The following is a 57,339-nucleotide window of genomic DNA, read 5'->3' on the forward strand; positions in this document are numbered from 1 at the left end:
AGTTGCTTGCGGCATTTGACCTGCTCATGGCTGTCGACACCATGAACTTGAAAAACCTGCTTTGCCAAATCCACGCCTATGCGTTTAAGTTTCATGCGGGCTCCCCCTCCGGGATTGTTTGTTTCGTAACCTACAGTCTGGCGCAATGACGCCGTAGGAGGGAGGAGTCCATCTCATTGGGCTACCGGCGTTTGCTCTGTTAGGCACACTCGCCCTGCTCGGCGGCTGCTCGACCTTCGGCGGCGGCTCGGGCAGCAGCGAAACCGGCAAGGCCTCCTACTACGGTGATCGCCACCACGGCCAGCGCACCGCCAGCGGCGAGCGCTTCGATCAGCACGCGCTGACCGCGGCGCATCGCAGCCTGCCCTTCGGCACCCGCGTGCGGGTGACCAACCTGAACAACGCGCGCAGCGTGGTGCTGCGCATCAACGACCGTGGCCCCTTCGTGCGCGGGCGCATCATCGACGTTTCCCGTGCGGCAGCAGTACGCCTGGACATGCTGCGCGCCGGCGTGGTGCCGGTACGGGTCGAAACACTGGACTGACCAACAATTGGCAACAAAATCTTTCTGCACCCTCTAGCGGCCAACAATGCCATCGCTACACTAGCCGCACTTTTTCTGGAGCTCCCCTGCAATGACTCTGATGACCTTCGTTTACCTGATCGCAGGCCTGGTGCTGCTGGTCGCTGGCGCCGAAGTGCTGGTACGCGGTGCAGCCAAGCTGGCCGCACAGTTCGGCATCCCGCCACTGATCATTGGCCTGACCGTGGTGGCCTTCGGCACCAGCGCGCCGGAAACGGCGGTCAGCGTGCAATCGGCCTTCAACGGCAGCGGCGACCTGGCCATCGGTAACGTGATCGGCAGCAACATCGCCAACGTTCTGCTGATTCTGGGCGTGACCGCTCTGGTCGCACCGCTGGTTGTCTCACGCCAGCTCATTCGCCTCGACGTGCCCATCATGATCGGCGCCAGCCTGGTCACCTTCGGCCTGGCCTGGGATGGGGAACTGAGCCGTTTCGATGGCGCCTTGCTGTTCGCCGGCGTGCTGGCCTATACCGGCTTCCTAATCTTTAACGCGCGCAAGGACAAGGACGGCGAGGATGACGAGTTCGCCAAGGAATTCGGTCTCGACGAGGCGCCCAAGCCCTACGCCTGGGCCATCAATCTGGGCCTGATCATCGCTGGCCTGGTGCTGCTGGTTACCGGCTCTAACTTCCTGGTCGAAGGCGCTGTGACACTGGCACGGGCACTGGGCATTTCCGAGCTGGTCATCGGTTTGACCGTCGTTGCGGTCGGCACCTCGTTGCCGGAGTTGGCCACCTCGATTCTCGCCGCCATCAAGGGTGAGCGCGATATCGCCGTGGGCAATATCGTCGGCAGCAACATTTTCAACCTGCTCTGCGTGCTGGGCCTGGCCTCGCTGGTCTCGCCGGCCGCCATTTCGGTGTCGTCCAATGCCCTGGCGTTCGATTTCCCGGTCATGATTGCCGTCGCCGTTGCATGCCTGCCGATCTTCTTCGCCGGTTACCGCATCAACCGTTGGGAAGGCCTGCTGTTTCTGGCGTATTACGTGGCCTACACCCTCTACCTGATCCTGTCTTCCACGGGGCGTCCCTTCGCTGACGTGATGGGCGAAGCCATGCTGGGTTACGTGCTGCCATTGACCGCCGTCACCCTGGTGGTCATTGCCGCACGCGCCTGGCACAAACAACGCGGCGAGCAGGTATGAGCATGAGTGATAACCATGATCGCGGTGTGCAGGTACGGCGTGAGGTGATGGGCGACGCGTTCGTCGACCGCGCCCTGGGCAACGCCACCGAGTTCACCCAGCCGCTGCAGGACTTCGTCAACGAGCATGCCTGGGGCGGCGTGTGGACGCGCAGCGGCCTGCCGCGCGCGACCCGCAGCCTGATCACCCTGGCGGCGTTGACCGCGCTGAAATGCCCGCAGGAACTCAAGGGCCACGTGCGCGGCGCGCTGAACAACGGCTGCACGGTGGAGGAAATTCGCGAAACCCTGCTGCACTGCGCGGTGTATGCCGGCGTGCCAGCCAGCATCGATGCCTTCCGCGCGGCACAGGAAGTGATCGACGAGTACCAGAACAACGCCTCGTAGGAGCTGGCTTGCCGGCGATCCGTTAATCGCCGGCAAACCGAACCCTGAAGGACGAGCTAGCAGGCCGTTGAAAAACGTAGGCGACGACTGCATGGATGCAGGAGGTAGAGCGAAGCAGGAAGCCCGAGCCGAGGCAGCCAGTGCAATACCGATGGCGGCCCCGCAAAAACAGCCGAAAAACGACCGGGGTCGCGTCCGACTTTACGTGTTGTAAATGAGCATTTTTGACGGGGGCGCCTAGCCTGGGCTCGCACGCGAGGCTGTTTTTAACGCAGCAATGGCAACGTAGGTAGTTTTTCAACGGCCTGCTAGATCCAGCCACCCCACTGCAGCAATAGCAGGCCAATGTTGGTGGTGACCACCGCCGCCAGGGTGGTGATGACGATGATGGCTGCCGCCAGCTCATGGTTGGCGCCCACCGCACGGGCCATGACGAAGCTGGCCGCCGCCGTCGGGCTGGCGAAATAGAGAAACAGGATCGCCAGATCCGCCCCACGAAAGCCGAACAGCCAGGCGCCGAAGGTGCTCAGCAGCGGCAACCAGACCATCTTCATCAGGCCCGAACCGATGGCCGTGCCGCTACTGCGTCGCAACGACGCCAGGCTCAGGGTGCCGCCAATGCAGATCAGCGCCAGCGGCAGGGTCATCTGCGCGAAGTACTCGGCCGAGGTCAGGAACCACTGCGGCAGCGAAATTTTCCAGTAGGCAATCGGTACCGCCAGCAGTACGCCAATGATCATCGGGTTGGTCACGATGCTGCGCGCAATGGCCTTGGCACCGGGTTTCACGCCCGAGCTGTAGATGGCCAACACGACGGCCGAGAGCGCGTTGTAGCAGAGGATCGCCAGTGCGGCGAGCAACGAGCCGACTGACAGGCCATAGTCACCATACATGCTGGTGGCCAGCGCCAGGCCGACGATACCGTTGTTACCGCGGAAGGCCCCCTGGGTGTAGATGCCACGATCCTCGAACGGCACCCGCCAGATCGCCCAGGCCCAGGCGACGAAGAACGACGCCACGGTGGCCAGGAAGAAGTAGGACAGTAGTTGCGGCTGCATGGCCGCATCCAGGTCCGCCTTGAACACACCGAGAAACAGCAGGGTCGGCATGGTGCCGCGAAACACCAGGCTCGAAGCGGTATCGATGAAGGGCGTATCGATCCAGCGCAGGCGTTTGAGTGCAACGCCGAGAAACAGCATGGCGAACACGGGCGCGGTGATGGCAAGGGTTTGTGCAGCGACGGCGAGCATGGCGACACCAGCAGGTTGTCTGACGACCTATGTTAGCTGGCTAAGTATTTATCTGCCATGGGCAAAAACCGCGCAGTTGTAGGATGGGTCAGGCGGCGATCCGCTTCAGCCCACGCGAACCCGCGTTGATGAACTCAAGCCCATCTTGCGGCCTGCCCCCCTGGCGGGCTGAAGCCCACCCTACGGGTCAGAGCTTACTTCGCCATTGGCAAAAGCTACGCAATGGTAGGGTGGGCTCAGGCATACCAGGGCTCAGCGGCGAACAGGACGCTTCTGCAATTTGCGCTGCAGGGTGCGGCGATGCATGCCCAGGGCGCGGGCAGTGGCGGAGATGTTGCCCTCGTGTTCGGCCAGCACACGCTGGATGTGCTCCCACTGCAGGCGGTCCACCGACATGGGGTTGTCCGGCACCAGGCTGTCGAGGTCGGCATGCTCGGAAAGCAGCGCCGTGAGCACGTCGTCGGCATCGGCCGGTTTGCACAGGTAGTTGGCCGCGCCACGCTTGATCGCCTCCACCGCGGTGGCGATGCTCGAATAGCCGGTGAGGATCACCACACGCATCTCGGCGTCCAGCTCAAGCAGCTTGGGCAGCAGCACCAGACCGGAGTCGCCCTCCATCTTAAGGTCGACCACGGCGTAATCCGGCAGGTCGTCCTTGGCCAGGGCCAGGCCTTCTACGGCGCTGGAGGCGGTGGATACGCGCAGACCGCGGCGGCTCATGGCACGCGCCATCACGCGGGTAAAGGTGGGGTCGTCATCGACCAGCAGCAGATGGGGCTGCTCTTCGCCTTCGAACAGGGATTCGTCGCTCATGCTGGGTTTTCCTTGTCAGGCCACGCCATAGGCTCGCGGCAACTTCAATTCGGTAAGGGTGCCGCCTGCTTCATGGTTATACAACTTAACCGTACCACCGGCTCGGGTCACGCTGGCCTGGCTGAGGAACAGCCCCAGACCAAAGCCCTTGCCCTTGGTGGTGAAGAAGGGCCGGCCAAGCTGCTCGGCGATGGCCAGCGGCACGCCGGCGCCGTGATCGCGGATGCTCAGGCGCAGCCACTGGTGGTCCCAGTCCAGGCGAATGTCGAGTTTGTCCGGGCAGGCATCGGCGGCGTTGTTGAGCAGGTTGAGCAGCGCCTGGGTGAGATCGGCCGGTGGCATGATGCGCGGTGGCGTGCCGCGGCCCAGGCATTGATAGCGGTAGCTGGCCTCGGGACGCATCAGGTGCCAGCGATTGAGGGTGGTTTCCAACCATTCGACGCAGGACTGCTCGACCACTGCCTGACGCCGATCGTTCTCGGCGGCGCGCACCAGTTGCTGCAGGGTGAACTTGCACAGTTTCACCTGCTCCTGCAGCAGGGCCAGGTCATCCTGCAGCGCCGGTTTGTCGCGATATTCCTGGCGCAGCTCCTTGAGCAGCACGCTCATGGTGCCCAGCGGCGTACCCAGCTCATGGGCGGCGCCAGCGGCCTGAGTGGCCACGGCCAATAGCTGCTGGTCACGCAGGCTTTCCTCACGCCGTTCGGCGCGCAGCTCGTCCTGGCGGCGCAGCTCCTCGGCCATCTTGGCAACGAAGAAGGTGATCAGTGCCGCAGACAGGGCGAAACTCAGCCACATGCCGTAGACCAGCAGGCTCTCACGCGCCGCCGGCAATTCGAGCGGGTGCGTCCACACCAGCAGCAGGGTGTAACCGGCCAGCGCCAGGCCCGCGAGGACGATGGTGAACATCCACGGCAGGGTCGCTGCGGCGATGGTCAGTGGCACCAGGTAATAGGACACGAAGGGGTTGGTCGAGCCCCCCGAGTAATACAGCAGCACGCTGTGGATGATCAGGTCACAGGCCAGTTGTACAGCATATTCCACCTCGGTCACCGGCCAAGGCCCACGCAGGCGCAAGGCCGTGCCCAGGCACAACAGCAGGGAAATGCCGAGAGTGACTGACAACTGCAGCCAGGGCAGCGGTAGCATGCCGGACTTGTAAGCGAGCCCGACCGAGCCAGCCTGAGCGGCCAGCACCAGAATACGGATAAGCGTCAGGCGCCAGAGGTTCTGGCGACTGGCAGAAAGCAGCTGAACGGGTTCGAGCATGGCGACTCCAATGGTTGCGCCGAGTATAACCAAGCCTGCTGCGGCCTTGCGCCGCTGCGGCAACCGGCCGCATACCTCAACAACGCCCTGGATGAAAAAAGTTGTAGCGGCATTAACCCGGGTCGCTACTCGCCTTCGTCTAACCTCGGGAACGGGCTTGCCGCGAGCGGCTTCCCGAATAATGAAAGCACGCAGCATGCCCTCCCTCATCCGGCGCTTCGCGCCACCTTGATCCACAGGGATGTGGTGAATGCAGAACTCCCGCCGGGAGCGGGAGCTGCCTCCCGGAGGGAGAAGGGCAGCAATGAGGGCGTCGCTACGCGACTTTCACGCTAAACGGCCAAAAGGCCATCGAAAAAGGAACCGCACCATGCGCACCATGACCCGTATCGCCACCGCCCTCGCCCTCACCGCCGCCAGCCTGGCCAGCACCGGCCTGCTGGCCGCCGAGGCGCGTTACAACCAGATCGCCCTGCGCGCCGAGGTCAACCAGGAAGTGGCACACGATCTGATGCACGTCACCCTCTACACCGAAGCGCAGCACGCCGACCCGGCCAAACTGGCCGCCGAGATCACCACCACCCTGAATCAGACACTGGAGCAGGTGCGCCAGGTGCGTGGTGTTTCGGTCAAGCTCGGCAGCCGTCACAGCTACCCGGTTTATTCTGAAAACAAGGGCGACGACAAGGGCCAGAAGATCACCGCCTGGCGCGAGCGCGCCGAGGTGCGCCTGGAAAGCGCCGACTTCGCCCGGCTTTCCGCATTGACCGGTGAATTGCTGCAATCGATGAAGATGGCCGGCATGGATTTCAGCATCGCCACCGACACCCGCAAGACCCGCGAAGATGCCATGCTCAAGGACGCCGTGAATGCCTTCAGGGCACGCGCGCAACTGGCCACCGAAGCGCTTGGCGGCAAGGGCTACAAGCTGGTCAGCCTGAACCTCAACACCGGTGGTTTCCAGCCGCCAATGGCCATGCGCAACTTCGAAGCCAAGGGCATGGCGATGATGGACGCAGCCCCCACGCCGCAAATCGAAGCCGGCACCAGCCAGGTCACGGTCAGCGCCGACGGCGTCATCGAAGTGCAGATGCCCTGAATCACGCTCCGCAACAAAGCAGCGCCGTTATCGGCAGATAACGGCTTTTTGCCATCTTTTCCCTGCATATTTTCATAAATGCGACAGCGACTTATAACGCTGTAGCGCTAAGCTTGTTTGCCTCGAAAACGCACTTGCCTCAGGCACATGCCCTGCATAGCTTGCCAGGAGGCTCCCATAAGGAGCTCCTCGACCAAAAGCACAAAAATGAAGAGGTCATGATGCGCAAGAACGCCCTTATCCAGGCTTTGCTTACCGCTGGGCTGATCGCCAGCGCCCCCCTCGCCAGCGCCGCCAACCTGGTGTTCTGCTCCGAAGGCAGCCCCGCCGGCTTCGACCCCGGCCTGTACACCACCGGTACAGATTTCGACGCCGCTGCGGAAACCATCTTCAACCGCCTGACCCAATTCGAGCGCGGCGGTACCAAGGTCGAACCTGGTCTGGCACAAAGCTGGGAGGTGTCCGAGGATGGCCTGGTCTACACCTTCAAGCTGCGCCCCGGGGTGAAGTTCCACGCCACCGAGTACTTCACGCCCAGCCGCACCTTCAACGCCGACGACGTGCTGTTCACCTTCGAGCGCATGCTCGACAAGGATCACCCGTTCCGCAAGGCCTACCCCAGCGAGTTCCCCTACTTCACCGACATGGGCATGGACAGCAACATCGCCAAGCTGGAAAAGCTCGATGACATGACCGTGCGTTTCACCCTCAACGAGGTGGACGCTGCCTTCGTGCAGAACCTGGCGATGAGTTTTGCCTCGATCCAGTCCGCCGAATACGCCGACCAGTTGCGGACGGCAGGCAAGGCCGCCGACATCAACCAGAAGCCCATCGGCACCGGCCCCTTCGTGTTCAGCCGTTACCAGAAGGACGCGGTGATCCGCTACAAGGGCAACCCGGACTACTGGAAGCCCGAGGATGTGAAGATCGACAACCTGATCTTCGCCATCAACACCGACGCCTCGGTGCGCATGCAGAAACTCAAGGCCGGCGAATGCCACGTGACCCTGTTCCCGCGCCCGGCCGACATCGCCTCGCTAAAGCAGGATGCCAAGCTACAGATGCCCGAGCAGGCCGGCTTCAACGTCGGCTACATCGCCTACAACCTCACCCACCCGCCGTTCGACAAACTGGAAGTGCGCCAGGCGCTGGACATGGCGGTGAACAAGCAGGCAATTCTCGACGCCGTTTACCAGAACGCCGGGCAGTTGGCCGTCAATGGCATGCCGCCGACCCAGTGGTCGTATAACGAAGACATCAAGGACCCGGCCTTCGACCCGGAAAAGGCCAAGGAGCTGCTCAAGGCCGCCGGCGTCAAGGAAGGTACCGAGATCACCCTGTGGGCCATGCCGGTGCAGCGCCCGTACAACCCCAACGCCAGGCAGATCGCCGAGATGCTGCAGGCCGACTGGGCCAAGATCGGCATCCAGGCGCGCATCGTCAGCTACGAATGGGGCGAATACCTCAAGCGCGCCAAGGCCGGCGAGCACGACGCCATGCTGATCGGCTGGAGCGGCGACAACGGTGACCCGGACAACTGGCTCGGCACCCTCTATGGCTGCGACGCGGTCGACGGCAACAACTTCTCCAAATGGTGCTTCGAGGACTACGACAAGCTGGTCAAGGCCGCCAAGCGCACCACCGACGTGGCCGAACGCACCGAGCTGTATAAGCAGGCGCAGGTGATCCTCAAGCGTGAGGTGCCGATCACCCCGCTGGCCCACTCCACCGTGTACCAGCCGATGCGCAAGGAAGTGCAGGACTTCCGCATCAGCCCGTTCGCACTCAACTCCTTCTATGGTGTAGGAATAGCCAAGTGATGGCAGGCGGCGCGCCTGCGGGTGCGCCGCCTCTACCCAGCTCAGGAGTTTCCATGTCACCCATGCCCTTTCTCCGCGGCGGCCTGCTGCTGGTCGCGCTGCTCTGCGTTCACGCTCAGGCGGCGGACAGCCTGGTGGTCTGCACCGAGGCCAGCCCGGAAGGTTTCGATATCGTCCAGTACACCGCGGCGACCACCGCCGACGCCACGGCCGAGACCCTGTTCGAGCGCCTGGTGGCCTTCGCCCCTGGCAGCACCGAAGTGGTGCCGGCGCTGGCGCAGAGCTGGGAAATCTCCGCCGACGGCCTGAGCTACAGCTTCACCCTGCGCCAGGGGGTGAAATTCCACGCCAACCAGGGCTTTACCCCGAGCCGCGCGTTCAACGCCGACGACGTGCTGTGGAGCTTCCAGCGCCAGCTCGACCCGGCGCATCCCTGGCACAAGCTGTCGCTGCGTGGCTTTCCCTACGCCGAGGCCATGGGCCTGGCGCAGTTGATCGAGCGCGTGGAGAAACTCGACGAGCACCGCGTGCGCTTCGTCCTCAAACACCCGGAGGCGCCCTTCCTGGCCAACCTGGCCATGGGCTTCGCCTCGATCTATTCGGCCGAGTACGCCGACCACCTGCTCGCAACGAACCAACCCGAACGTCTGAACAATGCACCCATCGGCACCGGGCCTTTCATCTTCGAGCGTTACGCCAAGGACGCCCAGGTGCGCTTTCGCGGCAACCCCGACCACTGGGACGGCGCACCGCAGGTCGAGCGCCTGGTGCTGGCCATCACCCCCGAGCCCAACGTGCGCCAGCAACGGCTCAAGGCCGGCGACTGCCAGATCGCCCTCTACCCGCGCCCGGTGGACATTCCCGCCCTCAAGGCCGACGCGAAGCTGCAGGTGCTGGAGCTGGATTCGCTGCTCACCGCCTATATCGGCATCAACACCCGCCACCCGCCGCTAGACGATGTGCGCGTGCGCCAGGCGCTGAACCTGGCCTTCGACAAGGCCGCCTACATCCGCGCGCAATATGGCGAAGGCAACGCCACGCCGGCCGTAGCGCCCTACCCGGCGACGTTGTGGGGCCACGATGCCGAGCTGCAGGACTGGCCGCATGACCCCGGGCGCGCCCGCCAACTGCTGGCCGAGGCGGGCCACGCCGATGGCTTCGCCCTGTCGATCTGGACGCGCCCCGGTGGCGGGCCAACCAACCCCAACCCTGGTATTGGCGCACAGATGCTGCAGGCCGATCTCGCCGCCATCGGCATTCGCAGCGACATTCGCGTGTTCGAGTGGGGTGAGCTGATCAAGCGTGCCAAGAACGGCGAGCACGACCTGGTGTTCATGGGCTGGGCCGGCGACAACGGCGACCCGGACAACTTCCTCACCCCCAACCTGTCCTGCGCCGCCGCCAAGAGCGGCGAGAACCAGGCGGGCTGGTGCGACGAGCAGTTCGACGACTTGATTCGCCAGGCGCGCCAGGAAGCCGAGCAGGAAAAACGCGCCGTGCTGTATCGTCAGGCCCTGGCGATCTTCCATCAGCAGGCGCCCTGGATCGCCCTGGCCCATCCCAAGCAGTTCGTCACCCTGCGCAAAGGCGTCGAGGGTTTCGTGCTCAGCCCGATGGGCTCGAACAATTTCGCCCGAGTGAAACTGCCATGACCCCTCGCGACACCACGCTTGTGGGAAGCGCTTTAGCGGCGACAAGCTCGCGGCTGAAGCCCCTCCCACACTGCTCAGACCCAGCAGAGAGCGGCCACCTCTCGGCTACGCCCTGCCTAAAACAACGCCAGACCACGCCGTCCGGCACCCGCATCCCGCCACGGAGTAGAACCGCTTGATGCTGTCCTTTATCGCCAGACGCCTGGGGCTGCTGATCCCCACCTTCTTCGGCGTCACCCTGCTGACGTTCGCGCTGATCCGCCTGATCCCCGGTGACCCGGTGGAGGTGATGATGGGTGAGCGCCGCGTAGACCCGGAAATGCACGCTCAGGCCATGGAGCGCCTGGGGCTGAACAAGCCCCTGTATGCGCAGTATTTCGACTACATCGGTCAGCTCGCCAGCGGCAATCTGGGCGAGTCACTGCGCTCGCGTGAAAGCGTGTGGAAAGAGTTTCTCACCCTGTTTCCCGCCACCGTCGAACTGGCACTGGCTGCCCTGCTGTTCGCCGGCACCCTCGGTGTGATCGCCGGGGTAATCGCCGCCCTCAAGCGCGGTTCGCTGTTCGACCATGGGGTGATGGGCATCTCGCTGACCGGCTATTCCATGCCGATCTTCTGGTGGGGCCTGCTGCTGATCATGTTCTTCTCGGTCGGCCTGGGCTGGACGCCGGTCTCCGGGCGCATCGACCTGCTCTACGACATCCCGCCGGTGACCGGCTTCATGCTGATCGACACCCTGCTCGCCGACGAGCCCGGTGCCTTCACCGATGCCCTGCGCCATCTGATCCTGCCGGCTATCGTGCTCGGCACCATCCCGCTGGCGGTGATCGCGCGGATGACTCGCTCGGCGATGCTCGAAGTGCTGCGCGAGGACTACATCCGCACCGCGCGGGCCAAGGGCTTGTCGCCGGCACGCGTGGTCTTCGTGCACGGCCTGCGCAATGCCTTGATCCCGGTGCTGACGGTGTTCGGCCTGCAGGTCGGCGCCCTGCTGGCCGGCGCGGTACTGACCGAAACCATCTTCTCCTGGCCGGGTATCGGCAAATGGCTGATCGAAGCCATCGGCGCCCGCGACTACCCGGTGGTGCAGAACGGCATCCTGCTGATCGCCTGCCTGGTGATCCTGGTCAACTTCATCGTGGACATTCTCTATGGCCTGGCCAATCCACGCATTCGCCATCAGAAGTAAGGAAGGCGTGATGAATCGACAGACCCTAGGGTGTCGCGGGGCCACCCAGGCCGTGCGCACCAATAGCGGCGACCAACCATCGGTGCGCACAGCGCACCCTACCCAGGGGGCACGCCCATGACTGCAGCCACCAGCCTCGACCAGAGCCTGCTCTACCCCTCGCCGCTGAAAGAATTCTGGCAAGCCTTCAGCCATAACAAGGGCGCGGTCGCCGGCCTGGCGTTCATGCTGCTGATGGTGTTCTGCGCACTGTTCGCCCCCTGGGTCGCACCACATGACCCGAGCGAGCAGTACCGCGACTTCCTGCTCACCCCGCCGGTCTGGCTGGACGGTGGCCAGTGGCGCTTCCTGCTCGGCACCGACGAGCTGGGCCGCGACCTGCTCTCGCGCCTGATCCACGGTGCCCGCCTGTCGCTGCTGATCGGTCTGGCGTCTGTGCTGCTGTCGCTGATTCCCGGCATCCTCCTGGGGCTGGTCGCCGGCTTTTTCCCGCGCCTGCTCGGCCCCGGCATCATGCGCCTGATGGACATCATGCTGGCGTTGCCGTCGCTGCTGTTGGCGGTGGCCATCGTCGCCATCCTCGGCCCTGGGCTGATCAACACCATCTTCGCCATCGCCATCGTCTCGCTGCCGTCCTACGTGCGCCTGACCCGCGCAGCGGTGATGGGCGAGCTGAACCGCGACTACGTCACCGCCGCGCAACTGGCCGGTGCCAGCCTGCCCCGACTGATGTTCATCACCGTGCTGCCCAACTGCATGGCGCCGTTGATCGTGCAGGCCACCCTGAGCTTTTCCTCGGCGATTCTCGACGCCGCCGCGCTGGGCTTTCTCGGCCTCGGCGTACAACCGCCGACGCCCGAGTGGGGCACCATGCTGGCCTCGGCGCGCGACTACATCGAACGCGCCTGGTGGGTGGTGACGCTGCCCGGCCTGGCAATTCTGCTCAGCGTGCTGGCGATCAACCTGATGGGGGACGGCCTGCGTGATGCGCTCGATCCTAAGCTGAAGAATGCGCAGTGAGGAATCCGCAATGAGCCTGCTGAATATCCGCAATCTCTCCGTCCGTTTCGGCACTGCCGATGCCGTGCCGGTGGTCGATGGTCTCGACCTGTCCGTGGAAAAGGGCGAAGTGCTGGCCATCGTCGGCGAGTCCGGTTCGGGCAAGTCGGTGACGATGATGGCCCTGATGGGCCTGATCGACGCCCCCGGCATCGTTCAGGCCGACTGCATGCAGTTCGACGGCACCGACATGCTGCGCCTGAAAGGCCGCCAGCGCCGGCATATCGTCGGCAAGGACCTGGCCATGGTCTTCCAGGACCCGATGACCGCCCTCAACCCCAGTTACACCGTGGGTTTCCAGATCGAGGAGGTGCTGCGCCAGCACCTTGGTCTGAAAGGCAAGGCGGCGCGCGCCCGTGCCCTGGAGCTGCTGGAGCGGGTCGAGATTCCCGGCGCTGCCAGCCGCCTCGATGCCTACCCACACCAGCTTTCCGGCGGCATGAGTCAGCGCGTGGCGATCGCCATGGCGATTGCCGCCGAACCCAAGCTGCTGATCGCCGACGAGCCGACCACCGCGCTGGACGTGACCATCCAGGCGCAGATCATGGAGCTGCTGCTGGATCTGCAGCGCGATCAGGGTATGGCGCTGGTGCTGATCACTCACGATTTGGCCGTGGTGGCCGAAACCGCTCAGCGCGTGTGCGTGATGTACGCCGGCCAGGCAGTGGAGCTGGGCCAGGTACCGACCTTGTTCGATGCGCCCAGCCATCCTTATACCGAGGCGCTGCTCAAGGCCATCCCGGAACACAGCGCAGGCGCCAGCCGCCTGGCCACCCTGCCCGGCATCGTCCCCGGTCGTTACGACCGCCCACGAGGCTGCCTGCTATCACCACGCTGCCCCTACGTACAATCGCGTTGCCGTGACGAACGCCCGCCCTTGGAGGCACACGAACGTGGCGCCGCACGTTGCTTCTTTCCTCTTCACCCCACGGCGGAGGTGGCCTGATGAGTACCGTACTGCAAGCCCATGAGCTGACCCGTCACTACAGCGTCTCGCGCGGCCTGTTCAAGCCAGCGGCCACGGTGCAGGCGCTCAACGGCGTGTCCTTCAGTCTGCAGGCCGGCAGGACTCTGGCAGTGGTCGGCGAGTCCGGCTGCGGCAAATCCACCCTGGCCCGCGCCCTGACCCTGATCGAAGACCCCAGCAGCGGCAGCCTGCAGATCGCCGGGCGCGAGGTGGCCGGCGCCAGCAAGGCCGAGCGCAAACAACTGCGCCGCGACGTGCAGATGGTGTTCCAGAATCCCTACGCCTCACTCAACCCGCGGCAGAAGATCGGCGATCAACTGGCCGAACCACTGCTGATCAACACCGAGCTGTCGCGCGCCGAACGCCGCGACAGGGTGCAGGCGATGATGCAGCAGGTGGGCCTGCGCCCCGAACATTATGCGCGCTACCCGCACATGTTCTCCGGCGGCCAGCGCCAACGCATCGCCCTGGCCCGCGCCATGATGCTGCAGCCCAAGGTGCTGGTGGCGGATGAACCGACCTCGGCGCTGGATGTGTCGATCCAGGCGCAGGTGCTCAACCTGTTCATGGACTTGCAGGGGCAGTTCGCCACCGGCTACGTGTTCATCTCGCACAACCTCGCGGTGGTGCGCCATGTCGCCGACGACGTGCTGGTGATGTACCTCGGGCGTCCGGTGGAAATGGGCCCGGCCGCAGCGCTCTACGCCCGCCCACTGCACCCCTACACCCGAGCCCTGCTGTCAGCGACACCGGCGATTCACCCTGATCCGGACAAGCCTCGACTGAAAATCAGCGGTGAGCTGCCCAACCCGCTGAATCCGCCATCCGGCTGCGCCTTCCACAAGCGCTGCCCGCATGCCGACGAACGCTGCCGGGGCGAACGCCCCGAACTGCGCCTGCTCGATGCACGGCAGGTGGCCTGCCATCATGTCGAATGCATCGCCGACTGATCGCCTTGACACGACCTGCCGCCAGCGCCGTGTCATGGCGCCGCTGGCAGAGTCAGCTCGATGTTTTCCGCCAGCGAGTCCTCCAGGCGCTGCAACTCGACTTCCACCGCGGCAGCGTCGTCGGCCAGGGTTGCGGCGATCTGCAGGAACTCCGCCGTCACTTCGACGAAAGCCAACACCACCATGGGATCGAAGCGCGTGCCGCTGGCGGCGCAAATCCGCGAAACGGCCTGTTCCGGGCTGATCGACGGCAGATAGGCATGCTGACAGGTCAGCTCCTCGAAGTACCCGACCAGCGCCATCAGCCGTGCCGACAATGGAATCTGCTCACCGCTCAGCCCCTGCGGATAGCCCTGGCCATCCCAGCGCTCATGCTGGCTGTAGACGATGTCCTTGGCGTCAGAGAGAAAGTCGGTGATGCTGCCCAGCTTGCGCTCGGCACGTTCGAGCGCATCACGCCCGGCGATCACACCCTCGCGCAGCAGGCGCAGGTCATTTTCGTCCGGCTCGCCATGGCTGAGCAGCACGCGATCAGGCAGGATCAGCCGGTCGATCACATGCAGCCTGGCCGACTTGCCCAACTGGGCAATACGCGCCCCGCTCAGCGACGCTGACAAGGCCGGCTGCTGCCGTGCAAACGCAGCAGCCAGGCAGGTCATGTAGCGTTCGATACGTTCCAGACGACTGCTGCGCGGGTTGTCGCGCATCACGGCAACGCTGGCCATAGCCTCAATGGTGACATCCTGCAGGCGCTGGATATCGCGCGTGCGCCGCTTGACCTCGAGTTCCAGGTATTCGCTCTTGTCACGCAGGTAGTCGGTAGCGGCCTTGAGCTGCAGTTGCGCCCGCACGCGGGCGAGCAAGATGGGCGGGCTGACCGGCTTGGTGATGTAGTCCGCGGCGCCGAGGTCGAAGCCCAGTTGCTCGTCGGCAACATCGCTGCGCCCGGTCACCAGAATCAGTGGGATATGGCGGGTTTGAGGATCGCCGCAGAGCTTGCGGCACAATGCATAGTCATCCTGCCAGCCAAGCAGGATCAGATCCGGTTGCGGTTGCGCCCTGGCCGCCTGCAGTGCCTCATCATTGCCAACCAGGCTCACCTGATAACGATCAGCCAGCAGCGCCCCCAGGCGCTGGCGCGCATCCACGGCATCGTCCACCACCAGAATCAGTTCCTGCTCCGGCCTATCGAGCATCCCGCGCATGGCGATCTCCTTCGGCATCTGCCTGCTCATCATTAAAGGTGCTGAACGCTGTTTATGCTCAGGCCCCCGTACAAATGACCCGATCCGGGGTTTGAAAGTGCAATACGGATTGGCAGCTCGACAGGCGCAACCGACAATCGGTGCTGTCATCCTCACCAGAAAGGTTCGCCTCATGCTCGACCAGGCACGCTGCTGGCAAGCCGTCTGCGAGCGCGACGCGGCGTTCGACGGGCGTTTCGTCTTCGCCGTCGGCAGCACGGGTATCTATTGCCGGCCCAGTTGCCCGGCGCGGCGCCCAAGGCGCGATAACGTCAGCTTTCACCTTGACGCAGCCAGCGCCGAGACAGCCGGCTTTCGCCCGTGCAAACGCTGCTCGCCGCAAGGCCAGAGCCCGGCGCAGCAGCTCGATGCGCTGGTCGCCGCAGCCTGTGATCTGCTCAGCGGCGAACAACGCCTGACCCTGCCGCAGCTGGCGGCGCGTATCGGCCTGTCAGCCTCGCACCTGGCCCGTGCATTCAAGGCGCGCACGGGCATGACACCCAATGCCTGGGCCGCCGCTCTGCGCCGGCAACGCCTGGAAACCCATCTGCCACAGGCAGCTAGCGTGCTCGACGCAGCGCTGGCCGCCGGCTATGGCGGCACCCGCGCCCTCTATGCCCAGCCACAGGCCATGAGCCCGGCCCGCCGCCGCCAGCAGGGCGCTGGGGAACGCCTGCGCTACACCATTGCCCCCTGCCCACTCGGCCAGGTGCTGCTGGCCACCAGCGAGCGCGGTGTTTGTGCCCTGCTGTTTGCCGATGAACCGCAACACCTGCGCAGCGAACTGCAGCAGCGCTTTGCCGCAGCGCAGCTCGAAGAGGATGCCGCGGGCCTGCGTGACTGGCTGCAGCAGGTGCTGGAGCAACTCGCAGAACCGCAGCGCGCCGCCCATCTGCCACTGGACATACGCGGCACGGCGTTTCAGCTGCGCGTCTGGCAAGCGCTGCAGAATATTCCCTGCGCAGAGACGCGCAGCTATGCCGAACTGGCCGAGCAACTGCACAGCCACCCGCGTGCGGTGGCGCGCGCCTGCGCCAGCAATGCCATCGCCCTGCTGCTGCCGTGCCACCGCGTGGTGGCCAGTGATGGCCAGCTCAGTGGTTATCGCTGGGGGATACAGCGCAAGCGGCAGTTACTGGCGCGCGAAAGCGAGGATCACTGAGCCCGTCAGGTGCCCCTTGGCCTAATGTCTGTCAGTTAAGCGTCGACGCTGCCAATGGGGAAGAGCGGCGCCCCGCCGCGAACCAGGGCGATACGCGATTGAAAAGCTTCGCCCCGGGGCGGGGCTCCTACGAAAGACCGCTTTGGCAAGCTTATCTGATCGGCATTGCCCCTTGGCCTGCTTGTAGCGATATACCCGACACAGCCAGGGCAAAACTGTCTACCCGGTCATGAAAAGGCTGAAAAGGCCATAAATTCACCCGGCAAAACCTTGCTGGTATGATGCGCGGCTTTTGCGAAATCGAGCCATTTTCCCAGCTCATGCGGACGAATGTGCTTTGCTTTCTGCAGACCAATTTCGGCGCGTTCGCGCCTCGGGGGAGCCTCCATGCTGGAAAGACTGTTCCAACTCAACGCCCACAACACCACGGTGCGCACCGAGGTTCTGGCCGGGGTCACCACTTTCCTGACCATGGCCTACATCCTCTTCGTCAACCCCAACATGCTCGCCGAGACCGGCATGGATCATGGCGCGGTGTTCGTCGCCACCTGCCTGGCCGCCGCCATCGGCTCGCTGGTGATGGGTCTTTTAGCCAACTACCCGATTGCCCTGGCGCCGGGCATGGGCCTCAACGCCTTCTTCACCTACACCGTGGTCATGACCATGGGCTACAGCTGGCAGACCGCCCTGGGCGCGGTGTTTCTCTCCGGCGTAATCTTCTTCCTGCTGTCGATCTTCAGAATCCGCGAGTGGATCATCAACAGCATCCCTCTGGCCCTGCGCGCCGGCATCGCCGCCGGCATCGGCCTGTTCCTGGCGATCATCGCGCTGAAAAACGCCGGCATCGTGGTCGATCACCCGGCCACTCTCGTCGGCCTGGGCGACATGAGCAAGGGCGGCGCGCTGCTGGCCTGCCTGGGCTTTTTCGTCATCGCCGCGCTGGCCTATCGCAAGGTCACCGGCGCCGTGATGATCGGCATTCTGCTGGTCACCGGCCTGTCCATCGCACTCGGCTTGTCCGAACTGCCGGGCGTGGTCTCGATGCCGCCGTCGCTGATGCCGACCCTGCTGCAACTGGATATTGCCGGCGCGCTGGATATCGGCCTGATCAGCGTGATCTTCGCCTTCCTCTTCGTCGACCTGTTCGACACCTCCGGCACCCTGGTGGGCGTGGCGCAGAAAGCCGACCTGTTGGACAAGGACGGCAAGATGCCGCGCCTGGGCCGCGCCCTGCTGGCCGACAGCACCGCGACCATGGCCGGCGCCGCGCTGGGCACCAGCACCACCACCAGCTATATCGAATCCGCCGCCGGCATCAGTGCCGGTGGGCGTACCGGCCTGACCGCGTGCGTGGTCGCCGCGCTGTTTCTGCTCAGCCTGTTCTTCGCCCCGCTGGCCGGCTCGGTGCCGGCCTACGCCACCGCCCCGGCGCTGCTGTTCGTCGCCGTACTGATGATGAGCAGCCTGGCGCAGATCGACTGGGACGACCTCACCGTCGCCGCCCCGGTGGTGGTCGCTGCCCTGGCCATGCCGCTGACCTTCTCCATCGCCAATGGCATCGCCTTCGGTTTCATCGCCTGGACGGCGGTCAAGGTACTGGCTGGCCGCTGGCGCGAACTGAACCCGGCGATGTGGGTGCTCTCGGCGCTGTTCATCGTCAAGCTGGCCTACTTCGCCTGATCAACCCGCCTGATCGTTCCCACGCTCCGCGTGGGAACGCCTCCCCGGACGCTCCGCGTCCCGCACACCAATCATCGCCAGCCGGGCACGGCAGCATCGCCTCCGCTACATTAGCTCGCCGTTGATCGTTCCCACGCTCCGCGTCCAGCGCCACCAATGATCGACGACAACGGCACGCCGGCAACGGAATCGCTACAATGGCGCCCCGTTTTCCTGCCCGCATGAGTGACCGATGAGCCGCCCCGCATTCGACCCTGCCACCTACGACGCCCAACTCGCAGAGAAGAAGGCCCGCCTGGTCGAACTGCTGGCGCCCTTCGCCGCGCCGGAGCCCGAGGTATTCGACTCGCCACGCGAGCATTACCGCATGCGCGCCGAGTTTCGCCTGTGGCGTGAGGACGGCCAGCGTCACTACGCCATGTTCGCCCCAGGCGACAAACACACACCGATCCTGCTCGACGATTTTCCCATTGCCAGCCTGCGCATCAACGAACTGATGCCGCACCTGCGCGCCGCCTGGCAGGCCAGCGAAGCGCTGTCGTTCAAGCTGTTCCAGGTAGAGTTCCTTACCACCCTGGCCGGTGATGCGCTGATCACCCTGGCCTACCACCGCCCGCTGGACGAGGCCTGGCAAGCCGAGGCGGAAAAGCTGGCCGCCGAACTGAACGTCAGCCTGGTCGGCCGCTCCCGCGGTCAGCGCCTGGTGATCGGTCGCGACTATGTGGAAGAAGAACTGACCGTAGCCGGGCGCAGCTTCCGCTATCGCCAGCCGGAAGGCGCCTTCACCCAGCCCAACGGCCGGGTCTGCGAGAAGATGCTGAACTGGGCCCATGACGCCCTCGGCGAGCGCGACGACGACCTGCTGGAGCTGTACTGCGGCAACGGCAACTTCACCCTGCCGCTGGCCACCCGAGTTCGCAAGGCCCTGGCCACCGAGATCAGCAAGACCTCGGTGAATGCCGCCCTGGCCAACCTGGCTGACAACGGCGTGGATAACGTCGAGTTGGTGCGCCTCTCCGCCGAGGAGCTGACCCAGGCGCTGAACGAGGTGCGCCCGTTCCGCCGCCTGGCCGGCATTGACCTGAAGAGCTATGCGTTCGGCAGCGTCTTCGTCGACCCACCGCGCGCCGGCATGGACCCGGACACCTGCGAGCTGACTCGCCGTTTCGAGCGCATCCTGTACATCTCCTGCAACCCGGAGACCCTGGCCGCCAACATCGCCCAACTGAGCGACACCCACAAGGTGACGCGCAGCGCGCTGTTCGACCAGTTCCCCTACACCCACCATATGGAAGCGGGTGTGCTGCTGGAGCGGCGCTGAACCGCTCCTCGTAGCCCGGTGCAATCCGGGGTTTGCCTGCTCGGCTCAGCGTGACAAGCCGCGCAACGCCCACCAGGCCAGCCCGGCCGACACCACTTCGAGCAGCAGTGCGTAGAGGTTGAAGGTCTGCTGTCCGCCGCCGTCCAGCCACAGCCCGGCAATGCGCGCCAGCGCCAGCGAGCTATACAGCAGCACCAGCAAAAACAACGCCGGGCGCAGCAAATCCATACGCAGCAGCGCCATCGCCAGATATGCCGCCAGGCCCAGTTGCAGGCCGCCGTAATAGGCGCGCACTTCGGTCACCGCCGCATTAGCCATCAGCAACGCGCCGCTGAAGCTGGCCATTTCCTCGGGACGAATGAAGTAGGCCAGCCCCAACACGAGCAAGGCAGCGATCTGGATCGACAGGACGATTCGGGCGAACAGCATGGGCGGGTTCCAGACAATGAGTGGCCACCGCCAGCATAGGCCGCCACTGGTCGCGACGCATAGTCGCAATGGCTTGGGCAGCGTCCGCCGTGGCGCTATGCTGGGCGCTCTCGTTCATCCGGAGTCCAGTCATGCGTCGTTCCCTGCTCGCCCTCTGTCTCTTCACCAGCCTGGCCCACGCCAGCGAGCCACTGACCATCGATGTACATCGCGATGCCAACTGCGGTTGCTGCAAGGCCTGGATCGACCATCTGCAGGACAATGGCTTCACCGTCAATGACCATGTCGAGGCCGACATGAGTGCACTCAAGCAGCGACTCGGCGTGCCGCCGCGCCTGGCTTCCTGTCACACCGGCGTGATCGACGGCAAGTTCGTCGAGGGCCATGTACCGGCCGCAGATATTCTCAAACTGCGTGAGCGCGTGGACCTGATCGGCGCTGCCGTACCCGGCATGCCCGTGGGCTCGCCTGGTATGGAGTATGGCGACCGTGTCGATGCCTATCAGGTCATCGGCCTGGATCGCGAGCGCAAGGATCAGTTGCTCAGTGACTACCCGGCCAACTGAGTCGGGCACGGGCGCAGCTACACTGCAGCGATCAGCAACCAGGGAGTGCCGCCATGCGCTGGCAACGCGGTAGACGCAGTGACAACGTGGTGGATGCGCGCGGCCGTTCCGGCAGGCGCCTCGGTGGCGGCCTGAGCCTCGGCGGGGTGGCGGTGATCGTCATCGTCGGCCTGCTAATGGGCCAGGACCCGCTGCAGATTCTTGGTCAGATCGCCGGCCAGGCCACCCAGCCGCAGGTTACCCAGACGCAGAGCGCGCCAGCGGCGAACGACGAGCAGAGCGAGTTCGTCCGCGCCATCCTCGGCGATACCGAAGACACCTGGCGCGAGCTGTTTCAGCAGGCTGGCCAGCAGTATCGCGATCCGCAACTGGTGCTGTTCTCCGGCGGCGTCAATTCCGCCTGCGGTTTCGCCAGCTCGGCAGTTGGCCCCTTCTACTGCCCTGGCGATCAGCGCGTGTATCTGGACATGGCGTTTTTCCGCGAGATGGAGCAACGCTTCTCCGCTGCCGGCGACTTCGCCCAGGCCTATGTGATTGCCCATGAAGTCGGCCATCACGTACAGACCCAGTTGGGTGTCTCGGCCAAGGTCAACGCGGCGCGCCAGCGCGGTGAACGCGTCGAGGGCGACGGCGGCCTGCTGGTACGCCAGGAACTGCAGGCCGACTGCCTGGCCGGGGTCTGGGCGCATCACGCGCAACGCCGGCATGACTGGCTGGAGGCTGGCGACCTGGAAGAAGCCCTCAACGCGGCCAGCGCCATCGGTGATGACCGCCTGCAGAAGCAGTTGCGCGGTCAGGTGGTGCCGGATGCCTTCACCCATGGCACCTCGCAGCAGCGCGTACGCTGGTTCAGCACTGGTTTCGCGAGTGGTCAGCCGGGGCGTTGCGACACATTCAAGGCGGCGCGCCTGTAACACGCCGGCTCACACCACGAAGCGCTTGCTCCACCAGGCAAAGCCGCAGGCGGCAGCGCCGCACAGGGCAATCACCAGCGCCATGGGCATGGCCGAGCCATCGTGTAGGAAGGCCACCAGCGCCGATGCGCTGGCCGCCACGCTGAACTGCATACTACCCAGCAACCCGGAAGCGCTGCCGGCATGCCGGCCCTGCCCGGCCATGGCGCAAGCCGTGGCATTGGGCAACACGCAACCGAGGCTGGCGACGCAGATGAACAGCGGAATCAGCAGCGGCCACAGCTGCGCCGGTTGCCACAGCGCCAGCACCAGCAGACACAGGCCACAGGCCAGGTATACCAGCACCATGCGCCGCAGCCACCGCGCCGGGCCGCCGCGCAGCACCAGACGCGCATTGACCTGCGCCATGATCACGAAGCCTGCCGCGTTGCTGCCGAACAGCCAGCCATAGTGCTCGGCCGGCACACCGTACAACTCGATAAACACGAAGGGCGAGCCGGCGATGTAGGCGAACATGCCCGCCATCGCCACACCGCCGGCCAGGCTGTAGCCCATGAACGGCGCATTGCCCAGCAAAGCGCGGTACTGGCCGAAGGCGCCGCTCAGCGGCGCCGGCTGCAGATGCTGCGGACGGGTCTCCGGCAGCCCGAACATCACGACCAGCAGGCACAGGCCGGAGAAAATCGCCAGGCTATGGAAGATCCACGGCCAGCCCAGCGTACTGAGCAGCAGCCCGCCCCCCAGAGGCGCGAGAATCGGCGCCAGGCCCATCACCAGCACCAGCTGCGAGAACACCTTGGCCGAAGCCAGTGGATCGCACAGGTCGCGCACCACCGCACGGGTGATCACCATCCCGGCGCAGCCGCCGAGGGCCTGGACGAAGCGTGCCGTCACCAGCCATTCCAGGTTCGGCGCCAGGGCACAAGCCAGCGATGCCAGGGTGAACAATGCCACCCCGACCAGCAGTGGCACGCGGCGACCGAAACGATCCGCCAACGGTCCGTAGAACAGCTGGCCAATGGCGATGCCGACGAAATATGCCGCCAGCGACAGCTGAATATGTTCGACGTCGGTGCCGAACTGCTGGGCCAGTGTGGGGAAACTTGGCAGGTAGAAATCGATGGCCAAAGGGCCAAAGGCACACAGCGCGCCCAGGATCAGCAGGGTTCGCAGGTTCATGAATAATCCGCAAAATTGTTAGCCGGCTAATCATCTCACCGACCAGGCCGCAGATGAAAGCGCGGATCGCCGAACGACGCTTCGCGCTTATCAATGTGGCGGCTGTGCTTCCCTGGCCTTGCCGCGCTGACTCACCCGCTGCGCCACCGACTCCACCAACAGGTAGAACATCGGGATGAGGAAAGTGGCCAGCAGCGTGGCCGCGAGCATGCCGCCGATCACCCCGGTGCCGATGGAGTGGCGACTGGCCGAGCCCGCTCCGGAGCTGATGGCCAGCGGCACGCAACCGAGAATGAACGCCAGCGAAGTCATCACGATGGGGCGGAAACGCAGCTTGGCCGCCTCCAGTGCCGAGTCGAAGATGCCCTTGCCTTCGGCGCGTAGCAGCACGGCGAACTCGACGATAAGGATGGCGTTCTTCGCCGCCAGACCGATCAGGGTGACCAGGCCGACCTGGAAGTACACGTCGTTCTGAATGCCGCGCAGCCACACCGCGAGAATCGCCCCGAACACCGCAAACGGCACGGCGGTGACCACCGCCAGTGGCAGCGTCCAGCGCTCGTACTGCGCGGCGAGAATCAGGAAGACCAGAATCAGGCCGAAGACGAACGCCTGGGTGCCCGAACCCTGAGTCGCCAGTTCCTGGTAGGCCGAGCCGATCCAGCCCAGGCTGTAGTCCTCACCCAATACCTCATCGGCCACTTCCTGCATCGCCGCCAACGCCTGCCCGGAGCTGTAACCCGGCGCCGGGCCACCAAGGACCTTGGCCGAGGGATAGACGTTGAAACGGTCGTAGGAATCCGGCCCGAGGATGCGCCGCACCCGCAGCAGGGTCGACAGCGGCACCAGATCACCACTGCTGGAGCGTACGTAGACCTGGCCGAGATCTTCCGGCTTGCGGCGGAACTCCGATTCCGACTGCAGGCTGACCTGCCAGGTACGTCCGTAAAGGGTGAAATCGTTGACGTAATAACTGCCGAAGGTGGCCTGCATCGCGGTGAACACATCGCTGACGCTGACGCCCAGTGCGCGCGTCTTGGTGCGATCCAGATCGATGTAGTACTGCGGCACGTTGGCGCTGAAGGTTGCTCTGAATGCCGGCCAGCTCCGGTCGCTTGCTGGCGGCCTCGACGAAGGCCTGGACCTTCTCGCCGAGCTGCTCGACGCTGCCACCGGAACGATCCTGAATGAAGGACTCGAAGCCACCGGTGGTGCTCATACCGGTGATCGGCGGCGGGTTGAACGACAACACCAGGCCATCCTTCTGCGCAGCGCCCATGCCCATGAACTCGCGCGTATGATTGCGTGCATCGAGCTCGGGCGTGGTGCGCTCGCTCCAGTCCTTGAGCGGCACGAAGGACACCCCGGCGTTGCTGCGCACGCCGAAGGTGAGCACGTCGAAACCGGCGAAGGTCACCACATCTTCGACTGCCGGATGCTCCATCAGCTGCTGACTCACCGCCCCACTCAGCGCCTCGGTGCGATTGAGCGAAGCGGCCGGCGGCAGGTAGTAGATCGCCTGCTCCAGCGGCGCCGCCACAGTTTCAGCGATGACCTGCGAACTGGCGCCAGGGTAAGCGGCGCTCACCGACACCTGCGGCGGCAGGATTTCCGGGTACTGGGCAATGGGCAACGCGCGCATCGCCGCCAGGCCGGCGAGCACGATGACGATGGCGAATACCGGACGGTCGATGAAGAAACGCGAGATCATGGTCGTTACTCCTGCGCCGTGCTGGCTGGCGTGACTGCCTTCGCCTCCTCGACCTGCACCGGGCTGTCCGGTCGCACCTTGGCCAGACCGTCGACTATCACCCGCTCACCATCGCTGACGCCGGCCAGAATCACCCAGCGCCCACCGACCGTATCGCCCGTGGTGACCTGGCGCATGCGCGCGACGCTCTGCTCGTCCACCACATAGACGAAGGTGCCACGCGGCCCCTGAGCGACGGCGCGCTCCGGTACGGTGATGGCGTTGGGACGGGTCAGGCCCTTGACCTGCACCCGCACGAACTGCCCGGGCAGCAGCTTCTGCTCGGGGTTCGGCATCACGCCACGGGCGCTGACCGTGCCGGTACCGCGGTCGATCAGGCTGTCGGTGAAGTCCACTTCGCCCGCTGTTGGATAGGCCGAGCCGTCACCGAAATACACCTCCACGCTGAGTTTGCCGATGCTCGGTGGCACCAGGCTGCCTTCGGACAATTCGCGGCCCAGGCGCTCGGCCTCGGCGTCCGGGTAGGCGAAGTTGACGAAGATCGGGTCGAGCTGGGTGATCTGCGTCAGCAGGCTGGCACTGGGGTCGCCAGCGACGATCAGGCTGCCTTCGGAGACGCTTTCCTTGCTGGTGATGCCAGTGATCGGCGCCTTGACTGTGGTGTAGTCGAGGTCGATCTGGCGCGACTGCACCTCGGCCTGGGCCGCCTCGATATTGGCCTTGCTCTGTTCGAAGTTGGAGATGGCGTTGTCCAGCTCACTCTCGCTGGCGAAGCCCTTCTTCTGCTGTTCACGGATGCGTTTGAGGTCACGATCGGTCTGGCGAAAACGCGCCTGTTCCTGCGCCAGGGCACCTTTGGCACGGGCCAGGGCGGCCTCGTAAGGACGTGGATCGATGCGAAACAGCACCTGACCCTTCTGTACCCGACTACCCTCCTGATAGGTGCGCTCCTGCAGGATGCCGCCGACCTGGGCCCGAACCTGCACCTCGCGGTAACCGGCAGTTCGCGCTGGATATTCCAGCACGATGGGCAGTTCGTCGGCCTTGATCTGCTCGACCGTGACCGCTGTCGGTGGCGCATCGGCGGCCTGGATGCTCTGGGCTAGCAGGGCCAGGCTGAAGGGCAGGCAGAAACCGACCAGACGTCATTCCTCTCCTTGGCTAGACGCGGGGCAGAAGCAGGACAACCAAGCCCGCCACCAGCAGGCGGGGCAAAATCGGTAAACTCGGCACAATCTGAGCCTAGTTCCAATTAACCGGATCGCCATGCGTAGAACCAAAGAAGATGCGGAGAAAACCCGCTGCGCCATCCTCGCTGCTGCGGAACAGTTGTTCCTCGAGCGTGGGGTCGCCCATACCAGCCTCGAGCAGATCGCCCGGCATGCCGGGGTTACGCGCGGTGCGGTTTATTGGCACTTCCAGAACAAGGCCCACCTGTTCCACGAAATGCTCAACCAGGTACGCCTGCCGCTGGAGCCGCTGGCCCAGCAACTGGCGGCGGTCGATGGCCTGTCATCGCTGCAGCTGCTGCGCGATCTGTGCATAGAGGCCATGGCCAATCTGGTGCTCGACGAGCAACGCCGGCGCATCCTCACCGTACTACTGCGGCGCTGCGAGTTCACCGAGGAGCTGCGCGAGGCCGAGGAGCGTCACGAGACCTTCGTCAATCAGTTCATTGACCTGTGCGAACAGCAGTTCGCCTTGCCGGCTGTGCAACCATACCTGCAGCCAGGCATCACCCCGCGCCTGGCCTCGCGCACGCTGCACGCGCTACTCGTCGGCCTGTTCAGTGACTGGCTGCGAGACCCCAACCTGTTCGATGCCCAGACCGATACCCCGACGATGATCGACAGCTGCTTTCGCGGCCTGCTGCGGCAGTGGCCTTAGCAGGCCCGAGCTCTACGCGGGGGCAACCTCGTAGCCCTCTTCGCGAATGGCGGCCTGTATCTGCGCAGCATCCAGGTTGCCCTCCACTCGTACCAGCCCCCCAGCCAGATCCACTTCGACTTTGGCCGTCTGCTCCAGCGCCTGGATCGCCTGGGTAATGGCACGCACGCAATGACCGCATGACATTCCGCTAACCTTGAATTGTTGCATTGCTGACTCCTTGAATCAGTGGTCGATGGGTGTAGTCTCAACCTTGCCACAATGGCAAGGTCAAGCCCTTGCTTCATGTCACCCGCGCCGTTTTCTGCATGAGGACCTTGCCATGCGCCTGCTCTGCTCCGCCCTTGCCCTGCTTATGGCGCCTCTGGCTCAGGCCGAACCACTGGCACCGCTGCCCTCGACAAGTCAGGGCGAAGGCTACGCAGTGCTGATCGTCTCGCGCGAACGCCTGGAGGTGGCCACCACCTGCGAGGTCGCGCTGTATCTGCATGACCAGATGGCCGCCCGCCTGCATCAGGGCCAGTCGGTGTCCTTCAACCTGCCGCCAGGCCGCGTCTCACTACGCCTTGGTCTGACCGGCACCGGTCCCTGTCAGGACGGTATCAACCAGCTCGCCGGTCAGTCGCTGGAACTGCAGGCCGGCGAAGTGCGCCGCTATCGCATCGCCATGGGCAGCGATGGCCTGCGACTGCAGGCCGCGCCGATGCTGAACTGAAGACTTGACCTTGCCATGGGGGTAAGGTTGATCCTGTAGCCACGACGTTACAGGGAGCCGAACCATGACCACCTTCGACCTGCCCATCCAGGGCATGACCTGCGCCAGTTGCGCCGGTCGTATCGAGCGCGCGCTGCGCAAGCTGCCGCAAGTAAGTAGTGTCAGCGTCAACCTGGCCAGCGAGCAGGCGCGCATCGAAGCGCCGGCCGGAAGTCTGCCGCAACTGATCAGCGCTATCGAGGGCGCCGGTTACAGCGTGCCCAGCCAGCCACTGGAGTTGGACATCGAAGGCATGACCTGCGCCAGTTGCGTCGGTCGTATCGAACGCGCCCTGAGCAAACTGCCGGGCATCAGCCAGGTCACCGTCAATCTCGCCGATGAGAAGGCGCGCCTGCAGGTACTCGCCGGTTTCGACCCGCAACAGGCGCTGAAGGCGGTGGCTGCCGCCGGTTACAAGGCCAGCCTGCTCGATGGGCGCCCTGCCACGGATGAAGCCGGCAACCGCCTGCGTCGTGAGCGACTGACGTTGTTGGCGGCCATCATCCTGACCCTGCCACTGGTTGTGCCGATGCTGGCCGAACCCTTCGGCCAGCACTGGATGCTGCCGGCCTGGGCGCAATTCCTGCTCGCCACACCGGTGCAGTTCATCTTCGGTGCGCGTTTTTACCGTGCCGCCTGGCAAGCGCTGAAAGCCCGTGCCGGCAACATGGATCAACTGGTGGCCATCGGCACCAGCGCCGGTTACGGCCTAAGCCTGTACCAATGGGCCGTAACCCCGGCCGGGCAGATGCCGCATTTGTACTTCGAGGCCTCGGCGGTGATCATCAGCCTGATCCTGCTCGGTAAATACCTGGAAAACCGCGCCAAGCGCCAGACCGCTAGCGCCATTCGCGCCTTGCAGGCGCTGCGCCCGGACCACGCGGTGAGGCTGGTGGAGGGTCGCGAGGAACGTGTCGGCATCGACGCGCTGGTGCTGGGCGACCGGATTCTGGTCAAGCCCGGCGAACGCTTCCCGGTCGACGGCCTAGTGCTGGAAGGCACCAGCCATGCCGACGAAGCGCTGATCAGCGGTGAAAGCCTGCCGGTGGCCAAACAGCCGGGCGACAAGGTCACGGCCGGCGCCATCAACGGTGAAGGTCGCTTGCTGGTGGAAACCACTGCCCTCGGCGCCGAAACCGTACTGTCACGGATCATCCGCCTGGTCGAAGACGCCCAAGCAGCCAAGGCGCCGATCCAGAAACTGGTGGACAAGGTCAGCCAGGTATTCGTCCCGGTGGTGCTACTGATCGCCCTGGCTACGCTGCTGGGCTGGCTGGCGTTCGGCGCATCACTGGAAAACGCCCTGCTCAATGCCGTCGCCGTACTGGTGATCGCCTGCCCCTGCGCGCTGGGCCTGGCCACGCCGACCGCGATCATGGCCGGTACTGGGGTCGCCGCGCGCCACGGCATCCTGATCAAGGACGCCGAAGCGCTGGAAGTGGCGCATGCCGTGCAGCACATTGCCTTCGACAAAACCGGCACACTCACCGAAGGCAAGCCACGCATCGTCCATATCGGCCTGGGCGAAGCAGACGAGGAAGAACTGCTGCGCCTGGCCGGCGGTCTGCAACAGGGCAGCGAGCACCCGCTGGCCAAGGCCGTGCTGCAGCGCTGCGCCGAACAGCACATCGCCCTGCCGGCGCTGAGCAACAGCCGTGCGTTGACCGGACGCGGCATCGCCGGCGAAATCGAGGGCCGCAGCCTGCAACTGGGTAGCAGCCGCCTGCTGGAGGAAAACCAGTTGCAGGCCGGCCCGCTGGCCGAGTCCGCCCGAGTATGGGAGGCCGAGGGCCGCACGCTGTCCTGGCTGATCGAAACCGGCAGCACGCCACGCCTGCTTGGCCTGCTGGCCTTCGGCGACCTGCTCAAGGACGGTGCTGCCGAAGCCATCGCCGAACTGCGTGCACAAGGCATCACCAGTCACCTGATCAGCGGCGACAACCTGGGCAGCGTGGCGGCGGTGGCCAGCGTTCTGGGTATCGACGAACCCCACGCCCAGGTATTGCCGGCAGACAAGGCGCGACTGATCGGTGAACTGCGCCAGCACGGCACCGTGGCCATGGTCGGCGACGGTATCAACGACGCGCCAGCGCTGGCCGCCGCGGACGTCGGCATCGCCATGGGCGGCGGCACCGATGCCGCCATGCACGCGGCCGGCATCACCCTGATGCGCGGCGACCCGCGTCTGGTGCCGGCCGCGCTGGAGATCAGCCGGCGCACCTACGCGAAGATCCGCCAGAACCTCTTCTGGGCCTTCATCTACAACCTGATCGGTATACCGCTTGCCGCCGCTGGCCTGCTCAACCCGATGTTCGCGGGCGCTGCCATGGCGCTGTCCAGCGTCAGCGTGGTGAGCAACGCACTGCTGCTCAATCGCTGGAGACCGCGTACATGAACATCGGCCAAGCCGCCAAACATACCGGCCTTAGCGCCAAGATGATTCGCTACTACGAGTCCATAGATCTGCTGCCCCATGCCGGGCGGTCGGAGAGTGGTTATCGGCAGTACAGCGCATCGGACCTGCACCGCCTGGCCTTTATCAAGCGGGCGCGGGATCTCGGCTTTTCGCTGGAGGAAGTCGGCAAACTGCTGGCGCTGTGGCAGGACAAGCAGCGCGCCAGTGCTGATGTAAAAGCACTGGCCGAAGATCACATCGCCGAATTGGAGCGCAAGATTGCCGAGATGACGGCCTTGCGCGACACGCTGGTGGATCTGGCGAACAGTTGCCAGGGCGATAGCCGGCCGGATTGTCCGATTCTGCAGGGGCTGGAGGAAGGAGTGAGTTGCGGCGCGGCGCGATGTTCATCGCACCGTCAGCCGTAGGGCGGGTGAAACCCGCCAGACCGACAACGGCGGGTTGCACCCGCCCTACGTCAGTGGCGCCGCCAGTTCTAAAGCCCCTCCCATGGCACCGGGCGCAGTGTGAGGATGTGCGCACGGCGCACCCTACGGAGCAGAGCCCGGTAAAAGCTTTATCAGCGCATCCAGGGCGGCGTCGGTTCGGCGTCCTTGGGTTCGTCCTCGGCATTGCGCAGGGCCTGCTTCTTCGCCTCATCGGCCAGCGCCGCCTTGATCTCACGCATCACAGCATCGATATCAGCGGCGTCCTCAGGCTCAGCGAACTCGCCCGTCAACTCCGTATGCGGCTGCAGCTTACCGGCCTCGAATAACGCCCACATTTCCTTGGCGTACTTGGTGTACTTCAACTCCGGGGCGAACTGACCGAAGTACTCGGCCATGTTGCGCACATCGCGCTCAAGCATGCTGAAGGCATGGTTGTTGGCGGCGGCATCCACGGCTTGCGGCAGATCGATGATCACCGGGCCTTCGGGGCCAAGCAGTACGTTGAACTCCGACAGGTCGCCGTGCACTAGGCCGGCGCAGAGCATCTTGACGATCTCCTGGATCATGAAGGCGTGAAATTCACGCGCGTCGTCCGGGTGCAGGTCGACGTCATTGAGCCGCGGCGCAACATCACCCTCGCCATCACCGACCAGTTCCATCAGCAGTACGCCGTCGAGAAAGTCGTAGGGTTTGGGTACACGCACGCCGGCATTGGCCAGGCGAAACAACGCAGCGACCTCGGCATTCTGCCAGGCCTGCTCCTGCTCCTTGCGCCCGTACTTGCTGCCCTTGGCCATGGCCCGCGCCTGGCGACTGCCACGCACCTTGCGACCTTCCTGATATTCGGATGCCTGGCGGAAGCTGCGTTTGTTGGCCTCCTTGTAGACCTTGGCGCAGCGCAGCTCGTCGCCACACCTCACCACATAGACCGCTGCTTCCTTGCCACTCATCAGTGGTCGCAGCACCTCATCCACCAGGCCATCCTCGACCAGGGGTTCAATACGTTTGGGCGTCTTCATCGGTGTGGATCACGGGTCCTTTCTGACGGAGAAAATGATTACGGCGCCATCCTCGCATAGCCAGAGGCGTATGCCGACTGTTGATCATCATGCACTGACCAGATGACGCCTGAGCGCCTCGATGGCATAGCGCACTTTGGCCGGTTACGCATCGCGCCGTGGCGTAACGATATGCAGGCCGATCCAGTCGAGCTTGAGCAATTGCGACACCTGGAGGGTATCGTCGGCAGTCACTTCGAACGCTTTGCCTGGCAGGAGGAGCTGACTCTGGACTGGCAGCCCATCTGATCCCTCAAAGCGCATCCAGCCGAGCGCGCAAACGGCGCAACACCTCCAGCAACTCGGGGTTGTCGCCATGCACGCAGAGGCTGTCAGCCCGCAGCCGCAGCGGCTTGCCATCGATATCGGCAAAGGACTCGCCGCTGGCAATGGCCAACGCCTGGTCCAGGGTTCGCTCGGGATCATGATGCACCGCGCCGCTGAGCCGGCGTGGCGCCAGTTGCCCATCTGACAGATAGGCGCGGTCGGCAAACGCCTCGAACATCAGCGGCACATCGGCCTCGTCGGCCAGACGCAGCTCCCGATCATTGTCAGCCAGCGCCAGCACCATCAGCGGCAGGCCCTTGCGGTAGTTGGCACAGGCATCGAGTACCGCGGTGAGCAGCGCATCATCACGAACCAGATCGTTGTAAAGCGCGCCATGCGGTTTGACGTAAGCCAGCTGACAGCCGCGCGCTCGGCAAAAGGCATCCAGCGCCCCGACCTGATACAGCACCAGTGCGCGAACCTCTTCCGGCGAGCACTGCAGGTGACGCCGACCTAAGCCTTGCAAATCCGGATAGGACGGATGCGCCGCGCCAATACTCACGTCATGCGCCACGGCCAGCTCGACACAGCGCGCCATGATCAGCGGATCGCCCGCATGGAAGCCGCACGCCAGGTTGGCCTGATCGATCAGCGGCATGGCCAGTTCATCGTCGCCCATGCGCCAGGCGCCGAAGCCCTCGCCCATGTCGCAGTTGAGAAGAATAGGGTTCATGTCGGCAGCTTAGAGCGCCAGGAAAGCCAGCGTAAAGCCCGCCGATCACTCGAGAATTAATCGTATTTACAAAATTTACACCTGCCTGCAGCCCAACCACCACGGCCTCTCCAGCCGGTTGCCATGCTCATCCATATCATCCGCAATTGAACCTTATATGCAAATCACTATCATCCAGGCCGTTTACAACCGTTCCGCCTGCACCCTCTTACTGCCAGGAGTAGATCGATGTCCGCCCTCAATTCCCGCACCGCCTTGGCCAGCGCCATTGCTCTGTCCGCCAGTTTCGGCGCCCAGGCCAACGAGCCTATCGCCCTGGGCGACGTGGTAGTCAGTGCTTCCGGCTTCGAACAGAAGATCACCGAAGCCCCGGCCAGCATCAGCGTGATCAGCCGCGAAGAACTCCAGCAGAAGAGCTTCAGCAATCTCGCCGAGGCACTCGAGGATGTCGAAGGCATCGACGTACGCCAGGGCACCGGCAAGACTGGCGGTCTGAACATCAGCATTCGCGGCATGCCCAGCGAGTACACCCTGATCCTGATCGATGGCCGCCGGCAGAACGCAGCAGGCGACGTCACGCCCAACGGTTTCGGCGAAACCTCCACCAGCTTCATGCCGCCGCTGTCGGCCATCGAGCGTATCGAAGTGATCCGCGGGCCGATGTCGACCCTGTATGGCTCCGACGCCATGGGCGGGGTGATCAATATCATCACCCGCAAGGTCGGCAAGGAATGGGCGGGCTCGCTGACCCTGGATCATACCTATCAGGAGAACCGCGACTTCGGCGATGCCAGCAAGGCCAGCCTGTATGCCAGTGGCCCACTGGTCGACGGCCTGCTCGGCCTGCAACTGCGTGGCAGTCTGTATGATCGCAGCGCGTCGGACCTGAGCTTCGACAACGACAGCACGGTGAGCCGTCGCGGCGCCTCGCCGGTCGAGGGTCGCAACAATAACGTCGGGGGGCGGCTGACGTTCACCCCCCATGAGGATCATGACTTCGCGCTCGATATCGAGCGCGGCCGCCAGGTCTACAACAACGACGACTGCCAGCTCGGCAGCCTCGATGGCACTAACACAGGCAATACGGCTCCCACCACGGGCTGCGGACCAATCGCTCCCCGCGCCAGCGGTTACAAGGACGAGCTGCGTTTCGAACGCGAGCAGTACGCCCTCAGCCACACCGCACGCCTGGGCTTCGGCACCTGGGACAGCAGCCTGACCCACAGCAGCACGGAAACCTCCGGCCGCACCATCCCTGGCCGTAACGCCGGCGGCGATATCGGCCAGCCGCTGCCCTCCGCCCCCTGGGCCGTCGTCGGCGATGACCGTGAGCTGAAAACCAGCAATCTGGTGCTCGACACCAAGCTGGTCGCCCCGCTGGGTGAAAGCCATATCACCAGCATCGGCGGTCAATGGTGGGAAGCCGAGATGACCGACAGCCTGGCGCAGAAGGATTACGAGCAAAGCATGTGGGCGCTGTTCGCAGAAGACGAGTGGCGCCTGCGCCACGACCTCGCGCTCACCCTCGGCGTGCGCTACGACGACCATGAAACCTTCGGTGGCCATGTCAGCCCGCGCGCTTACCTGGTGTGGAACACCACCGACAACTGGACCCTCAAGGGCGGTGTCAGCCGTGGCTACAAAACGCCCGACCTGAACGACCTGCACGATGGCATCAACGGCATCACCGCACAGGGGCGCGCCGTTACGGTGGGCAACCCGGACCTCAAGCCGGAAACCAGCACCAGCACCGAGATCGGGGCCTACTTCGACAGCCTCGATGGTTTCAAGGCCAATGCCACCCTGTTCCACAACAAATTCAAGGACAAGATAGCCGAGGGGCCACGCATCGTCGATCACCCGCTGTGCCTAGGCAATCAGAACGTCAACGGCACAGCCAATCCCGGCTGTGCGCCTTTGGTCAACGTCGACGAGGCCGTTACCCAAGGCTTGGAACTGGCCAGTAGCTGGCAGTTCGCAGCAGGCTGGACGCTGTCAGGCAACTATACCTACACCGACAGCGAACAGAGCAGCGGGGCCAACAAGGGCGCACCGCTGACCAACACGCCGCAGCACATGGCACATGCCAAGCTGAACTGGAAACCGACCGACCGCCTGAGCCTGTGGTTCTCCGGTGAATACCGGGGCGAGCGTGCCCGTTTCCTGCAGCGCACGGCCAACCTGTCGGCCGCCGATCTGGCAGTCCATGAACAGGTCGGCGACCTCAAGGCCTACGAAGTATTCCACCTTGGCGGCTCGTTCAAGGCTTCGCAGAACGTGACGCTGAACGCCAGCATCTACAACCTGTTCGACAAGGACTTCCTCGACGGCAAGGTGTATACGGACAACAGTGGCAACTCGGCCTGGTCGTCCTATTACATCCAGACCGGCCAGTCCACCACTGGCACCGTGGAAGAAGGCCGCCGCCTGTGGCTGTCGGCAGTAGTCGAATTCTGACTGTCACCCCACAACGCAAAATACCAGCTCTGGGGCTAATGCCAGTCAGTTAAGCCGTTGCACTCGATCTTTGTAGGAGCCGGCTTGCCGGCGATCCGCCATAAAAAGCATCGCCAGCAAGCTGGCTCCTACGAAAAGCGCCCCCTCTACTGCAAGTAGGAGGGGGTGGTGACGAACTTATCTGATCAGCATTAGCCCCGGGGCTGGCGTTCTGCTTTCTAGCAATTGCCGTCTTTGCAGGCGGGAAACCACAGCACTGCAGTCATCAACGGCAGATCATCGAGCAGTAAGCCGTAGCCAACTCGACATGGCGCGCACATTGGCCGTAGAAGCCATCTGCCAAAGAATGTTGGTCTAGCGAGTGGCAGGACGCCAGATCACATCCGGCCCGATGCTGGCCAGGTCGGCGCAACCGGTCAGGGCCATGGCCACCTCCAGCTCCGCGCGCAACAGCTGCAGCACGTGCGCTACCCCGACCGCACCGGCCGCTGCCAAACCAAAGACGTAGGGCCTGCCAACCAGCACGGCGTCCGCTCCCAACGCCAGCGCCTTGAGGATATCGCTGCCACGGCGAATGCCTCCGTCGAGCAATAGCGGCACCCTGCCCTGTACAGCAGCGGCGATTTCGGGCAGCACGTCGATGGTAGCCGGCAGGCCGTCCAGCGTACGTCCGCCATGGTTGGAGACGATCAGGCCATCCACGCCCGCCGCCAGCGCCTGTTCGGCATCAACGCCGCTCATGACGCCCTTGAGCAGAATCGGCAAACGCGTCTGCTCGCGCAGCCAGGTGAGGTCGGCCCAGGTCGGTGCCGCTGCCAGCAACGGGCCGCCCAGGAGCAGGCTGCTGTTCTGCGAGTCGGCCTGCGCCTGCAAGAGCCGCATCCCACGCAGATTGACTGCCTCGACGCCCGCCGGCAGGGCGAAGCCAGCGCGCTGCTCGCGATTGCGCATGCCGTTGACCGGGGCATCCACCGTCAGCACCAGCGCCTGGTAGCCGGCGCTTTCTGCACGGCGGATCAAGGCCGCGGTGAACTCGCGATCAGGCTGGATATACAGCTGGAACCACAGCGGCGCCTGCGCCTGCGCCGCGATGGCTTCCAGCTCGACACTGGCCTGGGTGCTGACCACCATGCCCGCGCCCAGTGCAGCTGCCGCGAGTACGCTGGCCAACTCGCCATCGGGATGGGCGAGCTTCTGGTATGCCACCGGCGCAAGAAAGATCGGGTGGGCGAAATCCTGGCCGAACAGACGCAGGCGCGTATTGCCGCCGCTCAGGTCTTGCAGCACTCGGCTACGCAGACGCAGACGCTCGAACGCCGCCCGGTTGTCCGCCAGGGTCAGCTCATCCGCCGCGCCGCCGGCCAGGTAGGCCCAGGCCTGTTCGCTCATACGTTCGCGGGCATAGGGCTCGTAGTCGACGACAGCGGCGATGGTCGGCGGAATCTGCTGCAGCTTGGGCAATGGCATGCTGTTTCTCGGCGGGTCGGTGCGTGGAGGACAATGTTCGATCAGGGTGATGGATCGAGCGCTCAGGTCTGCGTCCATTGCCGCAGCAGGTTGTGGTAGATGCCCGTCAGCCGTATCAGTTCGGGGCTGTCCGGCACCTGCTGGCGCAGCGCCTGGATGCTGTCGTCGAGTTCCAGCAGCACACTACGCTGCTCGTCCTGGCGCACCAGGCTCTGCACCCAGAAGAACGAGGCCAGACGCGCACCGCGGGTCACAGGTTCGACCCGATGCAGGCTGCCGCTGGAATAGAGAACCAGATGGCCGGCCGGCAGTTTGATGCGCTGGTCCTGCACCACCAGTTCACCGCCGTCGTACTCGTCCGGCTCGCTGAAGAACAGGGTGGCCGACAGGTCGGCACGAATACGATGCGGCGTGCCCGGTACGCTGAATACCGCATTGTCGATATGGTCGCCGTAGGTGCCGCCCTCAGCATAGCGGTTGAAGCGCGGCGGTACCACTTTCAGCGGCAACGCGCCAGCCATGAAACGCGGATGCTGGGCCAGGCAGGCCAGGATGAAATCGCCCAGTTGCTGCGTCAGTGGATCATCCTGAGCGAGCTGCTGGTTGGCCTTGACGTTCACCGCCTGGTGCCCAGCCGTCAGCCGGCCATCCTGCCAGTTGCCGCCGGCGAGCGCGGTGCGGCACTGCTGCAGCTGTTCGGCATTCAGCACGTCGGGAATGCTCAGCATCATGTTCGGGGTTCTCCAGGCCAAGCGCCGTTGCGAATGATTCTAAAGGGCTGCAGCACTCGGACAGAAGCCCGATCTGCTGTCGCCACCAAAATGCAAACGCCCCGAGAGCGCTGCAATCGGGGCGTTGTACCACTCAAGCGTACTTAGAAGCGGAAGTTGGTGCTCAGGGTGAAGGTACGCGGGTCGCCCAGCAGCACGCGGCGACCGTTCCAGTTGCTGGAGACGGCGTATTCCTCGTCGGTCAGGTTGTCGACGTTCAGGCGCACATCGAGGTTCTGGTTCACCTCGTAGCTGGCCATGGCGGCGAAGGTGGTGTAGCTCGGCAGCTTGCCAAACTTGCCATTGGCGACGATACGGCTGGCATCGTCCGGGCGGCCCAGGTAGGACGAACCGACGTGCTGAGCGCCCAGGCCCAGGGTCAGGCCGACCGGCAGGCGGTAGGTCGTCCACAGGTTGCCGGACACCTTGGGCGTGAAGGCCAGCTCGTCGCCGTCGGTGCGCAGCGCAGTGCCGTAGTCGCCGGCGTTGGCACGGCGACGCACCTCGTCCAGATAGGTGCTGTGCTTGCGCTCGCTGTCCATGAAGACGATGCCGCCGTAGACGTTCCAGGCCTCGGTGATCTGGCCCGAGGCGCCCAGTTCCAGGCCCTTGACCACCTGCTCACCATAGCCCTTGAGGCTGTCGCTGGTCTCGCCGGCGTCGCGGCCGGTGATGGCCACATCCTTCTTCACCGTGTAGAACAGCGCCGCGGTGGTGGACAGGCGCTTGTCGAAGAAGTCCCACTTGGTGCCGACTTCGTAGTTGTGCGCGCGCACCGGATCGGCGCCCGGGACGAAGCCGGGGAAGGCCTGGCCGTTGACCCGCGAGATGTCCGGGTTGGACAGGTAGGAGCCGGGCGGCTGGGTGGACACGCCGTAGGCGGCATACAGGCTGCCGTTCTCCGCCGGCTTGTAGACCAGGCCGAGTTTGCCGCCAATGCTGAACTCGCGGTCGTCGAAGCCGTCGGCGCCCACAGCGGCGCCGGTCTGGACGTTACGGCTGCGGATATCGACGTCGTACTGCTCCAGGCGCAGGCCGCCGGTCAGTTGCCACTGCGGGGTGAACTCCAGGGTGTCGTAGACGTACAGCGCCACAGTGTCGACAGTTACGTCGCTGCGATCGCGCAACTGGCCACGCTTGGAAGTCGGGCCCGTGCGCTCCCAGTCGGGATCGAACGGGTCGACCGCCACTTGCGGCCGAACCTCGGCATAGGTGCCGGCCTCGGACTCCTCGCGTGTCATCTCCAGGCCGGCGGCCAGATTGTGCTTGATCGAACCGGTGGCGAACTGCGCCGAGAGGTTGGTCAGGTTGCTCAGGCTGGTGTTGACCCGGTCGTAGAACTGGGTGTCGGTACGCAGCTGGTCGCCGCCCAGGTACTGGAAAGGCACGGTGTAGCGCGCCTGGCGGTCGACGCGCGCCCAGCGGGTCTGGTTGCTCAGGGTCATGCCGGTCGAGAGGTCGTGTTCCAGACGCACCAGCAGCGCATCGCTGGTGGTGTCGTCGAAGTCCGACTTGAGGCCGTAGAACTCGTCACGGTCGACCCCGGACAGCGCCGGGTTGTAGGGCGTGTCGCCCTTCATGCCCTTGACCGACGCGCCGGAAACGCCCCAGTCCGGGCGGTCGTTCATCTGCACGTGCTCGTAGGCGAAGATCGCGCGGGTATCGGTGCCCAGGCCGAAGGCCAGCGACGGGGCGATACCCCAGCTGTTCTTCTCGGCGTGCTCACGACCCGCCACGCCGCTGTCTTCCACCAGCAGGTTGAGGCGGAAGGCGGCGCTGTCGTGGATGATCTGATTGGTGTCCAGGGTGGCGCGGCGGCGCGCCTCGGAGTCGTACTGGTCGAAGCCGAAGCTGGCGCCGCCGGCGACGAAACTTTCCAGAGTCGGCGTCTTGGTCACCAGGTTGACGTAACCACCGGCGCCGCCGCGGCCGTTGTCGGCGGCCGGGCCCTTGGCCACTTCCACCTGCTCAACGTTGAACACGTCGCGGGTGTAGCTGCCGTTGTCGCGGGCGCCGTCGACGAAGATGCTGCCGGTGGTGTCGAAACCGCGCAGGCTGAAGTTGTTGGTGCCGCTGGAGAAGCCGTTTTCACCGGCGTTGAAGCTGATGCCGGGGGTGTTCTTCAGTACATCGGTCAGGGTGCGGGCGTTCTGCTCGCGAAACAGCGCCTCTGGGATGATGTTGATCGTCTGCGGCGTATCGAGCAGCGGCGCGGTCTGCTTCGGCGAGGACGCCTTGTCGACTTTATAGCCCTGATCCTGCTGGCCCTTTACGGTGACGCTGTCCAGCTCCACCGTGCTGTCCTGGGCCACGGCGAAGCCGGAAGCCAGGGCCAGGCCGATGGCCGAGGCGAGCAGGCGACGCTGGGGAAAAGGTGCACGCTTGTTATGCTTATCGCTCACGAGAATCACTCCTGATTGGAATCACCGCGCAATTCTAGATGAGACTCAATCTTACTCAATCCTTATGAAAGATTTACATGAACTTATTTGTAACAAAGATGTCACCGACACTCCCCTGCAGCAAGCCAAGGGCTCTAGCCCGGGATGCAGCCGAGCCGGGAAAACCCGCAGAAACCTGACGCCAGAAATGCCAACGCCCACACGAGGTGGGCGTTGGCGAGGCGCGGATGCCTTACAGGTAGTAGGATTTCAACGGCGGGAAGCCATTGAACTCCACGGCGCTGTAGCTGGTGGTGTAGGCGCCGGTGGACAGCCAGTACAGGCGGTCGCCGCTGGCCAGGTTCAGTGGCAGGCCGTACTTGTAGTTCTCGTACATGATGTCGGCGCTGTCGCAGGTCGGGCCGGCGATCACCACCTCTTCCATCTCGCCCTTCTTCTCGGTCCAGATGGGGAACTTGATGGCTTCGTCCATGGTTTCGATCAGGCCGCTGAACTTGCCCACGTCGGCATACACCCAACGCTCGACGGCGGTACGCGACTTGCGCGCCACCAGCACCACTTCCGACACCAGCACACCGGCGTTGGCGATCAGCGAGCGCCCCGGCTCGAGGATGATTTCCGGCAGTTCGTCGCCGAAGTCTTCCTTGAGGAAGCGGGTGATTTCTTCGGCGTAGGTTTCCAGGTCATTGGTGCGCTGGATGTAGTTGGCCGGGAAGCCGCCGCCCATGTTGATCATCTGCAGGGTGATGCCGTCCTCTTCCTTCAGGCGCTCGAAGATCACCTTGACCTTGGCGATGGCGGCGTCCCACACGTCGATATCGCGCTGCTGCGAGCCGACATGGAAGGAGATGCCGTAGGGCACCAGGCCCAACTGCTTGGCCAGGATCAGCAGGTCCAGGGCCATGTCCGGCTGGCAGCCGAACTTGCGACTCAATGGCCAGTCAGCACTGGTGGAGCCTTCGGTGAGGATACGCACGTAGATCTTCGAACCCGGAGCGGCCTTGGCGATGTTGCGCAGGTCGGCTTCGGAGTCGGTGGCGAACAGGCGCACACCCTTGTCGAAGAAGTAACGGATATCACGGGACTTCTTGATGGTGTTGCCGTAGCTGATGCGCTCCGGGCCAACGCCGGTGGCCATGACCTTGTCCAGCTCGTAGATCGAGGCGATGTCGAAGCTCGAGCCCTTGTCGCGCAGCAGCTCGATGATCTCGGTGGCCGGGTTGGCCTTGACCGCGTAGTAGATCTTGGCGAACGGGAAGCAGTTGCCCAGTTGATCGTAGGCATCGGCGATGATCTGCCGGTCGATCACCACGAACGGGGTTTCGTGCTGATCGGCGAACGCCTTCATGCGCTGGAAAGTGGCGGGTGCGTAGTAGTCTTCGACCTTGATCGACATGCTGGGGACTCCAATGGCAAAACCGGGAACACATTGATTCGGGCAGCAGAACCGCTTACAGGTTCCGCTACGTGTCGGGGCTGGCCGCGCTAAACGCTGGCCTGAACGTCTGACAGTTTCCCCACTTTGGTTCGCCTACTTCCCAAGGCATGTCGCCGAGCATCACCGGTACCGACCATTAGCCGGCCGGCAACCTCTCGTCGTCAGTACTTGAGCCGGATGGATCGTTTCCAGCATGGACGTTCGGGCGCGGACTTTAAGACCATGCGCCCCTCAGATCAACCGGAAATTCTGCCTAATTTCATCTCGTTCCAGATATCACACAAAACGTCCTGAAATGCTGAACAGGCGGGGCTTTCAGCCAGTTTGGCGCAGCCGTGTTTCAGGGCCATTGCAGCACCTCACGGCGAGCGGCTTGCACCGCTCGCCCACCGGCTCAATACACGTCGCGCCGATAGCGCCCTTCCTCGATCAAATCGTCCACCACCTCGTCACCGAGCAGCTTGCGCAATGCCGCATCGACGCCACCGGCCATGCCCTGCAGGCTGCCGCAGACATAGATCGCCGCACCCTCGGCCAGCCAGGCACACAGGCGCTCGTGCTGCTCACGCAGCAGATCCTGCACATAGCGCTTCTGCGCCTGGTCGCGGGAGAAGGCCAGATCCAGGTGCTGCAGCTCGCCCGCTCTCAGCGCCGCTTGCAACTCATCACCACAAAAGAAATCCTGCGCGCGGTTGCGCTCACCGAACAGCAGCCAGTTGCGCCCTTGCCCGGCCAGTGCCCGCGCGCGCAGCAACGAACGCAGTCCGGCCAGACCGGTGCCATTGCCGATCAGAATCAGCGGCCGCTCGTCGTCCGGCAGATGGAAACCACTGTTGCGCCGCACCCGCGCCAGCACCTGCCCGCCTGTAGGCAGATGTTCGGTCAGCCAGCCGGAGCCCAGGCCAAGGCGGCCGTCGGCCTGCACGGCCTGGCGCACGATCAACTGCAGCACGCCATCGGCCGCCACCGAGGCGATGGAGTATTCCCGCGACCCCAGCGGCGCCAGGGCATCGACCAGCGCCTGGGCATGCAGGCCGACCAGATGCGCGAGGCTTTCCGGCAACTGACGCTCGGCCAGGGCTTCGCTCAGGCTCATCGCCTGGCCATCAAGGGTCACCGGCTCGAGGCCGTCGCAGCCGCAGTGCTGCAGCCAGGCCTGCACCCTCGCCGGGTCATGACGCGGGCGAATCTGCAGGATGTCGCCCGCCTGCCAGGCGCTCTGCGCAAGCGGCATCAGGCCGATGAAGAACACCGGCGCGCCCTGGCTGCCAGGATTGAGCAGACGCCGTTCGATCAGTGTCCAGCTCTGCCAGGGCACCTCTTCAAAGCGTACTGGCGCGGCGCCGGTCAACTCGCTCAGTTGCTGCTGCCAGCGCTGCAGCGCGACCTGGTCAGCGCCATCGACTTCGATGCTGTCGAACAGACGCTGCGCGCCCTGCAAACCCAGCCAGTCGTTGATCCGCCGGGCGAAGCCGCAAAAGTGCTGGTACTGCCGATCCCCCAGCGCCAGCACGGCATAGCTCAGCTGTTCGAGCGGCAGCGAGCCGCCCAGCACCTTGCGCTCGAAACCCTGCGCAGCATCCGGCGCCTCGCCGTCACCAAAGGTGCTGACCACGAACAGCGCCTTGTGCGTCTGGCGCAGGCTGCCGGCATCGACACGCGACAGCGGCTCGACCCGCACCGCAATGCCGGCGGCCTGCAACTGCCCGGCGCTCTGCCAGGCCAGTTGCTCGGCGAAGCCGCTCTGGCTGGCGAAACCGACCAGCCAGCCTTCGCCTGAATCATCCGTTTTCAGCGTACCGCGCGCAGCCAGCACCGCACGCTTCTTGCGCCGGCGATCCAGATACAGCAGCCAGCCGGTAATGAAGAACAGCGGCATGGCCGCCGTCGCCAGCATCATCAGGATGCGCCCGGGCATACCGAAGTACTCGCCCACATGCAGGGCGTAGACGCTGGTCAGCAATTGCGCCTTGAAGCTCTTGTCGGCGTAGCGCTCATGGCGGCTGACTTCGCCGCTTTTCGGATCGACCTGAAACTGGTTGAAGGCACGCACATGCTCGGCGCCATCGAGCATGTAGAAGACCGTCGCCGGCTGCCCGGCCACCAGCGGCAGGCGCAGATTCCAGGCGACCATCTTGGGCCCGGCGGTCTGCTGGATGCTCTGCCATACAGCATCGTAGTCGACCTCGGGCGCGGGGCCGCTGGGCGCCTGACGTACGCGACGATCACGCTCACTGCGCTGCTCGAGCGGCGTGTCGGAGAGCAGATGCGTCAGCCCTTCGCGATACCAGTCATAGGACCAATACAAACCGGTGAGCCCGGCACACAGATAGAACAGCAGCACCCAGGTGCCGGCTACAGCGTGCAGGTCCCAATTGAAGCTACGGCCCTTCTTCTTCCAGTCCAGGGTCAGCCAGGTGCGCCAGCTCAGCGCCTTGCGCGGCCAACGCAGATAGAGGCCGGAGAGGCAGAAGAACAGCAGCGCCAGAGTGCTGGCGGCAGTGATCTGCTTGCCCACTTCGCCCATGGACAGGAAGCGGTGCAACATCAGCATCAGGTGGAAGAAGTCCTGGCCAACGGGCTCGGCAAGGACTTCACCGGTATAGGGGTCGAAGACGATACGCGGCCCGCGCCGCTCGCCCGGCGGAGGTACGAGAAAAGCGGTGCCAGGTCCGTCTTGGCGACCATCGATCCACAGTGCGGTGACATGATCGGCGGTAGCGGCCTCGATCTTCGCAGCCAGCTCACCTGGGGTGAGATGCCCCTGCGCGCTGCGCTGAATCTGCCAACGCTCGGCGTTGAGCGCCCGGGTGATCTCGCCCTCGAAGCTATAAAGGGCGCCGGTGATACCCATGACGGCCAGCACCAGGCCGGCGCTGATGCCGAAGAACCAGTGCAACTGGAAGATGATTTTCTTGAACACGACGGAGCCACCCTTGCCCTGACCCACTGCGACGGGCGGCCACTCTATATGGGAATAATTTTCATAACCATTCATTTACGCGTTATTTACGCATCTACGGCACGGCCCGGCAGCATCACCTACCGGCCCATCTGAAAACCGATAGCCGCTCTCCGCCAGAGCTCGCAGTTATCGGTATAATCCCGCGTTTTACGGGTGCCAAGGCACCCTCAACGACTCCATCCAGGCACATATTCATGACCACCCAGGCCGCCGAAGTCGCCAAGCGCCGTACCTTCGCCATCATTTCCCACCCGGACGCCGGTAAGACCACCATCACCGAGAAGCTGCTGCTGATGGGCAAGGCCATCGAAGTGGCCGGCACCGTGAAGTCGCGTAAATCCGACCGCCACGCCACCTCCGACTGGATGGAAATGGAGAAGCAACGTGGTATCTCCATCACCACCTCGGTGATGCAGTTCCCCTACCGCGAGCACATGATCAACCTGCTCGACACCCCCGGCCACGAAGACTTCTCCGAAGACACCTACCGCACCCTGACCGCCGTGGACAGTGCGCTGATGGTGCTCGACGGCGGTAAGGGCGTCGAGCCGCGCACCATCGCCCTGATGGACGTGTGCCGCCTGCGCGACACGCCCATCGTCAGTTTCATCAACAAGCTCGACCGCGACATCCGCGACCCGATCGAACTGCTCGACGAGATCGAGGCGGTGCTGAAGATCAAGGCGGCGCCCATCACCTGGCCGATCGGCTGCTACAAGGATTTCAAGGGCGTCTACCACCTGACCGGCGACTACATCATCGTCTACACCCCAGGTCACGGCCACGAGCGCACCGAAGCCAAGATCATCCAGAAGCTGGATTCCGACGAAGCCCGTGCCCACCTGGGCGACATGTACGAGCGCTTCGTCGAGGAGCTGGAGCTGGTGCAGGGCGCCTGCCACACCTTCGAACCCGACGCCTTCCTCAAGGGCGCGATGACCCCGGTGTTCTTCGGCACCGCACTGGGCAACTTCGGCGTCGACCATGTGCTCGACGCCGTGGTCGACTGGGCGCCGCGTCCGCTGCCGCGCGCCGCCAACGAGCGCATTGTGGAGCCGACCGAGGAGAAGTTCACAGGCTTCGTGTTCAAGATCCAGGCGAACATGGACCCGAAACACCGCGACCGCATCGCCTTTATGCGCATCTGCTCGGGCAAGTACACCCAGGGCATGAAGATGCGCCACGCGCGCCTGGGCAAGGACGTGCGCGTTGGCGACGCCCTGACCTTCTTCTCCAGCGAGCGTGAGCACTTGGAAGAAGCCTACGCCGGCGACATCATCGGCCTGCACAACCACGGCACCATCCAGATTGGCGACACCTTCACCGAAGGCGAAAACCTGGGCTTCACCGGCATCCCGCACTTCGCCCCGGAACTGTTCCGCCGCGTGCGCCTGAAAGATCCGCTGAAATCAAAGCAACTGCGCCAGGGCCTGCAGGAGCTGGCCGAGGAAGGCGCCACCCAGGTGTTCTTCCCCGAGCGCAACAACGACATCATCCTCGGCGCGGTCGGTGTGCTGCAGTTCGACGTGGTCGCCAGCCGCCTGAAAGAGGAATACAAGGTCGAGTGCGCCTACGAGGCGATCAACGTCTGGTCGGCGCGCTGGATCGAGTGCAGCGACGAGAAGAAGCTCAAGGAGTTCAGGGACAAGGCCTACGAGAACCTCGCCATCGACGGCGGTGGCCACCTCACCTACCTGGCCCCGACCCGCGTCAACCTGAGCCTGATGGAAGAGCGCTGGCCGGAGGTGAAATTCCGCGCAACGCGTGAGCATCACTAAAGGTCTGCACGACTACTCTTGTAGGAGCCGGCTTGCTGGCGATGCTTTTCTGCTCAAAACAGATCGCCCGCAAGCGGGCTCCTACGAGAGATATATGGAATGGATTCCAGCCGTTTTACCCATCATGGCCATGCCCTGCGCTCCGGGCGCGTTTCCGAAGCGAATCGTGCCTACCTGCTAACTACCGTAACCCATCAACGACATACGATCTTCCAGGACTGGCGCCTTGCCAGGCTGCTGATCGCAGAAATGCGTCGCCTGCATGACCAGCAACTCGTCCAATCACTCGCTTGGGTCGTCATGCCCGATCATCTGCACTGGCTGATTCAGTTGCAGGAGATACCCCTGCCGAAGCTGGTGCTACAGCTCAAATCCCGCAGCGCCATCGCCATCAACAAGGCTCGAAACGCCAGCGGTCGCGTCTGGCAGAAGGGCTTTCACGATCATGCCTTGCGCAAGGAAGAAGGCCTGACTGCAACGGCGCGCTATATCGTCGCCAATCCGCTGCGTGCCGGATTGGTACAACGCGTCGGAGACTATCCGCACTGGGATGCGATCTGGCTGTAATGCACACCCTGTAGGAGCCGGCTTGCCGGCGATGCTTTTTCGTCAGCCATGATCGCCGGCAAGCCGGCTCCTACGAAGAGGAATCGCTGACCAGCAAACTATCGTGCTCGCAGGTACAGAGCAGTCGCGTCGCAGTTGGCTCAGCCAACAGCCACTCGGCAATTGCCGGTTCCAGCTCGGTACGTATACGGCGCGCCAGGGCCCTGGCTCCGAAGCGAATGTCATGCTCGCGACACAGCCAGGCGCGGGCGCTCTGATCCACCTGTAGCGCACGGCCCTGACGGCCCAGGCGCTGATTGAGCTTGTCCAGTTCAATGTTCAGCAAGGCATCGAGCCACTGCTCATCGACACGTTCGAACACCAGAATGCGGTCGAGGCGATTGAGCCATTCCGGCTCGAAGCGCTCGTGCAGCACCTGTTCCAGCAATGCACCCTCGCCCTTCGGTGCCAGCCCCAACCAACGCCGCCAACCACGGGTGAAACGCTCGCGGTAGCGCTGCGCCTGCTGCGCGCCGACATTGCTGGTCATGAAGATCAGACTGTTACGAAAATCCAGGGTGCTGCTGCCGGCGGTCAGGGTCAAACGGCCATGTTCGAGAATCCCGAGCAGGCTGCGCAGCACTTCGGGGCTGGCCTTCTCCAGTTCATCGAACAGCACAATGCCGGGCCGGCCGAAACTGCCGGCAATGGCCTCGGCATCGAACAGCGTGGCGCCTTCCTTGCTGCCAACGTAACCAGGCGGCGCACCGGTCAGCGCGGCGGCGTAGTGTTCCTGGGCCTGGGTGTGCATGTCGATGCGGCACAGGGCATCGGCGCGACCATGAATGGCCTGGGCCAGCAGGCGCACGATCTCGGTCTTACCAACACCGGTGGGGCCCATGAACAGATTGACCGCCAGTGGCCGCTCGCGCTCGCCGATATCGGCCTTGACCACCTTGAGCATGGCCTCGACCTGCGCCAGCACCGCATCCTGGCCGACAATGGAGCGCTGGGAAACCAGTCGCCTGATTCGCCGCAACACGCGCTGCCGGGCGCCGATCATCGTCATTTCCGCCAATGCATTCACCGACGACCGCGAACGCAGCATCGCCGCTGACTGCGACGACTACGTGACCAAGCCGATCAACCCCGAGGAAGTGCTCGCCCGCGTCGCCTCGCACCTGCGTACCGCGCGCATCCTGCAGGCTGCACGCGCGGCGTCGAAACCCGTCAGCCTCAGCCTCGACGATGCTCCGGCGCATGCCAAGCTATCCGCGCGCTTCCAGCTCACCGAACGCGAAGTGCAGGTACTGCGCTGGGTAGCCTGCGGCAAGACCAACCGCGATATCGGCGACATCCTCGGCCTCAGCCCGCGCACGGTGAACAAGCACCTGGAGCACGTGTACGTGAAACTCGGCGTGGAAACCCGCACCGCCGCCGCCTCGGTGGCGCTGGCGGCGATGAGCGAGCGCGCCTAAGGCGGGTGCCCCGCCAATTGCTAAAGCGCAGCACGCCTTGCCCTACCATCGGCCACCCTCCTACGAGCTGCAACACCCCGTAGGAGCTGGCTTGCCAGCGATCATGGCTGACGAAAAAGCATCGCCGGCAAGCCGGCTCCTACGAAGAGCACACGGCATTGCAATTGGCTTAGAGTTGCAGCAACGCACCTGCTTCGGAGCCAGCATGCCCCAGCCCAATATCGTCATTCTCACCGGCGCCGGTATCTCCGCCGAGAGCGGCATTCGCACCTTCCGCGCCGCTGACGGCCTCTGGGAAGACCACCGCATCGAAGAGGTGGCCACGCCCGAAGGCTTCGCTCGCAACCCGTCACTGGTACAGCGCTTCTATGACATGCGCCGCGCCCAGTTGCGCGATTCGGCCATCGCGCCGAATGCAGGGCATCTGGCCCTGGCGGAGCTGGAGGCTGGCTGGCAGGGCGAGTTTCTGCTGGTCACGCAGAACGTCGACAACCTGCACGAACGCGCCGGCTCCAAACGCTTGCTGCACATGCACGGCGAGTTGCAGTCGATGCTGTGCAGCAACAGCCAGCAGCGTTTTCCGCTGCTGGACGACATGCCGGTCGAACAGGCGTGCGCCTGCTGCGGCCTGAAGGGCACGCTACGGCCGGATATCGTCTGGTTCGGCGAGATGCCCTATCACATGGAGCGCATCTACGACGCGCTGGAGCAGTGCGAGCTGTTCGTCAGCATCGGCACCTCGGGTCATGTCTACCCGGCTGCCGGTTTCGTCGAGCAGGCACGTCGCGCGGGCGCGCATACCCTGGAGATCAATCTGGAGCCCAGCCAGGGCCATTCGCTGTTCGCCGAGAAACGCTACGGCCCGGCCACCGAGCAGTTGCCGCGCTGGGTGGCGGAGCAACTGGCCTGCCGAGAGAGAACGTAGGGCGGGTGAAACCCGCCAATACGCAAATGGCCGGCCGGCTAAGCATTCCAACCCCCAGGAGTGGCTTCAGCCACGAACAGCTTTCGCGGCTGAAGCCGCTCCTACAAGAACCCGGCATGTAGGGCGGATCGGGACGCCCTACCCGGCTGGGTGACAGAGCTGTTGGCGGGTTGAGCGGGAATGTAGGGCGGGTGAAACCCGCCAATTGTCGAGCCGGCGGGTTGCACCCGCCCTACGCTTATCAGCTGACTGCCCCTCTCCCACAGCGGGAGAGGGGGAGACGAGCACCTACTGCGCAGCGGCGTCAACAGGCGCCGCCGCTTCGGCCGGCACCTCCGGCTCCGGGCTGAACACGCCGTTGCTCCAGGCGTAATAGCCCAGCCCCAGCGCCAACAGCAGAGCGATGATCCAGGGCCACACCAGCGGCTTGTTGGCATAGGGGTCGCGTAGCGCGCGGTCGCTGCCCTTGGGCAGTTCCGCCATCTGCGTCAGTGCAGTACCGAAGGGAATGCTGAGCCGCGCCTGGGTATTCACCGCCCAGCCGTTGCCATCGAGGATCGGTCCCAGGCTGCGCCGGCGCAACTTGAACCAGGCCAGCAGCATCGCCGGGCCGGAGATGGCCAGCAACACACCGAGCAACAACAATGGCATCTGCCACCAGGCCAGCGCCAGAATCCCCGTGACAACCGCCGCCAGCGCAGTTCCCAGGGCGCCGACCGCCAGGCCGATGGCGGCGAAAATCCCGGCGAACTTGGCAATGTCGAAGGCCGGCGCCGCTGTAGCAGCCGGCGCAGCACCGGTTTCGCCGACCCTGGCGGCAGTTTTGCTGACCATATCGGCATCACGGCTGGCCGCCAGCTTCTGTATCTGTTCGGACACCAGGCTGGAGATGCGCCGGTACGGCGACCAGAACGCCTCGCGAATACTGATGGCGTGCTGCACCACCTTGACCACCGTGGCATCCCAGTCGTTGCCATCGCGGTCATAGAACAGCCCGTGGCGACCGGCCTGCAGATCGCCTTCACTACCAGCAGTCACGGCCACCACGATGTTCAGCGTTTCCCGCCCCCGCACCGGCTCACCACGACGGGTACAGGTGCAATAGAGCAGGAAGCAGTCGCTGGCCGCCGCCACCTTGGCATGCGCCTCGATGTCGCCCACCTCGACCACCAGATCACAGCTCTTGCCGTCGATGTACAGAACCCCGGCCTGGAAAACGGCCTTCTCTTGACGCGAATAAAACGCCTGGAAGGACACGAAGTTGCGTAGCAACGTGACCAGGCCATGACGCAGGCGAATCAGCTTGTCCAGCTCAACCAGCCCGTCCGCCGCCTCGGCCACGGTCTTATCCTCTGCCACCAGCGCCAGCAGACGCGCTTCGGCGCCCTGCTCCACCAGTTCGAGAATACGTCCGCGCTCAAGTACCTCGGCAATCGCCACGCTCGGCGTCTCGGCGCGCCAGGCCAGGTAGTTGCCGCACAGCGCAACCAGGTGCTGCCACTGCTCGCGTGACAGGCTTTCCAGCTCGCCGTACACCGGCACCACCACGCGCTGGCGGAACTCGTCGATGGCACTCTGCCAGGCTGGGTTGAGGCCCTTGCTCAACGGCAAGTCGTCGCCCTGCTGCAGAGAGGCCAACGGCAGGCCCGCAACCTCGCCGACATCGGCCAGAGACAGTGAAGCCAGACGCACCAGCTCCTCTTCCCTGGCATTCATCAAGGCGGCTGCACGCGGATCGAACTCGGCCATGGCCACACGGGTGAAGTAATCGTCGACCTTCTCGCGCACGGCGCTCAGCGCCTCGACCGCCGCCACGGTACCTTCACCGAATGCATCCAGCCCCTGTTCGGCAACCCGTGCGTGCCAGGCATGCAGCAGGCGCGCCTGGTCGAAGAAGACCGTAATCTGCTCAGCACCGATGGCCGGCTCGCCGCTACGATCAGTCTGCGCACCGAGGCAGCCAATAATGTCGGCGATGGCCACCTTGAGCTCGGCATCGTCGGTCAGGGTCGCCGGCACCAGACCATCGCCATTGGGCTGATGCGGCGGGAACAGTTGCGCCAGGTCAGCCGTATCGGCCGGGGTCAGGCTATCGCCATCGGGCCGGCCGAGTACACCCAGCAGACGCTGCGCAGCCAGACGCAGGCGTGTACCCACGGCATCGTCGGTGAGCGAGGACAGCAGCAGCGGGCCTTGCTGAAACAGCACGGCAGGATCAGCCAGGCGCGCCAGGGTCCAGTCGACCACATCGAGCATTTCCGGCGCCCGAATACGCCCGTCCCTGTTCAGGTCGATGTAATCGAGCATGCGCCGGTCCAACTCGAGGTTCTGCACCGGGCAGGCCAGGCTGGCCCAGAGTTTCTGATCCAGGCCACGCAGGGCGGCGAGGTCGGCAGGGGTTTCCAGCTGCACCTGATCGAAACCGCCGGCACGGAAGAAGCGCCAGCGATGCGCGAGAGCTTGGGTCATCTAGAGCAGTTCCTTTCTGGGTGAAGGTGTCACGCCACGGGGCAGAGCAGTACAACGCCACCCCAAATCCCGGCGTCAGTGCAGCCAGTGTAACCGAGCCTCGTCACCTTGCACTCATCATGCCCCAACTGCCTGCGGCTGCAGCTCGGGCTGTTTGATCAACGCGTAGAGCACACCCGTGACCAGGCTGCCGGCGACGATGGCGAACAGATAGGGCAGCGCATGGTTGATGGCGTTGGGAATCAGCAGCACGAACAAGCCGCCGTGCGGCGCCATCAGCTTGCAGCCGAAGTACATCGACAGCGCGCCGGTCAGCGCTCCACCGGCGATACTTGCCGGGATCACCCGCAGCGGGTCTTTCGCCGCGAAGGGAATCGCCCCCTCGGAGATGAAGCACAGCCCCAGTACCCCGGCGGCCTTGCCGGCCTGGCGTTCGCTCTCGGCAAACTTGCGCCGCGCCAGCACGGTGGCGATGGCCATGCCGATGGGCGGCACCATGCCGGCAGCCATGGTCGCCGCCATCGGTGCATAGCTGCTGGAGGCCAGCAGACCGACGGAGAAGGCATAGGCCGCCTTGTTGATCGGCCCACCGAGGTCGACGCACATCATGCCGCCGAGCAGTACGCCAAGCAGGATGGCATTGGTGCTGCCCATGCCATCGAGAAAGGCGGTGAGCCCCGCCAGCATGCCCGCCACCGGGCTGCCGACCAGATAGATCATCACCAACCCGGTGAACAGGCTGGCCAGCAGCGGGATGATCAGAATCGGCTTGAGCGCTTCGACGCTGGCCGGCAGGCGTACCCAATGGGCGATGGCCTTGGCCGAATAGCCGGCAAGAAAACCGGCGACGATGCCGCCGATAAAGCCGGCGCCCAGCGAGCTGGCGAGCAACCCGCCGATCATCCCCGGCGCCAGGCTCGGACGGTCGGCGATGGAATAGGCGATATAGCCGGCCAGCAGCGGCACCATCAGTTGAAAGGCGCTCTCGCCGCCGATCTGCATCAGCGCGGCGGCCAGGGTGCCCTCCTCCTTGAACGCCTCGATACCGAAGACGAACGAGAGGGCGATCAACAGACCGCCGGCCACCACCATCGGCAGCATGTAGGAAACACCGGTGAGCAGATGCTTGTAGGGGCCGGTTTTCTCGCCACTACTGGCGACGGCCTTGCCCCCGACTGGCGCGGCTTCGCTCAGCGGTCGCGCCTCGCTGAGCGCCCGCTCGAGCGTCTGTTGCGGCTGCTTGAGCGCCACGCCAGTGCCGCAGCGGTAGACCTTCTTGCCGGCGAAGCGGCTGGTGTCCACCTCGATATCGGTGGCCAGCAGCACGGCATCGGCCGCATCGATTGCCGCATCGTCGAGCAGGTTGCGCGCACCGACCGAGCCGCGGGTTTCCACCTGCAATTCGATGCCCATGCGCAGCGCCGCCTGTTGCAGCGCTTCGGCGGCCATGAAGGTGTGCGCCACGCCGGTCGGGCAAGCGGTGATGGCGACCAGGCGACGGCGGCCAGCGGTTTCAGACTCGGCACGTTCGACATAGGGCTGAGCACGCTCGGCGGCGTCCTGCAGGAAGCGCTGCGGGTCGGCCAGCGCTTCGGCCGGCGCAGCCTGAAGCAGACGCTTGCCGGCAAAACGCGCCAGCGACAACTCACCGGTCTTGACCACCAGCACCCAGTCGGCGGCGGCGATCTGCGCTTCGCTCAGCGGCGCGCCGATGGCACGGCTGTCGTGCACCTCGACACAGGTTTGCCAGCCCAGACGCTCAGCCGCTGCCTGCAGCAGGCGCGAACAGAGCACGCTGGTGACCTGGCCGTTGGGGCAGGCGGTGACGATCAACAGATTCATGGTGGGCGCCTCTTATTGTTCTATGGAGTGCAACTGCACAGCCGCCTCGAGACGGGCCAGCTGCTCGCGATCATGGATGCCGAAGCCGATCTGGGTAACCGCTTGCGCCGCCACCGCCGTGGCCAGGCGCAGGGTGCGTTCAGCCGGCCAGCCCTGCAGCAGACCATGCAGGCTGGCAGCCAGCAGCGAGTCACCGGCACCGACCGTGCTGGCCACCTCGACGCGCGGTGGTACGGCGCGCAGGGCGATGTTCGGCCCATGCCAGTCGACCCCCTCGGCGCCACGCGAGAGCAGCACATGCTCGATGCCCTGCGCGCGCAGACGCTGCACGGCGGTCGGCAGATCGCTGCCACAGACCTCAGCCAGTTCTTCTTCATTGGGTTTGATCAGCCAGGGCGCGACGCCCAGGGCCGCTTGCAGTGCGGCGCCACTGCTGTCCACCGCCAGCGGCACGCCACTGGCCTTGATCCGCCGCAGCAGGCCGGCGAACCATTGCGGCGTCACCCCACGCGGCAGGCTGCCGGCGACCACCACGGCGTCATACCCGGCGAGCAGCGGCTCCAGCTCAGTTTCCAGACGTTGCAGATGCTCGGCCTCGACCTGCGGGCCCGGGCCATTGAGGTCGGTGATGCAGCCATCGGCCTCGGCCAGTTTGATATTGCTGCGCGTCTCGCCCGGCACGCGGACGAACAGATCGTGAAAACCGCGCTTGTGCATCAGGCTCTCGAAAGGCGCCGCGTTGGCGCGCCCGAGAAAGCCAGCAACGCTCAGGCTATGGCCAAGGTCGGCCAGCACCTGGGCGACGTTCAGCCCCTTGCCGGCGGCGTGACTGCGCAGCTCATGGCAGCGGTTGACCGCACCGGGGTGCAGGCGATCCAGGCGCAGGGTCAGATCCAGCGCCGGGTTCAGGGTCAGGGTCAGGATTCGGGCCATCAGTGCATCTCCGCCACCAGCGCGCGCACGGCGCTGGCACTGTCCAGGGTCAGGGCGCGGTCGGCCAGGGTTCGCGCCTGGCGGCTATCCAGCTCGCGCACGCGCGCCTTGACCAGGGCAATCGATCGCGGCGTCACGCTCAGCTCATCGACGCCCAGGCCGACCAACAGCGGCACGGCCAGGCGGTCGCTGGCCAGCTCCCCGCAGATGCCGACCCACTTGCCCTGGGCGTGTGCAGCGGTCACGGTCATCTCGATCAGGCGCAGCACGGCCGGGTGCAGGCCATCGGCCTGCGCCGACAGCTGCGGATGGCCACGGTCAATGGCCAGGCAGTACTGGGTCAGGTCATTGGTGCCGATGCTGAAGAAGTCCACTTCGCGTGCCAGCACCGGCGCCAGCAGCGCTGCCGAGGGCACTTCGATCATGATGCCGACCTGCAGATCGCTGACGGCGATCTCCTCACGCAGGCGCTGCACCATGTCACGCGCTGCGCGCCACTCTTCCACCGAGCCGACCATGGGGAACATGATGCGCAGCGGCCGGCCATCGGCCGAGGCAAGCAAGGCGCGCAACTGGGTTTCCAGAATCGCCGGGCGCTGCAGGCTCAGGCGAATGCCACGCACACCAAGGAACGGGTTCTCCTCGGCAGGCATCGGCCAGTACGGCAGGGGCTTGTCGCCGCCGACATCCAGGGTACGCACCACCAGCGGGCGCCCGTCCAGGGCATCGAGCACACGCCGGCACTCGCGCTCCTGCGCCGCCTGATCCGGCGCCTGGGCATGCTCCATGAACACCAGCTCGGTGCGCAGCAGGCCTACTGCTTCCGCGCCCAGCTCCACCGCCTCGGCGGTTTCGCCACTGGCGCCGATATTGGCGGCCACTTCCACGCGCACACCATCGCGGGTCTGCGCCACCTCGAAGCGCGCGGCATGCGCCAGTTCGCGGCGTTGCTGCGCCGTCTGGCGTTCCTGCAGCGCCTGATCACGCTCGGCGGCATCCGGGGCGATGCGCAACAGGCCACTGTCGCCATCGAGCAGCAGTGGTGTGCCTTGCGCCAGCGCCAGCACGCCGTCACCGGCACCGACCACGGCGGGAATCCCCAGGGCACGGGCGATGATGGCGCTGTGTGCCGTCGCACCGCCGCGCGCGGTCAAAATGCCCGCCACGCGCTGACGGTCGAGGCTGGCGACGTCCGACGGCACCACTTCGGCCATCACCAGAATGTAAGGCTCGTTCGGCTCGCTGGGCAGCTCCACGCCACACAGATGCGGCAGCACGCGGTTGCCGATATCGCGCAGATCTGCCGCGCGCTCGGCCAGTAGCGGGTCGTGCAATGCTTCCTGACGGGTGGCCGCTGCCTCGATCTCGCCCTGCCAGGCCGCCTCGGCGCTCGCTCCTTTGGCCAGGCGCGCGTCGACATCCTCGCGCAACGCCGGGTCAGCCAGCATGGCCAGATGGGCACTGAAAATCTCGCGGATGCTCGCCATACCAGCACCGTCGACCAGTCGCTGAATCTGCGCGGCAACCGCCGCCAGGGCTGACGCCAGTCGCGCTCGTTCCTGTTCGACACCCTGGCCTTGCTCGGCGAAATCAAATACCGGTGGCGTACGCACCAATGCCGGACCAATAGCGATCCCCGGCGACGCACCTACCGCCAGCAGGCGACTCCCGGCAACCGGCGCGACAGCCTCGAGCGCCTGCAACTGCGCGGCCACTTCCGGCAATGCTTCGCTCAGCGGTTCGACCGTTTCACCCAGGCCGCTTTCCAGTGCGGCGCGAATGGCCGGCAGCGCGCTGTCGGCAATCGCCGGCTCGGCGCTGAATTCCAGTATCTGCCCACGCCGCGCCCCCAAAACCAACAAACGGCTGAGGCTCTTGGCCGACACGCCCGCGCCGCTGTCGCCGAGCAAGCGCACACGAATCTCGCCGGTAAAACCCTGCGCCAACTCGCTTAGCGCCTTGGCCGGGCGCGCGTGCAGGCCATGGGCATTGAGCAGCGGCACACTGAGGCTGGGCCAGTCCGGCGGCACCTCACCGCCCAGTGCCTCGATCACCTGGCGGCTGTCGCTGGCTTCACTGAACGCCGCCGCACGGCCACCGATCAGCACATCACACAGCCGCTCCAGTGCCTGGCGATGCGCCTCACCCTGGCTGGCCAGGCAAAACAGGCCACGCAGCGCCTCACCACGAAAACTCAGCGGCTGAGCGGGGGTAACGAATGCCAGACCCGGGCGCTCGACGCTGGCCTCGCTGTGCAGCCACCACAGGCCATCGCCCAGCGGCAGCGGCTCGCCACGGGCCAGCCCGAGGGCAAAACCGCTGCGCGCGCAACCGGCCTGGCGCAACAGACGCGCGCCCTGCCAGAGCAATTCGTCGAAATCTTCGGCCGGCTGCGCCAGTGCCACCAGCTGGCCGTCCAGCGCCAGCGCCTGCGGCGCGCCCTGCAGCAGTTCGAGAATCTGCGCCGGCTCGCGGGCCTCACGCAGCGCCTGGCTCAGGTCCCCTTCGCCCAGTGCGCGGGTCAGCAGTTGTAGCAGATGCAGGTGTTCGTCGGATTGCGCGGCGATGGCGATGGCCAGGTACACCTGCTGGCCATTGCCCCAGTCCACCCCATCGGGGAACTGGATCAGGCTGACGCCGGTGCGCAGCACCTGATCGCGGGTCTGCGGCGTGCCATGGGGAATGGCGATGCCCTGGCCGAGAAAGGTCGAGCCCTGGGCTTCACGCGCCTCAAGGCCTTCAAGGTAAGCCGGATTGGCCAGGCCGGCACTGACCAGGGCATCACCGAGCATGGCCAGGGCTTCGCCCTTGTTCGCCGCAACCCGGCCCATCTGGATTTGGCTGGAATCGAGTTCGAGCATGGTGGTCTCCGACTTGTTGTTTTGGCTAAGACTAGCCGATGAATCCGCTTTGCTGAAACGATTCATCAAGCGCTGGCACCTTATCCGATAATGAGTGATCCTTGAAGCCCGGCCGTCGCCGAGTCGCGTAGACTCGCGGCGCTCGCACGCCCTCTCACTCAGCGATTCAGGATGCGCCCGTGAAACTCAGCGACATCGCCCGCCTGGCTCAGGTCTCGGTTACAACCGCCAGCTACGTGATCAACGGTCAGGCCGAGAAACGGCGGATCAGCCCTGCCACCGTGGCCCGGGTGCTGGCGGTGGTCGAACAGCATGGCTATCGCCCGGATCAGCAGGCCGCCAGTCTGCGCCGCGGGCAGAGTCGCTGCCTCGGCTTCATCCTGCCGGACCTGGAAAACCCCAGCTATGCGCGCCTGGCCAAGCTGCTCGAGCAGAAGGCCCGCGCCGCCGGCTACCAGTTGCTGATCGCCAGTTCCGATGACGACCCGAGCAGCGAACGGCAGTTGCTCGACCTGTTTCGCTCGCGTCGCTGCGAGGCGCTGATCGTCGCCAGTTGCCTGCCGCCGGACGACCCGTTGTACCCCAGCATCGTCGCCGCCGGCCTGCCCGTGATCGCTGTCGACCGGGCATTGTCGCCAACCCACATCCGCTCGGTGGTCAGCGATGACGAACAAGCCGGACGCACCCTCACCGCCAGCCTGCTGACGCCCAAACCGCGTCATATCGCGCTGCTTGGCGCACGCGCTGAACTGGTAATCAGCCAGGCGCGCGAGCGCGGTTTCCGTGCCGCGCTGGCCGGTTTCGACGGAGGCCTCAGCGTCTGCCACGGCGAGCAGTTCAACCGCGCCTGCGGCTACCGGCAGATGAAGACGCTATTGGACGCAGGCAGCCCACCGGATGCCCTGCTGACCACCGCCTACGTGCTGCTCGAAGGGGTGTTCGATGCCCTGCGCGAACAGGGCAGCGAGCACTGGCCAGCCGTGCGACTGGCCACCTTCGGCGACACCCAGTTGCTGGATTTTCTGCCGCTGCGGGTCAACGCCATGAGCCAGCAGCACGAGCGCATTGCCGAACG

Annotated in this window: 47 protein-coding genes and 3 pseudogenes (1 of these 50 only partly in view); 26 read left to right on the plus strand and 24 right to left on the minus strand. The window is 64.7% G+C overall.

What is annotated here, in order from left to right:
* On the minus strand, positions 1 to 95 hold a 95-nt coding region (locus tag DBO86_RS26810; RefSeq protein ID WP_244185501.1), incomplete at its 3' end, for a hypothetical protein.
* 80 nt (positions 96 to 175) lie between these two features.
* Here DBO86_RS26810 and DBO86_RS17130 point away from each other — a divergent pair.
* The 3 genes from DBO86_RS17130 (at position 176) to DBO86_RS17140 (ending at position 2,116) form a co-directional block, all read left to right on the plus strand.
* On the plus strand, positions 176 to 544 hold the full coding sequence (locus DBO86_RS17130) for a septal ring lytic transglycosylase RlpA family protein (RefSeq protein WP_108234308.1): 369 nt from the start codon (positions 176 to 178) through the stop codon (positions 542 to 544).
* A 91-nt stretch (positions 545 to 635) separates the two neighbouring features.
* Positions 636 to 1,730: a calcium/sodium antiporter gene (locus DBO86_RS17135; RefSeq protein WP_108234309.1), complete on the plus strand. Its 1,095-nt coding sequence runs from the start codon at positions 636 to 638 to the stop codon at positions 1,728 to 1,730.
* A gap of 2 nt (positions 1,731 to 1,732) precedes the next feature.
* Positions 1,733 to 2,116, plus strand: coding sequence for a carboxymuconolactone decarboxylase family protein (locus tag DBO86_RS17140; protein ID WP_104728200.1), 384 nt, complete (start codon positions 1,733 to 1,735; stop codon positions 2,114 to 2,116).
* A 308-nt stretch (positions 2,117 to 2,424) separates the two neighbouring features.
* Here the strand turns inward: DBO86_RS17140 and DBO86_RS17145 are convergent, their stop codons facing one another.
* The 3 genes from DBO86_RS17145 to DBO86_RS17155 form a co-directional block, all read right to left on the minus strand.
* Entirely contained in the window at positions 2,425 to 3,366 is a 942-nt protein-coding gene (locus tag DBO86_RS17145; protein ID WP_108234310.1) for an AEC family transporter, read from the minus strand.
* Positions 3,367 to 3,618: 252 nt separating this feature from the next.
* Positions 3,619 to 4,179 (minus strand): response regulator transcription factor, encoded by a 561-nt coding sequence (locus DBO86_RS17150; RefSeq protein ID WP_104728198.1) that lies wholly within the window; start codon positions 4,177 to 4,179, stop codon positions 3,619 to 3,621.
* 15 nt (positions 4,180 to 4,194) lie between these two features.
* Positions 4,195 to 5,448, minus strand: a complete 1,254-nt coding sequence (locus tag DBO86_RS17155) for an ATP-binding protein (RefSeq protein WP_004424838.1) — start codon at positions 5,446 to 5,448, stop codon at positions 4,195 to 4,197.
* 370 nt (positions 5,449 to 5,818) lie between these two features.
* Between DBO86_RS17155 and DBO86_RS17165 the strand changes: the two genes are divergently transcribed.
* From DBO86_RS17165 to DBO86_RS17195, 7 genes are all read left to right on the plus strand, one after another.
* Positions 5,819 to 6,547 (plus strand): SIMPL domain-containing protein, encoded by a 729-nt coding sequence (locus tag DBO86_RS17165; RefSeq protein ID WP_108234311.1) that lies wholly within the window; start codon positions 5,819 to 5,821, stop codon positions 6,545 to 6,547.
* A 221-nt stretch (positions 6,548 to 6,768) separates the two neighbouring features.
* Complete coding sequence (locus DBO86_RS17170) at positions 6,769 to 8,367, plus strand: ABC transporter substrate-binding protein (RefSeq protein WP_108234352.1); 1,599 nt, start codon at positions 6,769 to 6,771, stop codon at positions 8,365 to 8,367.
* A gap of 53 nt (positions 8,368 to 8,420) precedes the next feature.
* A complete protein-coding gene (locus DBO86_RS17175) occupies positions 8,421 to 10,019 on the plus strand; it encodes an ABC transporter substrate-binding protein (RefSeq protein ID WP_208630486.1) in 1,599 nt (532 codons plus the stop codon).
* Positions 10,020 to 10,197: 178 nt separating this feature from the next.
* On the plus strand, positions 10,198 to 11,208 hold the full coding sequence (locus DBO86_RS17180; protein WP_108234313.1) for an ABC transporter permease subunit: 1,011 nt from the start codon (positions 10,198 to 10,200) through the stop codon (positions 11,206 to 11,208).
* Positions 11,209 to 11,325: 117 nt separating this feature from the next.
* A complete protein-coding gene (locus DBO86_RS17185) occupies positions 11,326 to 12,228 on the plus strand; it encodes an ABC transporter permease subunit (protein ID WP_108234314.1) in 903 nt (300 codons plus the stop codon).
* A 10-nt stretch (positions 12,229 to 12,238) separates the two neighbouring features.
* Positions 12,239 to 13,213, plus strand: coding sequence for an ABC transporter ATP-binding protein (locus DBO86_RS17190; protein ID WP_108234315.1), 975 nt, complete (start codon positions 12,239 to 12,241; stop codon positions 13,211 to 13,213).
* The gene (locus DBO86_RS17195) at positions 13,213 to 14,184 is read left to right on the plus strand and encodes a peptide ABC transporter ATP-binding protein (RefSeq protein WP_108234316.1); all 972 of its coding nucleotides are present in this window, start codon (positions 13,213 to 13,215) and stop codon (positions 14,182 to 14,184) included. The genes DBO86_RS17190 and DBO86_RS17195 overlap by 1 nt, the downstream gene beginning before the upstream one ends.
* 32 nt (positions 14,185 to 14,216) lie before the next feature.
* Here DBO86_RS17195 and DBO86_RS17200 read toward each other — a convergent pair whose 3' ends face one another.
* The gene (locus DBO86_RS17200) at positions 14,217 to 15,389 is read right to left on the minus strand and encodes an HD domain-containing phosphohydrolase (protein ID WP_108234353.1); all 1,173 of its coding nucleotides are present in this window, start codon (positions 15,387 to 15,389) and stop codon (positions 14,217 to 14,219) included.
* 172 nt (positions 15,390 to 15,561) lie between these two features.
* On the opposite strand from DBO86_RS17200, the gene ada reads away from it, so the two are divergent.
* From ada to trmA, 3 genes are all read left to right on the plus strand, one after another.
* The gene (gene ada / locus DBO86_RS17205; protein WP_108234317.1) at positions 15,562 to 16,590 is read left to right on the plus strand and encodes a bifunctional DNA-binding transcriptional regulator/O6-methylguanine-DNA methyltransferase Ada; all 1,029 of its coding nucleotides are present in this window, start codon (positions 15,562 to 15,564) and stop codon (positions 16,588 to 16,590) included.
* Positions 16,591 to 16,977: 387 nt separating this feature from the next.
* Entirely contained in the window at positions 16,978 to 18,270 is a 1,293-nt protein-coding gene (locus DBO86_RS17215) for an NCS2 family permease (RefSeq protein ID WP_108234318.1), read from the plus strand.
* 232 nt (positions 18,271 to 18,502) lie between these two features.
* Positions 18,503 to 19,591, plus strand: coding sequence for a tRNA (uridine(54)-C5)-methyltransferase TrmA (gene trmA, locus DBO86_RS17220; RefSeq protein ID WP_108234319.1), 1,089 nt, complete (start codon positions 18,503 to 18,505; stop codon positions 19,589 to 19,591).
* Between the two features lie 45 nt (positions 19,592 to 19,636).
* Here the strand turns inward: trmA and DBO86_RS17225 are convergent, their stop codons facing one another.
* The gene (locus DBO86_RS17225) at positions 19,637 to 20,020 is read right to left on the minus strand and encodes a DUF4345 family protein (protein WP_108234320.1); all 384 of its coding nucleotides are present in this window, start codon (positions 20,018 to 20,020) and stop codon (positions 19,637 to 19,639) included.
* 131 nt (positions 20,021 to 20,151) lie between these two features.
* Between DBO86_RS17225 and DBO86_RS17230 the strand changes: the two genes are divergently transcribed.
* Together DBO86_RS17230 and ypfJ are read left to right on the plus strand one after the other, a co-directional pair.
* Positions 20,152 to 20,586 carry a DUF411 domain-containing protein gene (locus DBO86_RS17230; protein ID WP_108234321.1) on the plus strand — a complete coding sequence of 145 codons (435 nt, stop codon included), beginning with the start codon at positions 20,152 to 20,154 and terminating at the stop codon, positions 20,584 to 20,586.
* Positions 20,587 to 20,639: 53 nt separating this feature from the next.
* Positions 20,640 to 21,500, plus strand: coding sequence for a KPN_02809 family neutral zinc metallopeptidase (gene ypfJ, locus DBO86_RS17235; protein ID WP_108234322.1), 861 nt, complete (start codon positions 20,640 to 20,642; stop codon positions 21,498 to 21,500).
* Positions 21,501 to 21,509: 9 nt separating this feature from the next.
* Here ypfJ and DBO86_RS17240 read toward each other — a convergent pair whose 3' ends face one another.
* The 5 genes and pseudogenes from DBO86_RS17240 to DBO86_RS17250 all read right to left on the minus strand — a co-directional run bounded on the left by DBO86_RS17240 (position 21,510) and on the right by DBO86_RS17250 (position 25,532).
* Complete coding sequence (locus DBO86_RS17240; RefSeq protein ID WP_108234323.1) at positions 21,510 to 22,679, minus strand: Bcr/CflA family multidrug efflux MFS transporter; 1,170 nt, start codon at positions 22,677 to 22,679, stop codon at positions 21,510 to 21,512.
* Positions 22,680 to 22,769: 90 nt separating this feature from the next.
* Positions 22,770 to 23,750 (minus strand): efflux RND transporter permease subunit, encoded by a 981-nt coding sequence (locus DBO86_RS27330; protein ID WP_425266806.1) that lies wholly within the window; start codon positions 23,748 to 23,750, stop codon positions 22,770 to 22,772.
* Between the two features lie 52 nt (positions 23,751 to 23,802).
* Positions 23,803 to 24,219 (minus strand): annotated as a pseudogene (locus tag DBO86_RS27335) (efflux RND transporter permease subunit); the annotation flags it as partial.
* Positions 24,193 to 24,390 (minus strand): annotated as a pseudogene (locus tag DBO86_RS27340) (efflux RND transporter permease subunit); the annotation flags it as partial. The pseudogenes DBO86_RS27340 and DBO86_RS27335, both read right to left, overlap by 27 nt.
* Positions 24,391 to 24,395: 5 nt before the next feature.
* Positions 24,396 to 25,532, minus strand: coding sequence for an efflux RND transporter periplasmic adaptor subunit (locus tag DBO86_RS17250; RefSeq protein WP_108234324.1), 1,137 nt, complete (start codon positions 25,530 to 25,532; stop codon positions 24,396 to 24,398).
* A gap of 124 nt (positions 25,533 to 25,656) precedes the next feature.
* On the opposite strand from DBO86_RS17250, the gene DBO86_RS17255 reads away from it, so the two are divergent.
* Positions 25,657 to 26,277, plus strand: coding sequence for a TetR family transcriptional regulator (locus DBO86_RS17255; RefSeq protein WP_075745545.1), 621 nt, complete (start codon positions 25,657 to 25,659; stop codon positions 26,275 to 26,277).
* 12 nt (positions 26,278 to 26,289) lie between these two features.
* On the opposite strand, the gene DBO86_RS17260 is transcribed toward DBO86_RS17255, so the two are convergent.
* Positions 26,290 to 26,487 carry a heavy-metal-associated domain-containing protein gene (locus DBO86_RS17260; RefSeq protein WP_108234325.1) on the minus strand — a complete coding sequence of 66 codons (198 nt, stop codon included), beginning with the start codon at positions 26,485 to 26,487 and terminating at the stop codon, positions 26,290 to 26,292.
* Positions 26,488 to 26,599: 112 nt separating this feature from the next.
* Between DBO86_RS17260 and DBO86_RS17265 the strand changes: the two genes are divergently transcribed.
* The 3 genes from DBO86_RS17265 to cueR all read left to right on the plus strand — a co-directional run bounded on the left by DBO86_RS17265 (position 26,600) and on the right by cueR (position 29,854).
* The gene (locus DBO86_RS17265) at positions 26,600 to 26,992 is read left to right on the plus strand and encodes a hypothetical protein (RefSeq protein ID WP_108234326.1); all 393 of its coding nucleotides are present in this window, start codon (positions 26,600 to 26,602) and stop codon (positions 26,990 to 26,992) included.
* Positions 26,993 to 27,056: 64 nt separating this feature from the next.
* A complete protein-coding gene (locus DBO86_RS17270; RefSeq protein ID WP_108234327.1) occupies positions 27,057 to 29,426 on the plus strand; it encodes a heavy metal translocating P-type ATPase in 2,370 nt (789 codons plus the stop codon).
* Positions 29,423 to 29,854 carry a Cu(I)-responsive transcriptional regulator gene (cueR, locus tag DBO86_RS17275; RefSeq protein WP_108234328.1) on the plus strand — a complete coding sequence of 144 codons (432 nt, stop codon included), beginning with the start codon at positions 29,423 to 29,425 and terminating at the stop codon, positions 29,852 to 29,854. Before DBO86_RS17270 ends, cueR begins: the two co-directional genes overlap by 4 nt.
* A 152-nt stretch (positions 29,855 to 30,006) precedes the next feature.
* Here the strand turns inward: cueR and DBO86_RS17280 are convergent, their stop codons facing one another.
* Positions 30,007 to 30,894, minus strand: coding sequence for a PA4780 family RIO1-like protein kinase (locus DBO86_RS17280; RefSeq protein WP_108234329.1), 888 nt, complete (start codon positions 30,892 to 30,894; stop codon positions 30,007 to 30,009).
* 171 nt (positions 30,895 to 31,065) lie between these two features.
* Between DBO86_RS17280 and DBO86_RS17290 the strand changes: the two genes are divergently transcribed.
* Entirely contained in the window at positions 31,066 to 31,182 is a 117-nt protein-coding gene (locus tag DBO86_RS17290; RefSeq protein WP_244185571.1) for a DUF2218 domain-containing protein, read from the plus strand.
* Positions 31,183 to 31,186: 4 nt separating this feature from the next.
* Here the strand turns inward: DBO86_RS17290 and DBO86_RS17295 are convergent, their stop codons facing one another.
* Positions 31,187 to 31,933, minus strand: coding sequence for a 5-oxoprolinase subunit PxpA (locus DBO86_RS17295; protein ID WP_108234330.1), 747 nt, complete (start codon positions 31,931 to 31,933; stop codon positions 31,187 to 31,189).
* Positions 31,934 to 32,161: 228 nt separating this feature from the next.
* Between DBO86_RS17295 and DBO86_RS17300 the strand changes: the two genes are divergently transcribed.
* On the plus strand, positions 32,162 to 34,390 hold the full coding sequence (locus tag DBO86_RS17300) for a TonB-dependent receptor domain-containing protein (protein WP_108234331.1): 2,229 nt from the start codon (positions 32,162 to 32,164) through the stop codon (positions 34,388 to 34,390).
* Positions 34,391 to 34,744: 354 nt separating this feature from the next.
* On the opposite strand, the gene DBO86_RS17305 is transcribed toward DBO86_RS17300, so the two are convergent.
* The 5 genes from DBO86_RS17305 to DBO86_RS17325 form a co-directional block, all read right to left on the minus strand.
* Positions 34,745 to 35,857 carry an alpha-hydroxy acid oxidase gene (locus tag DBO86_RS17305; RefSeq protein WP_108234332.1) on the minus strand — a complete coding sequence of 371 codons (1,113 nt, stop codon included), beginning with the start codon at positions 35,855 to 35,857 and terminating at the stop codon, positions 34,745 to 34,747.
* A 62-nt stretch (positions 35,858 to 35,919) separates the two neighbouring features.
* The gene (locus DBO86_RS17310; RefSeq protein ID WP_108234333.1) at positions 35,920 to 36,588 is read right to left on the minus strand and encodes a Fe2+-dependent dioxygenase; all 669 of its coding nucleotides are present in this window, start codon (positions 36,586 to 36,588) and stop codon (positions 35,920 to 35,922) included.
* Between the two features lie 143 nt (positions 36,589 to 36,731).
* Positions 36,732 to 39,029: a TonB-dependent receptor gene (locus tag DBO86_RS17315; protein ID WP_108234334.1), complete on the minus strand. Its 2,298-nt coding sequence runs from the start codon at positions 39,027 to 39,029 to the stop codon at positions 36,732 to 36,734.
* Positions 39,030 to 39,261: 232 nt separating this feature from the next.
* Positions 39,262 to 40,425, minus strand: coding sequence for a type III PLP-dependent enzyme (locus tag DBO86_RS17320; RefSeq protein ID WP_017678861.1), 1,164 nt, complete (start codon positions 40,423 to 40,425; stop codon positions 39,262 to 39,264).
* Between the two features lie 436 nt (positions 40,426 to 40,861).
* Entirely contained in the window at positions 40,862 to 43,390 is a 2,529-nt protein-coding gene (locus DBO86_RS17325; RefSeq protein ID WP_208630488.1) for a sulfite reductase flavoprotein subunit alpha, read from the minus strand.
* A 236-nt stretch (positions 43,391 to 43,626) separates the two neighbouring features.
* On the opposite strand from DBO86_RS17325, the gene DBO86_RS17330 reads away from it, so the two are divergent.
* Both DBO86_RS17330 and DBO86_RS17335 read left to right on the plus strand, forming a co-directional pair.
* The gene (locus DBO86_RS17330; protein ID WP_108234336.1) at positions 43,627 to 45,210 is read left to right on the plus strand and encodes a peptide chain release factor 3; all 1,584 of its coding nucleotides are present in this window, start codon (positions 43,627 to 43,629) and stop codon (positions 45,208 to 45,210) included.
* A gap of 99 nt (positions 45,211 to 45,309) precedes the next feature.
* Entirely contained in the window at positions 45,310 to 45,777 is a 468-nt protein-coding gene (locus tag DBO86_RS17335) for an REP-associated tyrosine transposase (protein WP_104728858.1), read from the plus strand.
* A 70-nt stretch (positions 45,778 to 45,847) separates the two neighbouring features.
* Here the strand turns inward: DBO86_RS17335 and DBO86_RS17340 are convergent, their stop codons facing one another.
* Positions 45,848 to 46,819: an AAA family ATPase gene (locus tag DBO86_RS17340; RefSeq protein WP_108234337.1), complete on the minus strand. Its 972-nt coding sequence runs from the start codon at positions 46,817 to 46,819 to the stop codon at positions 45,848 to 45,850.
* A gap of 58 nt (positions 46,820 to 46,877) precedes the next feature.
* Here DBO86_RS17340 and DBO86_RS17345 point away from each other — a divergent pair.
* A pseudogene (locus tag DBO86_RS17345) lies at positions 46,878 to 47,234 on the plus strand (LuxR C-terminal-related transcriptional regulator); the annotation flags it as partial.
* 205 nt (positions 47,235 to 47,439) lie between these two features.
* Entirely contained in the window at positions 47,440 to 48,159 is a 720-nt protein-coding gene (cobB, locus tag DBO86_RS17350) for a Sir2 family NAD+-dependent deacetylase (RefSeq protein WP_108234338.1), read from the plus strand.
* 288 nt (positions 48,160 to 48,447) lie between these two features.
* Here the strand turns inward: cobB and DBO86_RS17355 are convergent, their stop codons facing one another.
* The 4 genes from DBO86_RS17355 to ptsP all read right to left on the minus strand — a co-directional run bounded on the left by DBO86_RS17355 (position 48,448) and on the right by ptsP (position 56,264).
* On the minus strand, positions 48,448 to 50,628 hold the full coding sequence (locus DBO86_RS17355; protein ID WP_108234339.1) for a hypothetical protein: 2,181 nt from the start codon (positions 50,626 to 50,628) through the stop codon (positions 48,448 to 48,450).
* 117 nt (positions 50,629 to 50,745) lie between these two features.
* Entirely contained in the window at positions 50,746 to 52,470 is a 1,725-nt protein-coding gene (locus tag DBO86_RS17360; protein ID WP_108234340.1) for a fructose-specific PTS transporter subunit EIIC, read from the minus strand.
* A gap of 12 nt (positions 52,471 to 52,482) precedes the next feature.
* Positions 52,483 to 53,403 (minus strand): 1-phosphofructokinase, encoded by a 921-nt coding sequence (gene pfkB / locus DBO86_RS17365; protein WP_108234341.1) that lies wholly within the window; start codon positions 53,401 to 53,403, stop codon positions 52,483 to 52,485.
* Positions 53,403 to 56,264 (minus strand): phosphoenolpyruvate--protein phosphotransferase, encoded by a 2,862-nt coding sequence (gene ptsP, locus DBO86_RS17370; protein ID WP_108234342.1) that lies wholly within the window; start codon positions 56,262 to 56,264, stop codon positions 53,403 to 53,405. The genes pfkB and ptsP overlap by 1 nt, the downstream gene beginning before the upstream one ends.
* A 179-nt stretch (positions 56,265 to 56,443) precedes the next feature.
* Between ptsP and cra the strand changes: the two genes are divergently transcribed.
* Positions 56,444 to 57,339 carry the 5' portion of a catabolite repressor/activator gene (cra, locus tag DBO86_RS17375; protein WP_108234343.1) on the plus strand. The gene runs 91 nt beyond the window's last position, so only the first 896 of its 987 coding nucleotides appear in the window; the start codon lies at positions 56,444 to 56,446; the stop codon falls past the right edge of the window.

Source organism: Ectopseudomonas oleovorans (genome assembly GCF_003052605.1).
Classification (GTDB): domain Bacteria; phylum Pseudomonadota; class Gammaproteobacteria; order Pseudomonadales; family Pseudomonadaceae; genus Aquipseudomonas; species Aquipseudomonas oleovorans_A.

What these genes read in the sequence shown, in the direction of transcription:
- DBO86_RS17135 (WP_108234309.1), top strand. Translation starts at nt 636, where the DNA reads ATGACTCTGATGACCTTCGTTTACCTGATCGCAGGCCTGGTGCTGCTG.
- DBO86_RS17140 (WP_104728200.1), top strand. Translation starts at nt 1,733, where the DNA reads ATGAGTGATAACCATGATCGCGGTGTGCAGGTACGGCGTGAGGTGATG.
- DBO86_RS17145 (WP_108234310.1), bottom strand. Translation starts at nt 3,366, where the DNA reads ATGCTCGCCGTCGCTGCACAAACCCTTGCCATCACCGCGCCCGTGTTC.
- DBO86_RS17150 (WP_104728198.1), bottom strand. Translation starts at nt 4,179, where the DNA reads ATGAGCGACGAATCCCTGTTCGAAGGCGAAGAGCAGCCCCATCTGCTG.
- DBO86_RS17155 (WP_004424838.1), bottom strand. Translation starts at nt 5,448, where the DNA reads ATGCTCGAACCCGTTCAGCTGCTTTCTGCCAGTCGCCAGAACCTCTGG.
- DBO86_RS17165 (WP_108234311.1), top strand. Translation starts at nt 5,819, where the DNA reads ATGCGCACCATGACCCGTATCGCCACCGCCCTCGCCCTCACCGCCGCC.
- DBO86_RS17170 (WP_108234352.1), top strand. Translation starts at nt 6,769, where the DNA reads ATGCGCAAGAACGCCCTTATCCAGGCTTTGCTTACCGCTGGGCTGATC.
- DBO86_RS17175 (WP_208630486.1), top strand. Translation starts at nt 8,421, where the DNA reads ATGTCACCCATGCCCTTTCTCCGCGGCGGCCTGCTGCTGGTCGCGCTG.
- DBO86_RS17180 (WP_108234313.1), top strand. Translation starts at nt 10,198, where the DNA reads ATGCTGTCCTTTATCGCCAGACGCCTGGGGCTGCTGATCCCCACCTTC.
- DBO86_RS17185 (WP_108234314.1), top strand. Translation starts at nt 11,326, where the DNA reads ATGACTGCAGCCACCAGCCTCGACCAGAGCCTGCTCTACCCCTCGCCG.
- DBO86_RS17190 (WP_108234315.1), top strand. Translation starts at nt 12,239, where the DNA reads ATGAGCCTGCTGAATATCCGCAATCTCTCCGTCCGTTTCGGCACTGCC.
- DBO86_RS17195 (WP_108234316.1), top strand. Translation starts at nt 13,213, where the DNA reads ATGAGTACCGTACTGCAAGCCCATGAGCTGACCCGTCACTACAGCGTC.
- DBO86_RS17200 (WP_108234353.1), bottom strand. Translation starts at nt 15,389, where the DNA reads ATGCGCGGGATGCTCGATAGGCCGGAGCAGGAACTGATTCTGGTGGTG.
- ada (WP_108234317.1), top strand. Translation starts at nt 15,562, where the DNA reads ATGCTCGACCAGGCACGCTGCTGGCAAGCCGTCTGCGAGCGCGACGCG.
- DBO86_RS17215 (WP_108234318.1), top strand. Translation starts at nt 16,978, where the DNA reads ATGCTGGAAAGACTGTTCCAACTCAACGCCCACAACACCACGGTGCGC.
- trmA (WP_108234319.1), top strand. Translation starts at nt 18,503, where the DNA reads ATGAGCCGCCCCGCATTCGACCCTGCCACCTACGACGCCCAACTCGCA.
- DBO86_RS17225 (WP_108234320.1), bottom strand. Translation starts at nt 20,020, where the DNA reads ATGCTGTTCGCCCGAATCGTCCTGTCGATCCAGATCGCTGCCTTGCTC.
- DBO86_RS17230 (WP_108234321.1), top strand. Translation starts at nt 20,152, where the DNA reads ATGCGTCGTTCCCTGCTCGCCCTCTGTCTCTTCACCAGCCTGGCCCAC.
- ypfJ (WP_108234322.1), top strand. Translation starts at nt 20,640, where the DNA reads ATGCGCTGGCAACGCGGTAGACGCAGTGACAACGTGGTGGATGCGCGC.
- DBO86_RS17240 (WP_108234323.1), bottom strand. Translation starts at nt 22,679, where the DNA reads ATGAACCTGCGAACCCTGCTGATCCTGGGCGCGCTGTGTGCCTTTGGC.
- DBO86_RS17255 (WP_075745545.1), top strand. Translation starts at nt 25,657, where the DNA reads ATGCGTAGAACCAAAGAAGATGCGGAGAAAACCCGCTGCGCCATCCTC.
- DBO86_RS17260 (WP_108234325.1), bottom strand. Translation starts at nt 26,487, where the DNA reads ATGCAACAATTCAAGGTTAGCGGAATGTCATGCGGTCATTGCGTGCGT.
- DBO86_RS17265 (WP_108234326.1), top strand. Translation starts at nt 26,600, where the DNA reads ATGCGCCTGCTCTGCTCCGCCCTTGCCCTGCTTATGGCGCCTCTGGCT.
- DBO86_RS17270 (WP_108234327.1), top strand. Translation starts at nt 27,057, where the DNA reads ATGACCACCTTCGACCTGCCCATCCAGGGCATGACCTGCGCCAGTTGC.
- cueR (WP_108234328.1), top strand. Translation starts at nt 29,423, where the DNA reads ATGAACATCGGCCAAGCCGCCAAACATACCGGCCTTAGCGCCAAGATG.
- DBO86_RS17280 (WP_108234329.1), bottom strand. Translation starts at nt 30,894, where the DNA reads ATGAAGACGCCCAAACGTATTGAACCCCTGGTCGAGGATGGCCTGGTG.
- DBO86_RS17290 (WP_244185571.1), top strand. Translation starts at nt 31,066, where the DNA reads ATGCAGGCCGATCCAGTCGAGCTTGAGCAATTGCGACACCTGGAGGGT.
- DBO86_RS17295 (WP_108234330.1), bottom strand. Translation starts at nt 31,933, where the DNA reads ATGAACCCTATTCTTCTCAACTGCGACATGGGCGAGGGCTTCGGCGCC.
- DBO86_RS17300 (WP_108234331.1), top strand. Translation starts at nt 32,162, where the DNA reads ATGTCCGCCCTCAATTCCCGCACCGCCTTGGCCAGCGCCATTGCTCTG.
- DBO86_RS17305 (WP_108234332.1), bottom strand. Translation starts at nt 35,857, where the DNA reads ATGCCATTGCCCAAGCTGCAGCAGATTCCGCCGACCATCGCCGCTGTC.
- DBO86_RS17310 (WP_108234333.1), bottom strand. Translation starts at nt 36,588, where the DNA reads ATGATGCTGAGCATTCCCGACGTGCTGAATGCCGAACAGCTGCAGCAG.
- DBO86_RS17320 (WP_017678861.1), bottom strand. Translation starts at nt 40,425, where the DNA reads ATGTCGATCAAGGTCGAAGACTACTACGCACCCGCCACTTTCCAGCGC.
- DBO86_RS17330 (WP_108234336.1), top strand. Translation starts at nt 43,627, where the DNA reads ATGACCACCCAGGCCGCCGAAGTCGCCAAGCGCCGTACCTTCGCCATC.
- DBO86_RS17335 (WP_104728858.1), top strand. Translation starts at nt 45,310, where the DNA reads ATGGATTCCAGCCGTTTTACCCATCATGGCCATGCCCTGCGCTCCGGG.
- DBO86_RS17340 (WP_108234337.1), bottom strand. Translation starts at nt 46,819, where the DNA reads ATGATCGGCGCCCGGCAGCGCGTGTTGCGGCGAATCAGGCGACTGGTT.
- cobB (WP_108234338.1), top strand. Translation starts at nt 47,440, where the DNA reads ATGCCCCAGCCCAATATCGTCATTCTCACCGGCGCCGGTATCTCCGCC.
- DBO86_RS17355 (WP_108234339.1), bottom strand. Translation starts at nt 50,628, where the DNA reads ATGACCCAAGCTCTCGCGCATCGCTGGCGCTTCTTCCGTGCCGGCGGT.
- DBO86_RS17360 (WP_108234340.1), bottom strand. Translation starts at nt 52,470, where the DNA reads ATGAATCTGTTGATCGTCACCGCCTGCCCCAACGGCCAGGTCACCAGC.
- pfkB (WP_108234341.1), bottom strand. Translation starts at nt 53,403, where the DNA reads ATGGCCCGAATCCTGACCCTGACCCTGAACCCGGCGCTGGATCTGACC.
- ptsP (WP_108234342.1), bottom strand. Translation starts at nt 56,264, where the DNA reads ATGCTCGAACTCGATTCCAGCCAAATCCAGATGGGCCGGGTTGCGGCG.